Source organism: Geminisphaera colitermitum TAV2, assembly GCF_000171235.2.
GTDB classification, from domain to species: Bacteria; Verrucomicrobiota; Verrucomicrobiia; order Opitutales; family Opitutaceae; genus Geminisphaera; species Geminisphaera colitermitum.
Genome location: NZ_ABEA03000160.1, coordinates 1 through 56,758 on the forward strand (window position 1 = coordinate 1; position 56,758 = coordinate 56,758).

Consider the following 56,758-nt stretch of genomic DNA (forward strand, 5'->3'; position numbering starts at 1 on the left):
GGGAGAGGATGGGATCATGTGAGGAGCGGGTCAGTGGATGGGGTTGCCGGATTTGAATCGAATTCTGCGGCTGCGGGTGCGCGTTGGAGGAGTGTTTGCAGGGCGTCAAAAACGGCGTCGTGAGAGAGATCCGCGAGGTTGTCGGTAGGCGAGGTGATGGCGTGAGTGTTGGGTGCGCCGGGAGGCCAGGGAGCAAAGCGTTTGGGCGAGGTGGGGCCAAAGAGGGCAAGGACGCGGTTGCCGAGCGCGGCGGAGAGGTGCATGGGGCCGCTGTCGTTACCGATAAAAATCGAGGGTTGCCGCACAATGGTGATCATTTGGTGAAGGGTGCATTTGCCTTGCAGGTCAAGGAAGCGGCCCGGCGGCGCATCGGGGGGGGGGGGAGGGGTTTGAGGCCACACCAGACAACTCGGCTGTCGGGGTAGTTGACCCAAATGAGGCGGGTGAGGGCCTCGTAGCCGTTCCACATTTTATTGGCCGCGCTGCTGTCAGTAAACATGACAAAAAGTGGGCCGGAGTCTCGTTTGGAGTCGTTGTTAAAGAAGGGCTTCCAATCGTCGGCGAGTTGGCCTGTCTGCGAAATGGGTTTCAGGGAAAGCGGGATGTCGATGGTGCTATCAAGGCCAGCCGTGCGAAGGAATTGTTGATGGACGGTCATCGCATGGTGGGGCGGAGGGTCAGCGGGTGTCGGAACAAATTGGTTATAGGAGAGGCCGCAGAGTCCTTTGCTGTTTTTGCGTCCCCACTTTTGCGGCGAACGTGCAGCCAGTGTCATTAACGCGGGACGGATCAGCCCGTGCATGTCCCAAACCATGTCAAAGCGTTCGCGGCGGATTAGACAGATGGTTTCGAGCAAGCCGCGCCAACCGGCTTTGCGTCGATAGGCAATCACGTGGTGAACGAACGGGGCGGCTTCGACGAGCGGTGCAAAGGTGTCGCGCACAACCCAAGTGATGCGGCATCCGGGCCATTGGCGGGCAACAGATTGGATGATTTGGAGCGATTGCACAATATCACCGAGCGCAGTCAGGCGGACAACAAGCAGGTTGCGGGGGGGGGGGGGAGGGGCGATAAGCAGTGATTGCGCCGGGTCGTGGGTCATCGGATCAAGCTTTGGTTGATTGCATGAGAGAACACATGCGGACTGATGAGCTGGTCGCGGTCAAGACTGACAACAGCGTCATGCGGGCAGCATACGCACCGAGGCGTTTGTGAGTTCATGACTTTGCTCTGTCCAAACGTCCGGCCATTCCTATCGTCCCGCCGCATGGTCAATGTGATCTGCATGAAATGGGGGACAAAGTATGGTCCCGAGTTTGTAAACAAGCTGCGTTCCATGGTGAAACGCCACTTGGCACGCCCGCATCGTTTCATCTGTTTCACGGACGACGGCAGCGGTCTGACGAGCGACATCGAAATAAAATCGCTCCCGCCGATGGACTTGCCGCCCGACAAGGAACGCGGCTGGCGCAAGCTCTCCACCTTCAACGCCCCGTTGGCGGATCTGATCGGTCCGACCCTGTTCTTGGACATCGACGTGGTCATCGTGGGCTCGCTGGATTGTTTTTTCGATCATCCTGGCGAATTTTGCATTATCCACGACTGGCAAAAGCCTTGGCGCATCACTGGCAACTCCTCGGTGTATCGTTTCGAAGCCGGGGCGCACCCGGACATTCTTGCCAACTTCGTTGCCAATATTGACCGGATAAAACAAGAGGTGCGCAACGAACAGGCCTACCTCACGCGGGAGATCCATGCGCAAGGCAAGCTGACCTACTGGCCCAAGGAATGGTGCGTGAGTTTTAAGTACGGTTGCATGCCTAAATTCCCGTTCAACCTCTGGCGCACTCCGCGCCTGCCCGCCGGAGCCCGCGTGGTCGTGTTTCATGGATTACCGAATCCCGACGATGCCATCATCGGCAAGGGCAAGGGTTTGCGGCGTTATATAAAACCAACCCCGTGGATTGAAGATTACTGGCACTAAAAATTCGCTTGCCGATACTATCGCGATGAAAGTTCTCCAATTGATTTATTCCCGGAATTTCGCCGGTTCTGAACGATCTGTATTAACATTGAGCAAAGCGTTGGCCGCCGCCGGATGCGAAGTAGTGGTTGCAGTTAAAGATGGCGGCGTCCTGAAGGAGCGCTATCAACGCGAAGGATTGCGGGTCATTGAATTACCGCTCAATGCGTTTTTTATCAAACGTCGGCTGGCCAGATGGGTAAAAGAGCACCGCATTGATGTCGTCCATGCCCATCTGACCGAGGCCACGCGTCTGGCATGTGACCTGCATCGGCGTCTGGGGATTCCTGTGGTGACCCACTTGCGCATTCTACGGGATGCCCCCGCCTATCACGACGCCGCGAAGGCTGGTCTGCTTATCGCAAACTCCGCCCATACAGCACGTTATTATATTGAGGAGGCTGGAATCTCTCCAGACCGCATCCGAACCATCCCCAACGCGACGCTGGCCCTTAATGATCCTCTGGCCTCCACGCCATCTGATGACTTGGCGAGGGATGTCCGGCGGGAACTCGCATTGCCGGATGATGCGCGGTTGATTATCCTGCCCGGGCGCATAGCACCGGGAAAAGGCCACGAAACGCTTTTGTATGCGATGCCGGTCGTCTTGAAACAACATCCCGGAGCACATATTTTGGTGGCAGGCAATATCGACCAAAAGCCGCGCTTTGTCAGGAAACTGCTAAAGCTACGAGATGAACTTGGACTAAAATCACGAGTGCATTTTCTGGGATTTCGCCCCGACGTATTGCGACTCACCCGCGCCTCCGAGATTCAACTGGTTCCCTCCGAGCGAGAGCCGTTCGGTCTCGTTGTGATCGAAGCCATGGCGATGGGGGTTCCGATTATAGGGGCCGACTCAGGCGCGATTCCAGACATCCTCGAAGGCGGGACATTGGGAACCTTGACGCCATATGGAGACGCCCCCGCCTTAGCGGAGGCCATTATTACAACCTTGTCCGATCCTGCATTCGCTCAGCTTAAAGCAGAGAATGCACAAGCTAGAGTACGCGAACTCTATTCACCAGAAATGCTAGCGGCACAGGTTATGGATGTGTATAGTTCGGTAATGCCTGCACCCTTTACGACGTGAGAAGATCATACTGTCATGTAGTCCTCAATGGCGCGGTCGTAAATCGTTTCAAGCTTGGCGCACTGGTTGCGAACATCGAAATGTGTCCGTATGTGTTGGCGTGCGGCCTCGCTCATGGCAATACGGCGGGACTCATTGCGTAATAATGTAACAATGGCATCCGCCATTGCGGGCACATCGCCGGGCGGAACAAGCAAACCGGTTTTCCCGTTGTCGATGGCCTCTCGCACACCGGCCGTATCGAATGCCACTGGTGGCACGCCGGCGGCCTGTGTTTCCAACAAAACGGTTGGCAACCCCTCACTGTCGCCGGAGGAGGCGGGGAGACTGGGCATGCAATGCAATGTAGTGCGCCTCAACGTGGCAATGACCTCGGCGTGAGGTTGCTTCCCCCGAATTGTAATATTATTGGGGTATTGCCGCGCCGCTTCATCAACAAGAAGTTGATCGGGGCCGGAACCAATGAGTTCCAAATTTACCTCTGGAACTGCCTTTATTATAGCAGGCATCGCCGCCAGCAACAAGGCGATGCCCTTCTTTTCAACAAATCGCCCGATAAACAACAGAGTCGGACGCCTGATTGCCTCGGATGGAGCATCAAACTTGCGACAATCCACCCCGGTGGTGAGAAACGTGACCTTCTCAGGTGGACACCCATCAGCGATCAGCTTTTCACAAAGATGATTGCCCACCCCCAGTATTGCCGCGGCGTCACGATAAACCCGCCTTCGAGCGTGTAAATAAGCTGGCGAAGGTCGCGTTGTGATATCCGACCCTTGGAATGTCACCACCAACGGCACTCCAGCGCAGCAAGCCAGATGCAAGGCAGGTAATCCCGAGAATCCGAATTGCGCATGCACAAGGTGAGGGTCAAAGCGTTCCAGTTGCCGCCGCCAGCGCGGCGCAACCCATCCGGCGCGCAAAGCCTGTCGCCTCCCCCAGCCCAAGAGCCCGCGGGTGGATAGAAATTCAACTTGGAAATTCTTGAGCAGATCGTCGCCACTCGAAAGATGATTAAAGCCAAAAAATGCCGGTTTGTAGCGAGACAGGTTGGCAGCCTGCTCGACGACAAAGGTTTCAGAATACGCAATAAGATCTTTTTTGAAGATGACTACTCGCCGTTCATTACCTGGCCGGGACGCGGGTTTCATGTGGAATCAGATATATATATGAGAGGGAATGTGGTTCTATCAATCTTCCCGCCAATGCTGCGAAATCCAAGGGGCCGGGCGAACGTAGCGCTTCAGCTCTCGCGTCCACTTTACTCCGGGAATCTTGCGAAGCTCCCACACATGGGAGATATGTCCCCAAGGCGAACGATGCACATCATCGGGGCTCCACCGGCCGACAATGATATCCGATGGATTCGGGCCACCGGGAAACGTAATGATTCTGGCCTTTTTCGGAAGCTTGGGCGCAATGAACATCCGCAAGGGCCAGACCGGCAGACAGTGTACACGAAAATGACGCGTCCACTCCGAGGGCCAGAACTTGATGCCCCCCCGAATGCCGTGTGTCACATAGTGCTGTTCAAATTGATATTTTTTTGAGATTCCGCCCGGGTCCGCTCGCAGGTTTTCAAGCATGTAGGGATGCGAGCCGATCTTGAACCGGAAGACTGATGTCTGACCAAGGCGTTGCTGCGGCTTCACCCAGTTGCGGGCCGTGATGACATCTTCAGGACTCCCATAGGTAAAATAATCGTCGATATTGCCGACGATGATCGAGTCGAGATCGACAAAAAGCACGGTCCCCGTGACCCCAAACAGCTCACTCCCCCACAAGGCGGTTTTACGCCACTTGCCCTTGGTGCCGGGCGGTATCTCGCACCCGAGTTCTGGCAGCGGGTGGCACGTGACCTCGGGGCGGATGCCATCCGCATTGTCGGTGAAGCAATACAGCTTGAACGGACCGGTTATGTTTCTGGCCACCATGCTGTAGAGGATATTCACATACTGTGGCCCGTAAAATGTTCCCCACTTGATGCAGAGGATCTGTTTGATGGCGGCGGGCGACGTTGGATTCACCTTGGCAGGAATTCATGTTTTGCGAACGGGCGTCAACGCCTTGTTCCCGGTTCGCCCTGCTTCTTGATGTCGGTTCCGCATTCTCATGGGGCGATGAGCGTCACTTTCGGGAAGTAGGTGCGGTAACGATTCTCATCGCGGGTGAGGAGACGCAGCCCGGAAACTTGGGCATGTGCGCCGATGTAAAAATCGGGAAGCGGCGAACGTTTTTGCCCCTTGTGTTCCTTGCGATAAGCGAGAAACGCCTGCCCGGCGATAAATCCCGCCTCGTATGGCAGTGGCAGGTGCTCAAGCGGCCAAGGACGAAGCGCTTTTTGCAACTCGCCAGCCGTGCGGTAGGCGATGGAGATCTCCGCGTAAATGAGTGGATTTATCGCTAACTCATCCGTCACCGACACCGCCAGAAGCTGTTCGGCTGACCACTCGCCCCAAACCGGATCATCCGTAAAAATATCGATCAGAATGTTGGAATCAACGAGCACCATGGGCGTTTAATTTTTCGGGGGGGGGGGGGAGGGGAAGATCCGTTCAGTCCTCCGCGCGGGTTTGACGCATGATGTCTGCCGTTTTCAACCCAGCCGTGGCACCGCCTCGCGTACGGCGAAGCGCATTGCGCAGGCGTTGCATGCGTTCGCCTTCGGCAGGTCGAATCAGCACCCCGTCTTTTGCCGCCTCAAAAACCACCTCTCCGTTGGGCCTGATGCCATATCGCTCCCGCAATTTCAGGGGGATGGTCACCTGTCCTTTCACCGTCAGTTTCATGGTAAGGATTTTCGGTTAAAAGTATTACTTGTCAAACCCCACTGACAAATGCCGCAGTCCTCTCCCCGCCGCGCTCAATAACGCAACTCAACCCTTGACGGCGCCGGCGGAGAGGCCGCGGACGAAGAGCTTCATGCAGAATAGGAAAATCACGATCAGCGGAATCGACGCGATGAAGTAGGCCGACATGATCTGGCCCCACTGCTTCACGTACTCGCCGTCGAGGTAAATCAAGCCCACGCCAAGCGTGAACAGTTCCTTGTCACGCAGCACGATGAGAGGCAGCAAAAAGTCGTTCCACGCGTGCAGGAATGCCAGAATCCCCAGCGTGCCGATGATCGGTCCCGACATCGGAATCACCACATTCACGATCTGCTGGAAATGGCTCGCTCCATCGATCTCCGCCGCCTCGAACAAGTCCTTGGGCAAGTCCTCGATGAAATTGCGCAACACGAAAATATTGAACACCTGCGCGCCCGCGATGCCTACGATCATGAGCGCCCAAAGCGTATTCAAGAGCCCCATGTTTTTGAGCAGGTTGAAGAGAGGCACGATGTTGGCCACGCCGGGCAGGAGCATCAGGATCATGAACGCCAGCCAGAGCACGGGACTGAACGGCATCTTGTATCGGGCAAAGAAATACGCGGCGCCGATCGCCAGCGTGATCGCGATCACCGTCACCGACACCGACACGAACACGCTGTTCGCAATGTAGGGGCCGATGAGCTTGAGGCCGAAGCCCCAGTTGCGAATTTTGTAAACCGACGCGTCGAACCGCATCGACGTTGCCACCACGGCCGGGTCGGAGGGCTTGGCCGAAGTGAACACCTCGGTCCACGCGGCGACACGCGTTTTTTGCTCGGTGTTGCCCTCCACGCCTTGGAACGTCTCGGTGACGGTCCACGGCGCGGCGGGCAGCCAGGGGTTTTGGATAAAAATGGAGTTATCCTTAAAACTCACCTGCATCATCATGTAGAGGGGGAACAGCTCGATGCAGAGGAAGAACAGGATGACGATGTGCTTGGGCCAGTCCCTTTGCTTGTGCGAACCGACGAAATCTTTGGTGGTGGCGCTCATGGTGCGTTATTTTTCAACCCTCACGTATTTGTTGTTAATGTAGGTCAGCGACAGGATGAACACGAAGAGGATCATGCCGATGGCGCAGGCGTAGCCGAACTCGCCCGCGATGAACGCGCGGTTGTACATCCAGAGGCCGGGCACCATGCCGCGACCGCCGGGCCCGCCCGATTCGCCGAGCAGCAGCAACTGCAATCCGTAGCCCTGCAACGTGCCGATGATGAGCAGCACCAGCGAAAGCCGCACTTGCGTCAAAATCAGCGGCAGTTCGATGTAGAGAAATTTTTTGAACGGCCCCACGCCGTCCAATTCCGCCGCTTCGTAAACCTCCTGCCCGATGCTTTGCAGGCCCGCCAGATAGATCAGCACGCCCACGGCCCCGATCCACGGAAAACCCCAAATGAAGAGCGAGGGCAGAATCAACTCCGGCTGCGAGAGCCAGCCAATGGGGACGTTATCGAAAAAAATGCCCCAGCCAAAAACCGCGTCGATCTTCACCAGCAGCGTTTTGATGCCTGTGAAATTGAGCACGTTGTTCAGCACGCCCAGATTGGGATCGAGGAAAAACTTCCAGATGAACAACGTCACCAGACTCGGGACGATCATCGGCACGACCAAAAACACGCGGTAAACGTACTGCCATTTGTCGCTCTTGAGCCGGTGGATCATGACCGCCATGAGGATCGACGGAATCATCTTAAACAGGTTGAACACGATCAGAATCGAAACCGTCTTGAACGACCCCCAAAGCACATCGTCGCCAAAAGCGCGCTTGAAGTTGTCGAACCCGATGAGCTGCTTGGTGTCACCGCCCGACCACTCAAAAAAGCTGTGGTAGATGGCGCTCGCGGCGGGGAAGTAGGAGAAGGTGCAGATGAGCACCAGCGACGGGATGACGAAGAAGTAGAGCTTCCATTCACGAAGGGCTTTTTGCGGGCTGATGGGAAACGCCATGTTGGTTGGATTGGGCTTGAGATTGGGATCGGACTTGGGATCGGGATTGGAACAAAAGTGAGCGCGAAAAGAGAGGGGGAGTTGACTGACAAAACCGCGGGACGGCAGGCGTCACCGCGAAAGAAGTCGTGTTTCTTGGGGCCGGGCGGGAGGCTTGCCAAGTGAAATGTCCGCAAGGTTTGAACTTGTTCGGCTGCGAACGTTTTCAACCCCCGCAACCCGCACCGCACCTGATGCAGACCAAGGGCGTTTTGCCGCGCCCGATGCCGCGTTCGATCAAAGCGCGGCAGTTTCACTTTCCGCGCTCGACTCGCCACGGTGCCAGGCCTCATCTCCACGATCATGAAGAAAAACGGTGCGTGTTTCCGGGGCGCGGCGATATCCCTGACGGCGGTCCTGTCCGTGATGGTGGCGATGATGGGATCGGGCTGCGCATCGGGACCGGGCACGGAGCCCCAAGCCATCGCGCCGGCGGCATCCGCCACCCCGGCGCAAAACCTCTGGTCGCGCACGGAGCTTTATTTCTCCATCGGAGACTGGACGGAGACTGCTCTGACGGCCGATGCAGAATTGCGATGGACGCGTTTTTTGGATACGGAAGTCACGCCGCGTTTTCCCGACGGGTTGACCGTCGCCGACATCTATGGGCAATGGCGCAAATCCCCCGGATCACCGGTGCTGCGAGAGCGAAGCAAACTCGTTATCATCGTGCATCCATCCACCGGGGAGGCATCGCGTAAAATCGACGAGATCCGCACGGCGTGGAAACAACCCACGGGCGAGGACTCGGTGATGCGCATCACACAACCCGTGGAGGTGTCGTTTTGAGCGGGAGCCACCAACCTCCCCCCCCCCCCCCCGCCGCCCCCGCCGCCGCTGCGCCCCGCGACGCGGGCGCGAACGATGCCGGCGGATTCGCAGTGCGCGCGGTGGCGACCTTGCGCACCCCTTTCGCCGAGAAATTTGGCGTCCCCCGCCAGAGCGGCCTGATCGAAGAAGCCGAAGCCCGCGTCGAGTTCGCGCCCGAGTTTGCCCGCGCCGACTTTGTGCGCGGCCTGGAGGCCTTTTCCCACGTGTGGCTGGTAACGTGGTTTCATCAATCGCCAGCGTGGAAAGGCGCGGCCACGGTGCGTCCCCCCCGATTGGGCGGCAATGACCGCGTGGGCGTTTTCGCCTCGCGTTCCCCCAACCGGCCCAACCCCATCGGACTGAGCTTGGTGCGCCTACTCTCGATTGAGACCGAGCCCACGCTCATATTGCGCGTCGCCGGGATCGACGCCGTGGACGGCACGCCCGTCCTCGATGTGAAGCCTTACCTGCCTTGGTGCGAAGCGCTGCCTGACGCGCGCGCCGACTGGGCCGGCGGCGCTCCGCAAGTGCGCGACGCGAACGCCGTCTTGATCGCCCCCGAACTCGCCGCCCGATTCCTGCGCGGCCCCGCAACCACCGACCTCGATTCCCCTGTCGGGCGCGACGGTAACAACACCGAGGCGGGGGCGCGCACGCTGGCGTTAATCCGGCATTTGCTGCAACTCGATTTGCAACCCGCCTATCAGCGCGAGGAAGGCCGCGAGTATGGCATGACCATCGCAGGCTGGAACATCCGCTGGCGGGCCTTGAGCGGCGGACGCGTCGAGGTAATCGACGCGACGCGCGCCGGGTAATCGCCGGCCTGTCAGCCGAGCAGCGCCTTGGCCCACGCGTCGGGCTTGAAGCCCACCAGACCGATCGCGCCCCCGTGGGCATCGGAGCCGAGCACGAAGGGGCGTTTGACCAGATTGCCGTTGCCGCGAAGCAACTCGAATGCGGCGGCCTCGCTCAAACCAGGGAGTGTGGCGGCGAGATTTTGCGCGCGATAATCCATGCCGGAAGTATTGAAAAGCCGGCGGATTTCACCGCCCTGCGCCGCGAGCATCGCACGCAGTTCACCCAAGGAAGGCGGTGTCTCGCGGATGGGCCGTTCATCAAAGGCGATGCCGTGCTCCCGAAGCCACTTGGTGGCATCGCGGCAGGTGCTGCATTTGGCGTAAGTGTAAACGGTGAGCGGTGTTTTGTTCATGGCCATGATGTAACATAAAACCGAAACCGGAATGCGAAGGCAAAGCGAACTGCGCAGCCGGGAAGTCGCGAGCCGTCCTGCGTAGTATGGATTTGCCAGCGATGCCCCCGCCGGTCATTGCAAGCACCCTCGCCCGGCTCCTCGCGGCGGTTTTGCTTACATCAGCAACTAACAACACCACACCAATGCAACTCACTGACACCTTAAAACTGTCCCTCCTCGCCCTCGGCCTCGCCACCGGGCTCCAAGCCTCGGACGCCCCCGCCGCGACTGCCGAGACCGCCGAAAAACCGGACGCCCCCGCCTCTGCGCCCACCTACACCGAAGCCGAAACCCTCGAAGCCCTCGGCTGGTTCATCGGCGACCGCATGATCGGCCAGCAATTCCAACTCACCAAGCTCACCGCCGACCAGCAGGCCGCGATCCTCAAAGGCATCAAAACCTCCTTCGACGGCCAACCCGGCCCCGACTTTGAAAAAGTCGGCCCCGCCATCGACCAACTCCTCCGCACCCGTCAGGCCGCCGCCCAAGCCGTGGCCTCGGAAAAAGGCAAAGCCGAAGCCGAAAAATTCTTCGCCGATCTGAAGCAAAACCCCAAAGTCACCTTCCTCCCCAGCGGCCTCGCCTACGAAATCATCGCCGAAAGCAACGGCGACAAACCCAAGGCCGCCGACACCGTGAAAGTTCACTACACCGGCAAGCTCGTTGACGGCACCGTGTTCGACAGTTCCGTGGAACGCGGCGAACCCGCCGAATTCCCCCTCAACGGCGTCATTCCCGGCTGGACCGAAGGCCTGCAACTCGTGGGCAAAGGCGGTAAAATCAAACTCTACGTCCCCTCCGAACTCGGCTACGGCGCACAAGGCGCGGGCGGCAAGATCCCCGGCTTCGCCACCCTCGTGTTCGACGTCGAACTCCTCGAAATCACCCCCGCCGCCGCCCCTGCGTCGGACAAAAAGTAACCTCCCCCCCCCCCCCCCCAGGCCCGCCATCACCTCGACTTAAATCGATTTAACTCGATTTAGGTCGATTAAAGCCGCCCAGCACCGCCTGCAATGAACACACCCGGCGTCAACCTCTACCTCGTAGGTTTCATGGGCACCGGCAAAACCACCGTCAGCCGCATCGTCGCGCAACGCCTCGGCTACCACTGGGTGGACAGCGACCAGTTCATCGAACGCGCCCAACGCCGCACCATCCCGGACATCTTCGCCACGGAAGGCGAAGCAGCCTTCCGCGTCATGGAACGCGAATTTGTCGAAAACGGCCACGCCCCCACGCGCGAAGTCGTGGCCTGCGGAGGCGGCCTGATCGTCCCCCCCGGCATGCTCGACCTGCTCAAAAGCAAAGGCGTTGTCATCTGCCTGCACGCCTCCCTCGAAACCATCCTCCAGCGCACCCAAGGCCAGGGCACCGCCACCCGCCCCCTGCTCAACGTGGACAACCCCGAACAACGCATCCGCGCCCTCTACGCCGCGCGCGAACCCATTTACCGCCGCGCCGGCACGATGATCCTGACCGACAACCGGCAGATGCCCGACATCGTGCAACACGTCCTGCGCGCCTATCAACGCGACGCGGCGGACTTCCTGCGCGAGCGCGAACGCAACCTCGAAGGCCGCCCGGCGGCACCCCATGGAGTCCATCCGTGAGCTTTTGCGCGCCCGATTGAAGGCGCTCGGGTTCGATGACGTGCGTTTCGCCCGCGCCACCCATCTGGACGACGGCGGACGCCTGCGCGCCTGGATCGACGCCGGCCACCACGCCGACATGCACTGGATGGAGCGCACCCTCGACAAACGCCTCGCCCCCGCCCTCGCCCTGCCTGGCGTCGCCACGATCATCATGCTAGGCGTGAACTACGGCGCCAACCAGAAGGCTCCTCCCTCCCTCCCCCCCCCCCCCCCCCCCCGTCTGGGCCCGCTACTCCCTGTATTCGGATTATCATGACACGCTGCGTCCGGGCCTGGAAGCCGCCGGCCGCATCCTTGAGGAGATGTTCGGCATCCACCCCGGCGACTACCGCGCCTACGTGGACGCGGGGCCGGTGGCCGAACGCGGCTGGGCGGCCCGCTCCGGCCTCGGATTCCAAGGAAAAAACGCGATGCTCATCTCGCGCCACTACGGCAACTGGCTTTTTCTGGCGGGCATTTTGGCGCGGATCGACATCGAGCCCGACCCCCCGCTGCCCGACCCCCCGCTGCCCGGCCCCGCCTCGCTGCGCAACCAATCCGGACTCCTGTGCGGCAAGTGTACCCGCTGCCTCGACGCCTGCCCCACGCAGGCCTTTGCCGCGCCCGGCGTGGTCAACGCCCGGCGCTGCATCTCTTACCAGACGATTGAGAATCGGGGCATCATCCCGCGCGAATTGCGCGCCGGCATCGGCAATCGCATCTATGGATGCGACCTTTGCGCCGAAGTCTGCCCGTGGAATCGCTTCGCGTGTGAGAGCCGCAGCCTGCTGCTGACTCCCCGCCCTGAAATCCGCGACCTGACCCTGCGCGACGTGCTGGAACTCACCCCCGAACGTTTTGCCGCGGTGTTTCGCAAAACGCCCATCAAGCGGGTAAAGCTCGCCGGCCTGTTGCGCAACGCCTGTATTGTTGCAGGGAATACACAAGCGCGCGACTGTCTGGACGTCCTGCTGCGCCACGCCGCCGGGCCGGTTCCGCTGGTGCGCGCCCATGCCGTCTGGGCCGTGGCGAGACTGGGGGAGTTCGCCCGCCTGACACCAAACCGCGCCGCCGAGACCGATCCACTCGTCCTCGCCGAATACGCGGCGGAGGACGGCGGTGCTCTTTAGGGCGCATTTGTCCGCTTCGACATTGCGCCGACTTAAGTCGAGACACTACGGACTACCGGTGTACGGCGGGCAGTGCGCGGTGCTGGCGGGCGCTCTGCACGGCGAGGTCGAGGATGTGGATGGGCCGGCGCGCCCATTCGCCGGTGATGACCAGCGGCTCGCCCTGGGTGAGGTGGGCGGCGATGTTTTGGTAAAACTTTTCCCCCTGCGAAGGCGGGCACTTGCCCTTGGTCATCTGGGTCTCGCCGCCGGGAAGGTTGACGGTGGTCTCGTAGTCGGGCCAGTCGATGAGGTGGACGCCGCGCGTGCCCACGATCTTGACCCTCCCGCGCTCCGGGGCGGCGTCGAGTTGTGTAAGGGTGAGGTTGATACGCTGTCCGCTGGAGAAGCGGGCGACGAGTTGCGCCTCATCTTCGTTCATCTCGGCGGCGGGGTAGGGGGAATTAGGCTCCGCGGCCCAGAAGCCTTCCCACGCGTAGCCGCTGACTTCGGTGAGGTCGCCCTTGACGATTTGCAGGGCGTATTCGAGCAGGTGCACGCCCCAGTCGTAGAGGATGCCGCCGGAAATGACGCGGCTGGAACGCCACCAGTTGCGGGGCTGGCCGCGCGCGCCCATGCGCAGGTCCACACGCACGATGTCACCAAGCACGCCGGAGTTGACGACCTCGACGGCCTTCATGATCCAGCCGTCCCAGTGGCGGTTGTGATAGGTGCTGACGATGACGCCTTGTTGCTTCGCGGCGTCGATCATGGCGTCGCACTCGGCGGTGGTGATCGCCATGGGTTTTTCCAGGACGCAATGGCGTCCGGCGCTGACGATTTGCAGGCCAAGGTCGGCATGGGTGTTGTGCGGGGTGATGACGGTGACGAGGTCCACGTCGGACCGGGCGAGCAGGTCGGCGACGGAGTTGTAGGTTTGGATGTCGGCGAAGTCCTGGCGGGCGACTTCGAGGCGCGCCGGATCAACCTCGGCCACGGCCACGGGCGTCATGCCGGCGGCCTGCATTTCCTTGAGGTGCTGGCGCCCCATGTTGAATGCGCCGCCGTAACCGACGACGCCGACTTTGATCGCGGCGGGTGAAGAGTATGCTTTTTTCATGAAGAAAGGGATGTAGTGGTTAATTGATTACAGGGCTCCGCAGGCCCAGAGGAGGCCGCGGGTGGTGAGGGCGAGCGCGGCGGGGAATTGCACGAACTCTTCCGGGGCGTGGCCGAGCGCGCAGTAGAAGACGCGTCCGCGTCCCCAGCGTTTGACCCAGGCGACGGGCATGGTGGTCATGCGGCCTTCGTGCACGTAGTCGGCGTCGGCGAGGACTTGGATGCCGGGATCGACGAGCATGTAATATTGTTCGGATTTGTAAGGGAAGGTCGCGGGGAGGCCGTCGGTGATGGGACTGGTGATGTCGCGCACGCGGACGGTGTAGTCTCCGACGTGCGGGTGGCCGACGAAGAGGCCGCCGACCATCCATTCGTAATCGAGGTTGCCGCGGAAGGCGTCGCCCATGCCGCCGTGAATGCCGGCTAGACCCACGCCGCCCTGGATGGCGTCGAGGAGGCCGCGGGTTTGGTCCTTGGTGAGCTGGCCCATGGTCCAGCAGGGAGAGATGAGGTCGTAGGTGCGCAGGCGGGCGGTGTCGGTAAGGATGTCGAGCGAGGTTTCGGTGTCGCACGCGATGTCGTGGCGCTGGAGTTCGCCGGCAAGAAGCTGGACAATTTTCTCAGGTTGGTGGCCCGGCCAGCCGCCGGAGAGGAAGAGTGCTTTTTTCATGGCAACAAGAATGAGGGCGGTCACATTAGCAGACTTCTTTTTGTGGATCAATGGAACCGGGCTCCAAAAAACTGGATTTTCTAACCAAACACTGGGCGCCGTATCAGCGTCGGTTTCCATCGGCGTTTCCGGTGGCGACGGCGGGGCACGCGTGGCGGAAGCGGGACTGGGTTCGCACGGCGTTCGAGACGTGCAATTTTTCGCTGATCCTGCGGGGGCGGGGGGAGTTTCATCGTTTCGGGCGGGTGTGGCCGGTGCAGGCGCCGTGCGTGATCACGCAGTGGCCGGGCGAGCGGCTGGATTATGGTCCGTTCGTGCCGCAGGAGACGTGGGACGAGCTTTATATCGTGTATGACCGTTCGTTGTATCCAAAACTTCAGCACGCGCGGTTGCTCGATCCGGAGCGTCCGGTGTGGCCGATCATGGACCCGGGCGTGGTGGAGGGGTTGGTGGCGGAGTTGACGCAACTGGCGCGGCATCCGGAGCCGGAGGCGGTGGTGGATCGGGTGGACCGGGTGTGCGAGCGGCTGGTGTTGGAGACGTGGTTGGCGCCGAGTTCCAGTGATCCGGCGGATGAGGTGATCCGGGGGATTGCAGCGGGGTTGCGGTTGCGGCTGGCGGCGGCGGTGGATTTCGACGCGGTGGCGAGCGAGCATGGGTTTTCGTCAACGACGTTTCGGCGGCGTTGGGTGGCGACGATGGGGATGCCGCCGGCGCGTTATTTGCAGGGGTTGCGGATGCGCGAGGCGTGCCGGTTGCTGGTCGAGACGACGTTGCAGGTCCACGAGATCGCGGTGGCGGTGGGGTTCGAGGACGAGTTTTATTTTTCGCGTCGTTTCCACCTGGAGCATGGGCAGGCTCCGCGGGATTACCGGACTACGTACCGGTTGCGTCGGTGAGCGGGGGGGGGGGGGAGGGGGGGGCTTTTCTACCGGCCTTTTTTCTCGGTCAGCGGGAGCATGACGCCTCGGCGGAAGAGCATGACCTGGCCGGTGCTCGATGAAACGACGATCGCAACGCATTCGGTGGCCACGGAGATGGCGGCGGCGGCGGCGTGGCGGCTGCCGAGTCCGCTGGGCAGGACGTGGTCGCCGTCGGTCGCCTGAATGAGGCTGCCGGCGGTCATGACGACGCCGTCACCGCGCACGATGAACGCGCCGTCGATGGTGGCGAATTCCTTGATGGTTTCATCCATGAAGGGGTTGAGGATGTTGCGGTCCTCCTCTTTGTATCCGAAAAATGGATTCAGGACGAGGGGCTTGGCGAGTTTCTCGACTTGCGCGGTGGCGCCGAGCACGAAGAAGCAGCCCACGGGCTTGCCTTCGCGGCCCTCGACGCCGATCTCGGTGGCGATGCCGAGGACGCGTTCAAGCACCTCGGGTTTGACGTCGTCGGGGAGCAGTTCGGACTGGCCGTGGAGGAGTGTCTGAAATTCGCGTTCCACGTCCACGATCACGACGGTGTCGAACTGGTTGCTGCCAGCCATGCCGCCGACGCAGCACACGCGGTCGTTGAAGGAGATGATGCCGCGGGTGAGCGCGACAAACATGGCGCTGCGCAGTTGGGCGAGGCGTTGTTGGGAGAAGGAGCGGACTTGGATGACTTCGTTGCGGTCGTCGTCATCGTCGTCGTCGAGTTCCACGAGGTTGCGGGTGACGAGGATGGTCTTGTTGTTCGGGAACCAAGAGCCGGGCTGGATGCCGCCGACAAAGGTGTCGCCAAAGATCATGATCGAATCGCAGTTCGCGCCACGCGCCACGCGTCCGGCTTCACGGATCATGAGGCGGTTGATGCGGTTTCGCTGGGCTTGCAGCGAGCGTGCCTGCAGGCCGCCAATGCTGGTGATGAGGCGTTGAAAAAGCTCCGCGGGGTCGGCGGCCTGAACGAGCGAGGTGACGAGGTCGGGGTCTTTGACGAGGCGGGCAATGGTGGCGAGGACTTGCAGGTAGTCGCGCGCGCGGTCGTCGGCGAGGAGCAGGATGACGAGGTGGATGTTTTCATCCTTCAACCCGCCGTCGTGCGGGATGCCGTCGCGGCTGCGTCCGATGGCGATGAGGTAACGGCGGCTCATTTTGAGGCGCACGTGGGGGAGCGACACACCGTGGCCGAGGTAGGTGGTCATGGTGCTCTCGCGTTGGAGCAGGCTGCGCAGGACGGTGTCGCGTTTCAGGTCGGGGAAGCCTTTTGTGGCGACGCCGAGGAGTTCTTCGAGGGCGTCTTTGAATCCGCGACTTTGCAGGTCAATGATCCGGTTGCGTGCGATGTGTTTTTCCAGCCGCATGGGATGATTCGGCTTGGGTCGGAGGGCGCGCCGGCGGCGGCGTTAGCGTTCCCACTCAAGGGCGCCTTTTTTCACCTCGTAAAACAGGCCGAGCACAAGCACGCCCAGAAAGAACATGACGGGGCCGAGGATGGAGATGTTCTCGGCCAGAAATTCGCGGTAAATGAAGGCCCAGGGGAGGAGGAAAACAACTTCGATGTCGAACAGGATGAAGAGCATCACGGTGACGTAGAACTTCACCGAAAAACGCGAGTGGCGCATGCCTTCCGATTTCACGCCGCACTCGTAGGGCTGGTCGGTGATGGCATTGTTTTTTTTGCGCCGTTCGCCGAGCAGATGGCTGAGCCCGACGATCACCCCGGCGAGGCCGGTGGCAAGGATGACTTGAACTACAAAAGGCAGATACGCTTCGGAGAGCATGACGTTAGGAAGCGCAAAACGTGTCCGCCCGCGCTGGGTGCTGCAAGGCGGATTTATCAACGTTTTTAGTCGGAGCGAATCGAGCGCGAACGGCGGACGGGAACTTTCGCATTCGGTGCGCGAAGAACGAACGACGGCAGCGCTCCGGCTTGACGAAGGAGGGCGATGGCGCGCTTTTCCGCCGCGCGCATGCGGCGTTTTTTCATCGGTTGCAGATCGTCGTAGCCGGCGAGGTGAAGCCAGCCGTGCACGATGTAGAGCGCCAGTTCTTCGGCAAAATCGTGGCCGTGCTCCCGGGCGTAGCGCGCAGCGGTATCGACCGACACGCAAATCTCCCCGGCGGAACCCATGCCCGGCGTTGCCTCAAACGTGATGACATCCGTTGTCGTGGGATCATCCAAAAAGTCGGCGTGCAAACGAGCCAGCGCGGCATCTGAGAGAAAGGCCAGCGAAAGCTCGCCGTCTGGAATCCCTCCCCCCCCCCCCCCCCCGCCTGCGACAAAGCGCCCCGCGTGTGCATCCAATATGTGGATCAGACGTTGTACCGCCGATGATGGAAATGACAGGCGGGCGACTTCGTTGTGAATGGACACGGTTCTTGACATAAACGGGAAGCAAAGGAGGCCGGCAGAGGGAAGGGGAAACAAGTTTTTTATGTTTTTTGTTTTGTAACTCGCCGTATATCATTCGGTAAAGCAGGGTCGGGTGTTTGCCCGACTTCACAGGTTGATCTGTAAATGGCACTCTCACCCATTTATTTCGCAAAGACATGCCATTCGTCACCATCGTCACCAACAACAGGTTCACATTCGCTGGCCGGCCTCAAGATTGCCCGCTTTGGACCCTGTGGTGCGCAACGCCCTCCCTTTCGCCGCCTCTTTGATAACCAACCACCTTCTGTTTTCGCCCATGACTGAGTCTCTTCCCATGCTCGACACTGTGACGACCTTGATGCACCGCTGCATGGTCCTCAACTGCGCCGACGATTTGCCCATGGAGGAACGTCGTGACAAGTTCCTCGCCGAACTCGTCGTTCTGGGCGCGGACGTGGCGACAATCTCCCCTTCCAGCTGGCAAGTCACTGACCAGGAAAATGGCGAAATCTGTTTAATCGATGAAAACCAAGGAATCTATTATGTCGAATACACCCACATACCTGACGCAATTTCAGCAGAAGGCCCAATTGCGCCTGCAAGAGATGGACGTCGAATGGCGTCGCACGCTCTTCGAGCGCTTCCGCGAGATTTGTCGGGAGGAAATGTTGGACGTGATGAAGTCACTGCTCTCCACGATGAACAGTCCGGAGGCTTTGGCGCAGAAACTGGAGGAAATGAGCGCGGCCAGCCATATTGCGCAGGATGGACTTCACGATATGCTGGAGCAGACTCGCAAGGAAGTGCAGTTGCTGGCGGAACAAGTGAAGGCGCCGCCTCCGGTCTCGGTGGACACGAAGGAACTGGAGGAATTGACCAAGGAGTCGCGGACGCGGCAGGAACAACTGTTCACGCAGACGATGCGCCAGCAGGAGAACTCGGCGGCGCAGATCAAGGAAGAGGTGCGCCAGGGCAGCGACTCGTCGAGGCGGACAGTCATCTGGATGATGATTCTGGCCGTGGTGCTGACGATTCTGATCTGCGCGGCGACAGTGTTCAGCATGAAGTTCTTCGGGAGTGCGGCTCTGCTCACGCAGACGGACATCGAGGGCGTCAAGATGCGGGAGACGGAGATGGCGATGCTGGAGGCGAAGGTTCAGGCGCTGGTAGCCCAGAAGTCGGAACTGGAGAAGGAATTTCAACAACTGACAGCCCGTCGCGAGGCCTTGCAGGTGGAGCTTCGACAGAGCGCCGAGATGCAGAGCGCGGCGACAGCGAATCTGACGGTCTTGCAGCAGCAACTGACGAAGTTGCGCGCGCTGGAGGAGCAGTTCCGGTTCAAGATGGTGAAGGGCGAGACGGGGGGCGTGTTTGTGGAGATACCGGCGGACGCGAAGCCCTTCGAACATCAGGGGCAGACGTTCATCCAGATGAAGTAACCGCAGTGGCAGCCACAACGGCTACGGCGCCGGCTCTGCAGTCTCTGATCGACACGCTTAACGAGACCTGCCGCGACATGAGTTTGCTCATCCGTGAGTTGCGTCAATCGCGGCCCGCCATGCCCGCAGCCCGCGGACGCTCCGGCGGTGCTGGCGGCGGTTCCAAGCCTGCCACAGCCACGTCTTCAAAGACCTCTTCTGCCGCCGCCGGTAAAAAGCCGGTGGCAAAAGCCAAAGCCCGGAAGGTTCAACCCAAGGTTCTGGCGAAGCCGGTGGCGAAAGCCGGAAAAGGAAAGCGTCCGTCTGCGACCGCGTCCAAGCACACGGGTGCGTTGCAGAAAAAACGCCCTTCCCCGGTCCGAGGCAGACAGGGCAAAGCCACCACCAAGGCGACCGCCCGGAAAAAGTAATAGATGTCACGCGGCGTCCTTGACGGAGAGCGGCAGAAAACCGCTGCTCCGTCGCAAGCCTGACTTCTGTGTGAGTTACCCTTCCCCCCCCCCCCCCCCGGTTCGCAAAAAGCGGCTGGAAGCCGCGTTCACTTTCTCCACCGTGGGCGGCATGGCTTTTGATTTCGATCCTGTTGAAAAACTGAAACAATTTGTCCGCCACGCCAGCATCTCCACCGACTCCACGTCGAAGGCGGGAATGCAGGGGGCGCAGGAATTTTTGTCCGACTTGCTCGGGGCGCTTGGATTTGCCGTTGAGGTTATCCGGACCGCAAAGCACCCGATCATCCTGGCCGAGCGCAACGCTCCTGAAAACTCGCCGCATGTCATCATCTACGGTCACTACGATGTGCAGCCCGCCGACCCGCTCAACCTCTGGACCACACCGCCGTTCGACCCTGTCGTGCGCGATGGTCGCATTTGGGGGCGCGGCACCGCCGACAACAAAGGCCCGCTCCTCACGCACATTGCCGGCGTGGCCCGGTTGCTGTCGCGCCGCCCGGACCTGCCGTTGCGCATCACCTTCATGATCGAAGGCGAGGAGGAGATGGGCAGTCCGAGTTTCCCCAAATTTTTAAACGACTACCGCGACCGCCTCAAAAAAGCCGATCTCGTTCTCCTCTCCGACACCGGCAGTCCCAGTGCGGAGCAGATTGTCATCACTTGCGGATTGCGCGGACTCGTTCTCTGCGACGTCGAAGTCACCGGCCCCAAGGGCGACCTGCATTCCGGTCTGCACGGCGGCGTATTGCGTAATCCGATACAAGCCATCGCCGAACTCTGCGCCTCGCTGCACACGCCGGATGGGCGCGTTAACATCCCGGGATTTTATGACGATGTGCTCGACGTGGAACCGTGGGAGCGCGAGGAACTGAAAAAACTCGGCGGCGACGAAGAGGCGTACCGGCAGTTTCTCGGCATCCCGGCGTTTCATCCGACGGCGGGCTACACGCCGTTTGAATGCACGCGCTACCTGCCCACGCTGGAGTTCAACGGCATTGGCGGCGGCTATCAGGGCGAGGGCACCAAGACGGTCATTCCGAGCAAGGCGTTCGTGAAAATCAGTTGCCGCCTCGTTGCCAACCAGCAGCCGGAAAAAATCCGCGAACTCCTTTACAAGACGATCCGCGAACGAATGCCGGCGGACGTCACGTTCAAGATCATCGACCAGCACGGCGGCATTCCTTACGTGGTGGTTCCGCCCGACCGCTCCAACACGCCCCCCGACCAGTCGCCGGTGCTGGCGCGCGCCTTCCGTTCGGCGGATACCGCCATCGCGGAGGCTTTCGGCAAGCCGCCGCTTTACCTGCGCGAAGGCGGCAGCGTGCCGATCATTGCCGACATCAAGCGCGAACTCGGTCTCGACTCCGTGATGATGGGCTTGTTCCTCCCGCAGGACAACCTGCATGCGCCCAACGAGAGTTTTGATCTCAATGTAATGGAACGCGGGATACACGCTTCCGAACGCATCCTCGAAGGCATCGCCGACAAAGGCCGATGAATGGGGGGGGACGGCGGTAAAATGCGAACTACCGCCGTTCCGCTTCACTCAACTCTGCTCAGAAGCCATCACATCGGGAGTGACATTCACGGTTGAGGCCGGGCGTCCTTGGTCGGTCCGCAGGTGAGCGTGATTTCGGCAGGCGTGTCGCGGGTGATGGGCATCGAAAACGGTGGCAACCAACTGTCACTGTTCCCAAAACGAATGGATTGTCCGCCCGGGACTTCGAGGTTGATGCGAGGCAATTTGAAGTGTCCGCCGTCATCCGTGGAAACGTCTTTTTTGCCGTAGATATAGGAAAACGGAAATTGCCAGGAAAACTTGATTTTGGCGCGTGGCATTGGCCTCCCGTCCTGATCGAGCAGGCGCCCGGAATATTCTTTTCCGGACGACAGAGTTACGTCGATGGCTTGGATTGGGTTTTCCCCGGTAAGAATGGGGAGCACATTTGTAATGTGGTAGCGCCAGTCCTTGCGGGAATCTACGAGCAAAACCCATTCTGTATCAAACGGGACAGGGGTGATAGTGTAATTTCCATTGGCGTCCGTCTCCGCCTCCATTTTCAGGGAGGGACGATCGGTGAGGGCAGGCTTTTGCTTTGGATGGAGTGCTACCTTGGCATTTGGCATGGGCGTCCCATCTGAATCAAAAATCCGGCCCTTGATCATGCCTGCCGGAATCAAGTCCAGGGTAACCTGCAAGGGGACGGTCGAATCGGTTACTATTATGATCCGGGGTTGGAAGGTGTATCCTCGGAGCCGGTACGGACTGAGTCGGATTTCTGCGGGGGCCTTGACATAAAAACGGACGATTTCGTCTATGATCGGGAGTTGCGAAAAGTGCCATGAGTCTTGAGGGGGTGTGGTCTCAAATTTCGCCAAGATTTCGATCCCGCCTCTTGGAGAAGGCATGTCGGGTGACCGGTTGAAACGGACTTCGATTTGTTGTTTGAGATGTGCATCCCGATCTCTGAATGGAAGAACCTTACCCGATGTGGTAATGACCCTGTCCGGACTGATTGTCGTAAGATCACGGTCTGCGATTTTTGCGTTGGACCGTGGTGTGCTCGACGGGAATAATCTGGCCGTATCGAGAGGCGGCGCATCGAATGGCTCATCGAAAGTGGGGATTTCTCTGGTGTATTCAGAATTTGGTGATGGAGGTTTGATGAGGTCGATTTTCCCCCTTGGGAATATTTTATCCGTATCGCGTTGCACCGCATCCCAAATGACGATGCCGATGCGTTCGGTGGCGGGCAACGAAGCGTTGATGAGGTCAATGCGTTCCTGATGGGTGAGAATACACGCCGCGATGGCCGGGGAGGCGAGCATGGCGGTGAGATAGCACGCCACACCGAGGACAGTTGCGCCGCCGAGGGAGGCGATGGTTTTTCTGTAAGTGGTTGTGGAGGGGATCGGCGTGAGGCCGAGGATGCGGCGGATGCGGGTGAGGAGCTGACCGGATTCGCTGTCATTGCCCGCTGCGGAGAGTGCGAGGGCCGCGTGAGGGGAAGATGTGATGGGCGCGGGGGCGCGAAGGGTTTCGAGTTTGGCGAGGGCTTGGGCGCAGGCGAGAGGGTCGCGGGTGAGGATGACGGCGATGTCGTCGCAGGCGTGTTCGCGTTCGGTGCGGATGGCGCGGTTGAGGGCGTGGATCGCCGGGTGATAAAAGAAGAGCGCTTCGGCGATGGCTTGCAGGAGGTTAACCCAAAAGTCGGCGCGGTGGATGTGGGCGAGTTCGTGCGCGAGGAGGGCGTCGATTTGCGCGGGCGTGAGGCCGGAGAGCGCACTGGCGGGAAGGAGAATCACGGGGTGCAGCCAGCCGATAACGGTGGGCACGGCGACGTGTAATGTTTCGCCAATACGGATGTCTCGGCGCAGGCGGAGTTGTTGCGCGAGCGCGGTGAGACGGCGGAGAAGTTCGTTGGCGGGCGGCGCGAGCGGAACGGAGGCGAGGCGGAGGGTTTGCCTCCAGCCGTGGGCGAGTCGCAGCAGGTGCCAGATGAAACCGGACATCCATGTTGCGACGAGCCATGGGAGGACGGAGCGGGGGAAAAGTGACTTTTGATCGAACGCGGATTGCGGAGCGGTGAATGCGGACAGGCTGGTTTGTGGATCGGGGTGTTGGTCAAGGAGCGGGAGCGAGATGAGCGGGCCGGGCGTTGGAGTAGTTGAGGCGGGGAGAGGGGAGGGGGGAAGGGGGCGGGCCATTTCGAGTCGTTGATGGAGGTCAATGGTAAAGAAGGTGATCCATGGGGCGAGCGTCGCAAAGGCGAGGGCGGCGCAGGCGGCGAGGTAGCGGATGCGGGCTGAGCGGTGGCGAAGCAGGGTGCTGGCGACTTGCCACGCAATCCACGCGAGCGCGCCCTGCCAGAGAGAATGCAGGAGCGTCCAGCCGAGACGCTCGACGAGCGGGAGCAGAGATGAGGGAATCATTTTGAAATCTGTTTTTTGGCGGTTTCGGCGAGCAGTTTCCGGATGGCGCGTAACTCGTCAGCGGATACCGGTCGGGCGGAGAGGGCGCGTTGCACGAGTTCGGCAGCCGAGCCGGCGAAGGCGCGGTCAATGAGAGTGCCAACGAGGTTTTGTTTGGTGGTGCTTTCATCGACGGCGGCCTCGTAGATGTGCGTCACCGCGCTGTCGTCGCGTCGGACGAGGTTTTTTTCGAACATGATCTGCAAAAATTTCAGAACGGTGGTGTAACCGCTTTTTTCGCCAAGGTGCCGCCGCACTTTGCGGACGGTGCAGGGTCCTTCTCGCCAGAGGACGCGCAGGATGGCAAATTCGGATTCAGTGGGCGGCGGCGGGGGAGGCGGTGCGGAGGGCATGACGAATGTGGTTACGAATAAATTCGTAAGTGTCAACGAAATGATTCGTAGGTCGGCTGGCTGATTGATCGACTGCGAGAGGGGTGGGGGGGGGAGTCCCTTGTGTTGTGGCAATCGGAAGATTGGCGTTTCCGAAAAAAGCGGCTGGAAGCGGTCGGTGGTTTCCCCACCGTGGACGGCATGAGTCTTGATTTTGCCGGGCAGCCGTCCGCCTTGCCTGTGTCCACCGCTCCCGCCGCGCTGCCTGCTCCGCTTGCACCTTTGCCGCGTGGTGCGGCGACCGATGCCGTGCTCGACCGGTTTCTTGCCGTCATGCGCGAGCGCGGACTGGAACTCTACCCGGAGCAGGAGGAGGCGATCCTCGAACTTTTCGACGGCAAAAACGTTATCCTCAACACGCCCACCGGCTCCGGCAAATCGCTCGTCGCGGCGGCGCTGCATTTCAAGAGCCTCTGCGCAGGCGAACGCTCCGTTTACACCTGCCCGATCAAGGCGCTCGTGAACGAAAAATTCCTCTCGCTTTGCCGCGACTTCGGACCGGAAAACGTCGGCATGATGACCGGCGACGCCAGCGTGAATCCCGGCGCGCCCATCCTTTGTTGTACGGCGGAAATTTTGGCCAACATCGCCCTCGCACGCGGCGAACTCGCGCCGGTCCGCGCCGTCATCATGGACGAGTTTCACTACTACTCCGACGTGCAGCGCGGCTACGCCTGGCAAGTTCCGCTCCTCACGATGCCGCAAGCGCGTTTCCTCCTCATGTCGGGCACACTCGGCGCAACGGATTTTTTTGAAAAAGACCTGCTCCGCCTCACCGGCGTCGAATGCGTCACCGTGCGCAGCGACACGCGGCCCGTGCCATTGGAATTTGAATACTCCGAAACGCCGCTCACCGAACGCGTCGCCGACCTCGTGCTCAACAAACGCGCGCCCGTTTACCTCGTCTATTTCACGCAACGCGCCGCCTCCGAAGCCGCGCAGAGCTGGATGAGTCTCAACCTCCTCACCAAGGACGAAAAAGCCCTCCTCGCCGACGAACTCGTTGGCGTGAAATTCAACAGTCCCTACGGCAAGGACCTCAAACGCTGGCTTCGCCACGGCATCGGCGTTCACCACGCAGGCCTGTTGCCACGCTACCGCATCCTCGTCGAACAACTCGCGCAGCGCGGACGTCTCAAACTCATCTGCGGAACGGATACGCTTGGCGTCGGCGTCAATGTGCCCATCCGCACCGTGCTGTTCACGCAACTCTGGAAATACGACGGCCAAAAGGCGGCGATTCTCAGCGTGCGCGATTTCAAACAGGTCGCAGGCCGCGCCGGACGCCGCGGGTATGATGATGTTGGATACGTCGTCGTGCAGGCGCCCGAGCACATCATCGAAAACAAACGCCTCGCCGAAAAAGCCGCGAAAGATCCTAAAAAGAAAAAAGCGCAAAAACGCTCCGCCCCCGAGGGAGAAGTCGGCTGGGATGCGCGCACCTTTGAGCGCTTGATGACGTCGCCCTCCGAGGCGTTGCAATCGCGCTTCGACGTGTCGCATGGCATGTTGCTGCTCGTTCTCAGTCGCGACGCCGACGGTTGCCGCGCGATGCAAAAACTCATCGCAGACTGCCACGAGACACCGCACAAAAAACGCCTCCTGCGCCGTCGCGCCTGGCAGCTTTTCCGCGCGCTGCTCGAACGCAAAATCGTCGAATGGCTTCCCGTCGCGGAGCGTCCGCCGTGTGGCCGGAAATTGCGCGTCAACGTCGATCTGCAAGAGGACTTTTCGCTGCACCAGGCGCTCTCGCTTTACCTCATCGACACGGTGCAAAAACTCGACCGCGCCTCGCCCGATTATCCGTTCGACGTGCTCACGCTCTGCGAATCCATCGTCGAAGACCCCGACCAGATCCTGCGCCGTCAGCTCGACAAACTAAAAACCGAAGAGCTCATCGAACTCAAAGAGGCGGGCGTCGAATACGACGAGCGCATGGAACGCCTCGCCGAGTTGGAACACCCGAAGCCGTTGCGCGAATTTGTTTACGAAACCTTCAACGCCTTCGCCGCCAGGCATCCCTGGGTGGGCACGGAAAACGTCCGCCCCAAGTCGATCGCCCGCGAGATGTTTGAGCGCTACATGTCGTTTGCCGATTACATCAAGGAATACGGTCTCGAACGCAGCGAGGGACTGCTCCTGCGTCACCTCTCGCAAATCTGGAAAGTCCTTTCGCAGACCGTGCCCGACGCCGCCAAAACCGAGGAGGTCGTGGAGATGGAAGAATATTTCCGCGAACTCATCCGCGGCATCGACTCCAGTCTGATGGAGGAGTGGGAGCGCATGAAAAACCCGGCATTTGTTTCCTCCGAAGAGGGGGGGAGGGAGGGGGCCGACGTGAAGCCCGTTCGTCCCGCGAGCTACGACATCACGCGCGACGCGGCTGGATTTCGCCGCGCGGTGCGCACCGCGATCCTTGGCTTTTTGCAGGATGTGGCCGCGCGCGACTACGAAGCCGCCGCCATCCGTATCGGGGCGGGCGATACGCAAACCCCCGACAGGGCAGGGGAGGGGGGGGGGGATGGCGGCGCTGGCGCGGGAGGAGCGGGGAGCGGTGGTTTTGTGCCGCGTTCGCCCGAAGCCCGCCGGATCGAAGATGCGTTTGCGCCCTTCTTCGAGGAATATGGACGTTTCCGTCTCGACCCCGAGGGCCGCTCCGCCGCGCACACGCATTGGGGCGACTACGACGAGGCCAACGCCCGCGCCCGCGAAGGCAGCGTCGGGGCCGGCGAATGGCCTGTCGCCCAAGTGCTGGTCGATCCCGAGGGGCACAACGACTACGAAGCACGTTTCACCGTTTCGCTGCCCGCCTCGCGCGCTGCCTCCGCAGTCGTGTTGCGCTTCGAGGGCGCGGGGGAAATCGGGGTGTAGTGGCGCGGGCGTCCCTTCAGACTTTTGACTTTCAAACCTCCGACATTATTACACGTCCGCATTGACGCCCATCGGAGGCCGTTACAGCGTCGCCACCCATGTCAGCCCAGTTATTTCCCGACATCGTTTCCACCATTGGCAACACGCCCCTGATCAAACTCGGACGGATTGCCGCGAAGCTGCCTGGAAAAATTTACATCAAAAACGAGTTCATGAACCCGTGTTCGAGCGTCAAAGATCGCATCGGACGCGCCATGATCGAGGCCGCGGAACGCGATGGACTCATCGGACCCGAAAGCGTCATCGTCGAGCCGACCTCCGGTAACACCGGCATCGCCCTCGCCTTTGTGTGCGCCCAGCGCGGATACAAACTCATCCTCACCATGCCCGAGACGATGTCCCTCGAACGCCGCGTGCTCCTGCGCATGTTGGGCGCCGAACTCGTTCTCACGCCCGCGTCGGAAGGCATGCCGGGGGCGATTGCCAAGGCGCACGACATCCTCTCCCAGCATGGCGCGCGCGGTTACATGCCCCAGCAATTCGAAAACCCCGCCAACCCCGAAATCCACCGACGCACCACGGCGGAAGAGATTTGGGAGGCCACCGGCGGCAAGATCGATGCCTTTGTTTCCGGCGTCGGCACCGGCGGCACCATCACCGGCGTCGCCGAAGTCATCAAATCACGCGCCCCCCTCCGCGCCATCGCTGTCGAACCGGCCGCCAGCGCGGTATTGTCCGGCGGCAAGCCCGGACGTCACATGATCCAAGGGATCGGAGCCGGGTTTATTCCCAAGAATTGCAATACCTCCATCATCGACGAGATTATCAAGGTAAGCGACGACGACGCCCTCAACACCGCCCGCCAGTTGGCCGTGGAGGAGGGCATCCTCGGCGGCATCTCAACGGGCGCCAACGTCTGGGCCGCCTTGCAAGTGGCCGCCCGCCCGGAGTTCGAGGGCAAGACCATTGTCACCATTGCGTGCAGTTGCGGCGAGCGTTACATCTCCACCAGCCTCGCCGAGCGCGCCTGGCAGGAAGTCCGGGTGTAGCCCTAAAACACCGGCGGACATGGCCCGGCGCGCAGGGAAAAAGAACGCAAAACGCACCGTTTTCCGCCTCTCCTCCACCTTCCTTCAACTTTCCCTGCTGAAAACAGCTTGCCAGACCACTCAGGGCCGTGAAGCTGGCCCCTGCTTTAAATTCCTTGCAGCTTCCAAAAGAATCCAGCCACACAACCCGCGGGTACTACCCCGCTCGCATTTCGCATGGACGAGACACCAACTGAGAAACCCGCCGAGGGCGGCCTCAACAAGATTGATTTGACGCAACTCCAAGGCTTCAGCTTTGGCACGCAATGGACCGACGCGGGCAACCGTGGCTCCGGCTCCACTGGCGGCGGCAATCGAGACCATCAACGCCGGGACGACCGTCCGCGCCGTGAAGGCGGGGCCACCGCTGACCCACGTCGTGATCGACGCTCCTTCCGCAAATCCAGCGGTGACGCGGCTCCGGGAGCCGGCCAGCCCGCTGATTCCCGCGGCCCCGACTCGGGAGCCCAAGGCGGCGAACGCCCTCCGCGTCAACGCCGCGAAATCCGCGGCGGCGGGCAGGGCGGCGGCAACCGCGAAGGCGGCCACGCCGGCGAACGCGGACACGGCACATATGGCGGACACGGGCCGCGCCGGGATTTTCGCGGCGGCAGTCCGCGTCGCGAGGGCGGAGGCGCTCCCATTGATCGGGGGCCTTACATCAACCCGAACCTCAGCCTCACCCTCTACACCGAAGACGCCGGTTTCAGTGCGCTGGCCAAAGCCGTTCGCGCCTCCTGTCGCACCTACGAATTGTTTGATATTGCGCGTGTTATCGTAGAAAAGAACGACCGCTTCATTGCTCTCGTCCAGCGCAAGGCCCCCGAGCCCTCCCGCGCTCCTTCCGCCGCCGCAGGCGAAAGCACCGCCCCGACGGCCCCCGCCAAGCCCGCGCCCTTCTACATCTCGGTGCCCGACGGCATCCCCTTTGACACCGAAGAGGCGGCCATCCAGCACGTCATCACCAATCACCTCGGATTGTTCTTCCAGACGATCGAGGCCGAAATCGAGCCGCCGAAGGGCAATTTCCAAGTCATCAACCGTTGTACGGTGACGGGTAAGCTCCTCGGCCCGCCCAATTACCACCGCTACACCCAGATCGTCCAGCAACACCACGCCGCGAACATCCGTATGCCGTTCGAGGCCTATCGGGCAAAAATCGAAACCGTGCGCGACCCTGAGCTCATCAACCAATGGCTTGAGGAGATGAAAAAAGTCACGCGCTACGTATGGACGCCTCCTGTTTCCAAAGGCAAGCAAGCCGCCGCGGCCAAAGCGGCTGCCGCCAAAGCGACCTCAGCCCAAACCACTGCCGAGCCCGCCTCTGCTCCACCTGCTGCCGAGGACACGGACACGCCCGCTCCGGTCGAGGCCGAAGCCGGGACCGCACCCGTGGCTGAATCGACTCCCGCCAGTCCTGAACCAGCAGCGGCACCTGCATCTGTCGAGACTCCTGTCGCCGAGACTGAGCCTGGCACCCCGGCGGAAGCCGAGGCCGCCGCCGCGCCCGCCACGGCAGAGGACGCCCCCGCCAAGCCGGTGATCTCCTTCGACTCACTCGAAGAAGCGCGCAATTACCTGCTCACCCACGCCCGCGACAGAATCATCCGGGCCACTCATCAAATCCGCTATCCAGGCCGCCTGCTCGACAAATTGCCGCAAGGAGAACTGCGTCGCTCCATCGAAGGCTATCTGGAAAAACAACGTCGTTTCCCGCTGGATACCGCCAATGCCTTGCGTGGCCGCCTTCGTCGCGAAGGCTTCACCATCTTCAAAAAAGGCTCCAAAGGCATCAGCTACGTTTGCGCCGTGAAGCGCAAATTCCGTGTTCCCGGACAGGCGTTTGCCGACTCGATCGATGCGCTCATCCGCTACATTGAGGCGCATCCGATGGTCCGCCAGATCGACCTGCCCTCAAAATTCCTCGGCATCAAGTTCCCTGCACCTGCCGCCAAGGTGCCCGAGAGCGCCGAGGTCGAAGCCGCCGCTGCCGGAGCACCGCTGCCTGTGGCCGAACCGCCGCCCGCTCTCTCTCCCGAAGACCAGGCGCGGCTGAGCCGCATGCAAATGGATTTGCGCTGGCTGGTGGGCGAAGGCTACGTCACCGAGTTCCGCGACGGACGTCTCTTCGCGCCCGCCCCCATGGTGGAAGCGCGCAAAAAGGAGATCGAAGGCGCCGAGCACGACCCCGAGAATTTCCCGGAAATCCCCTCCTCGAATACAACGCCCGCGACTCCGCCCTCTGCGGCAGAGGAAACCGCCGGGGTTGGCGAAGAGGCGACTCCGGCAACGGCACCTGATGCTCCTGATGCCACCGCAGAGGAGCAACCGGCAACGGAAGAAACGGCCCCCGTTGCGGAGGCTGAAGAGGCTGAGACAGAGTCCTCCTCCTCCGTCGCGTCCGAACCCGAACCCGAACCCGAACCCACGCCGCCGCAGACTCAAAACTGAAGGCGGTAAACCGAAGAAAGTAAGGGCTCACACAGAGACGCAGAGGCGCAGAGAAAGAACTGTTTTGTTGTTTTTTTCTCTGCGTCTCTGGGGTTAATTCGCCTGCGGTTTTCGATGGCCCTTGCGAAATTTGATGTTGCCCTTGCATCCGAACGGCGAATACGTGGAGCTTCGTATTCGTAGAAAACTACAAAAACACTCAACCATCAACCACACGTCCAATTACCACCATGGCTAAAAAATCAGCATCCGCCGCTCGTCCGCTCCCCCTCACCCTTGACCTCTCGGCCACCCAGATCGCCAAGATCGAACAAGCCCGCAAGCAACTCGGCCTCGACTCCATCAGTGACGTCGTTCGCCACGCCATCGAATCCTACGATCCCTCCCGTTTCACGGATTCCGCCGAGGAGCACCGCCAGATCTCCGTGCGCATCCCCGCCCAGGCCAAGACGGCCCTCGCCAAGGCTGCCAAGAAGAACAAAGTCAGCGTCGCCAACCTCGTCCGCGCCGCCATCGACAACCTTCCCGCCAAGAAGGGCAAAAAATAAACCTTCGCGCCACATCGAGCGCACCACACCTGCCGCGCCCCACCAGGCGCGGTTTTGTGTGTTCACACTTCGGAGCGCCACGTCGCTTGCATTTTGGGTCGATTCGCACTCCCTCCCGATAGACTGCGGGTAAATTCGTGCGACCGGCCGGTCAAACCGAAACACCCTTCGGAAAATCATCAGGAAAACCAACAACCACACCAAACCCTTCGTTTCTCGAAAAATCTCCATGAGTTCTGCACCTGCGCCTCTCTCTGTCTGGGCCAAGAATATCTCGCCTTCGCCGACGCTCGCCGTCGATGCCAAGGCCAAGGCACTCCTCGCCGCTGGCGAGGACGTTTGCGGATTCGCCGCCGGCGAACCCGATTTTGACACACCCGAGCACATCAAAGAGGCCTGCATCGCCGCCCTCAAGGCCGGCAAGACCAAGTATGCCCCCACCCCCGGCATCGAGCCGCTTCGCCAGGCCATCGCCGACGACTACGCCGCCCGCCTCGGCCTCAAAGTCGCCTCCTCGCAAGTGATTGTTTCCCCCGGCGGCAAATTTTCCTGTTATCTCTCCATCCTCGCCGTCTGCTCCCCCGGCGACGAAGTCATCATCCCCGCGCCCTACTGGGTCAGCTATCCCGAGATGGCCAAACTCGCCGGCGCCAAGCCCGTTTTCGTGCTCGCCGACGACCGCACCGGCTTCCGCCTCACGCCCGCGCAACTCGAAGCCGCCATCACGCCGAAGAGCAAACTCCTCATCCTCAATTCACCCTCCAACCCGACCGGTGCCGTTTACACTCGCGCCGAACTGGAGGCCATCGTGGCCGTTGCGCTCAAGCACAACCTCTACATCATGTCGGACGAAATCTACGAGCACCTCCTCTACGATGGAGCGCAGCACGTTTCGCCCGCCACCTTCTCCGCCGAAGCCGCCGCGCGCACCATCATCGTATCCGGCTTCGCCAAGACCTACTCCATGACCGGCTGGCGCCTTGGCACCACTGTTGCCCCCGCGCCCATCGCCAAGGCCGTGGCCGAACTCCAGAGCCAGACCAGTTCCAACGCCACGACCTTCGCCCAATACGGCGCGCTTGCCGCGCTCAAGGAAAAGGAAAAAACGCAGGCCTCGCTTACGCAGATGCTCGCCGCCTTTGACCGCCGCCGCAAATTCCTGCACGCCGAACTCAACAAAATCCCCGGTGTGAAGTGCCTGCTCGCGCAAGGTGCGTTTTACCTGTTCCCGAACATTTCCAGCTTCGGACTCAGCTCGGCGGACTTCTGTTCCAAACTCCTCGAACAACAAAAAGTCGCCGCCGTCTTTGGCAGCGCCTTTGGAGCCGAGGGGTATTTGCGCCTCAGCTACGCCACGAGCGACGAGATCATCAAGAAGGGCGTCGAACGCCTCGCTGCCTTCTGCAAAACGCTCTAAACCTAGACCGCCTGCGGCGGTAAAATTTCAAATTTTCAACACGACAAATCCCAAAAGGCGGAAGCGCAACGGACGTCCCCCCCCCCCCTCCTGCAGCGCATGGTCCCTTTTGGGATTTGTTTTTTTTGCCCCCTTTGGGATTTGTCCCATTGGGATTTTCCCGGCGCTCAGCGCCGGGACCGCACCTCAGTCGGCGTGCGACCTGTACACGCCTTGAACGCCCGGCAAAACGCCGACGTATTCAAATATCCACTCAAGCGCGCCACTGCATCCACCTTGTAGTCCGTCGTTGTGAGCAACGACTGCGCGTGCTCGATCCGCACCCGCTCGATCTCCTCGCCGATGGAGCGCCCCATCACCTTGCGAAAGCGGACAAACGCATTTGTGCGCGACGCATGGATGTCATGGATGATCAACTCCGCCGTGATCTTCTCCATGAAGTGCTCGCGGATGTATTCCATGATCGCGGTCACGATTGGATCATCGCAACTCGTCCGCTCCGTCGAACGCCGCTTCTCGATTCCAAGCGGCGGAATGACGATTTCACGGGGCGCATTCTTGTCGCCAGCCATCAGGCGGTCGAGCAGACGAGCCGCCTCGTAACCGAGCTTGGAGAGATTCACGTCCACGCTGGAAAGCGGCACCCGGGCCATTTCACAGATGCCTCGGTCGTTGTCGGTCGAGAGCACCGCGATGTCGTCGGGAACGCGGTATCCAAGTTCCATGACGCCCTGTTCAAACACATCCGCCGCATAGCCGTCTGGGCTAAACACACCCACCGGCAGCGGCATCCCGGCCAGCGCCCGTTTCAGGCGTGCGGGCAGGATGGAGAGATTGGCCGCCGAGTATTCCCCCCAGCCATCGTAGTGAAGTGTTTTGATGTAATCTTGTTTTATGTCCAACGCTTCCAATTGCGCTTTGTACGCAGCGTTTCGCTTGCGGAGATTATATTTGTAGCTCTTCAAATCAAGGCCGAGGAAGCTCTTGCATCCGAGTGAGTGAAGGTAGTCGGCTGCCATCTGCCCGACCTTCTTGTGATCGACGATCACCCTTGCATCAGGGATTAATCCCTTTGCGCCGAGGATATCGACAATCTTGGCCCCAGGAAAAAACTTTCGCGCATCGAATGCGGTGTATTCCGTAGGCAGAATAATTAAGCCATCGAATACTCTGGGCGCTTTGGGAGGACCGGCCAGCAGAGTAGGGGGAGCGGCCAGAAGCCAGCCTGCTTCTCGTGCGTAGGCGCGCAGTCCGTGCCACAAGCTGGGCGCGGACCAGGTAAGGTAAATCATGACGCGTTTGGGGGAGGGCGAGGTGGAGCGTGGCCGTGGCATGATTAAACACTAGGCACATAATTTTATACACTGTGCAAATCTCGAAATGGTCTGTTTGGCGCGCTGGTGCTCAGTCCGACTCCGTGCTGAAACCGCGGCCTCCAGCAAGCATGGCTTAGCGACTAGACTGAACACTCTGCACATACTTTGGTTCACTGTGCAAAGCCCTTTATCTTGTGGAGTCGCCACTCGCCGGACTGTCTGGTGCTCATGACACCCATTCGCCCCGCTTTCGCTTTCCTTTCCGTGCCACTGGCCCCTGCTGCCACTCCGGCGACGTATCGGAACCAATTCGCGGTTCGTCCTGTGGTTTCCGGCGCACGCTTTGGACCTTTCGTGGCATGCTCGAAAACCTTCGCTGCCCGCTCGGCGACATTTAGCGCCTGCCCGCAAACAACCTCAACCCGCTCGAAAACACTTCGAGCCTGCTCCGAAACATTTCGCGCAGGCGAGGGAGTCCTCAACGCCTGCCTGCCAACGCCCTGAGCACGCTCCGTCGCATTGGCATTCTCACTGATTATTAACCCTTAATTATTAATTTTTAAATACTTAACATTCCCATGGGTGGTCAAAACTACATTCCCGCCAAGGACGAAGATTTTGATATTTGGCAACGTAACTTCATTATCAAGCTGTCGCCCATAGCAACACGACTTGGTATTCCAGAAGCCAGGAGCAACACGTTGGAAAGTTTGCAGGGCCAGTGGACGGATGCCTGGCTCACGGCCAGCGCTCCCGCCACACGCACTTCCGTTGCCGTCGAGGCCAAAAGCTGGGCTCGCAGCAATTACGAGGCCGAAATCCGTGCAGTCGTTCGTCAATACATCACCTACAACGATCAGGCGAGCGACGCCGACCGAATCAGTCTCGGCCTGCCCATTCACAAAGAGAGCCGCACGCCTGCTCCCGTGCCCACGACCTATCCCGATTACACCATCGACACATCGGTCATTCGCCAGCTCACCATTTACTTTCACGATCAAAACAAGACGAACAAGGCCAAGCCGGCCGGTACGCACGGGGCCGAGATTTTGTGGGCGATTCGCGACACTCCTCCCACCTCGATTGAAGACCTCACCCGTTCCGGTTTCGACACCCACAGCCCCTTCACCCTCACCTTTGACGAAAACCAGCGCGGCAAGATCGTTTATTTCTGCCTGCGCTGGGAAAACACCCGCGGCCTCAAAGGCCCGTGGAGCGAAATCGGCTCCGCCATCATTCCGTAAAAACGACAATCGCTTCCCACGCCAGAGACCACAGTCTGAACACTCTGCACATACTTCGGTCCTCTGGGCAAACCACAATCCCTTGTATCTTCTCTGTATTTTCCTCGGAATTTAACTTATGAAACCCTGCCTCGGCCTCCTTTCATTCGCTTGTAGTGCAATCGGCACTATGCTTGCAATGGCATGCCTGTCGCCCGTTTGTGTGGCGGCGGATGTTCGCATCGAACAACGCATCTTGGTTGATTCTGTCTGGTCAGGCCAGCCCGTGGGCTTCTCGCTTTTAACCGATACAGCCCGCCGTCTCCAATACGTCGGATATTATGATGATCAGCAAAACATGGTGGTCGCTTCCCGCCCTCTTGATGCCAAGACGTGGACGAAAAAAATTCTGCCCTCAAAAATCGGTTGGGATTCACATAACTACGTCACCCTCGCCATCGACAAGGAGGGGCATCTTCACGTCGCAGGCAACATGCATAATTCGCCGCTCATTTACTTCCGTTCCGCCATGCCAGGCGACATATCCGGCCTCGCCGCCATACCCTGCATGACTGGCAAACGTGAGGACCGTATGACTTACCCTCAATTCATCAACGGGCCCGACGGCGCATTGTATTTTACTTACCGCGACGGCCAAAGCGGACGCGGTTCCAATCTCTACAACCGCTATGATGAAAAGCGGCGTGAATGGAGCCGATTGATCGACACCCCGCTCTTTGATGGTCTGGGAAGAATGAGCGCCTATCCGGAAGGTCCCCTCCAAGGGCCGGATGGATACTGGCACATGGCGTGGCTGTGGCGCGACACACCCGACGCCGCAACCTGCCATGACCTTGGCTACGCAAAATCACGGGACCTTGTGCACTGGCAAACCATCGCGGGTAATCCCATTGCGCTTCCCATTTCTGCACAAACGCCCGGCGTCATCTTGGATCCCATCCCACCGGGAGGAGGCATCATCAATGGAAGTGGCAAACTCGGTTTCGACAAACAAGGGCGCGTGGTTGTCGCGTATCACAAATTCGATACCGAAGGAGCGACGCAGGTTTACCTTGCCCGCGCTGGCAACGGAACGTGGGATATCCGTCCCATCACGAAGTGGAGTTATCGATGGAAACCGAAAGGCTATGGTGCGATCAGATTCGACATTCGCCACTCCGGGGTGCAGCAAGACCTGTCCATCGGTCTCTACATGTTCCTCTACAACGCCCGTCACGGAGGAGGAAATTGGCGACTTGATCCCGACACACTTGCCCTTGGCGAACGTATTCCCGATGAGCAGGTGCCGAATCGTGTGCCTCCCGAACTCGGACACGGTGTGCGTGCTCCGCTAAAGCTGCTCACCGCCCGCGATTCGGGCAATCCCCCGTCCGGCATGCGTTATCTGCTGCGCTGGGAAGCTCTGCCTGAAAACGGTGATCGCCCTCGCGAAGGACCGCTCCCGCCGAGCCAGTTGGAGATTGTCACGCTCAAGATCATCACGCCCGTCCGGGCCGAATGATATTCTGTTTTTCACAATAAAAATCACAATTCGTTATGAAACCCATGCCCCGCTCCCCCCGTTTTCCGTCACCCTGCTTTCGTCCAAACAGCATTGATGGCCATCGTGCATTCACCCTCGTCGAACTGCTCACCGTCATTGCGATCATCGGCATTCTTTCGGCCATTCTGATTCCCACTGTCGGAAAAGTGAGGGAAAAAGCACGACAGACCACGTGCGGGCAACGCCTGCGCGTCATTGGCCAGGCCTTTGTCCTTTATCTCAATGATCATAAGGACCGGCTTCCTCCCCAAGGCGGCGCTGGCCAGCGCTGGCCGATTCACATCATGGAATACATGGGGCCATGGAAAATCAACTACGACTCCGACGGCAAAATAACGGGGGCGGTCGGCGGCAACCCAGTGACCGATGTGGTTTATCAAAGCCCGCTGTTTCGTGATCCCGCAAACGAAGGGCAGCCGGGAGGCCAAGGCACGTTCGGATACAATATGGTGCTCAATGAAGCGAACCAGCCAAACGGGCTTCCCATTACCCGGCTCACACAGCCGGGCAATTTTCCCGTTCTTGCCACCACTCAGGGAGACTCTGGCGGTGGATTCAACCTCCCTGCCCGCGGTCCGTCTCCAAGAGCACGAGACTTGTATGGATTTACCGGTACCGTCGACAACAGCGGCGCGTCTCCCAACTATGGACGCAAGGCCGTCTTCCTTTTCGCCGACTGGCATGTCGCGGCCATCGATGTTTGCGATGTCAATTCCTGGCCGTGGAACGATCCCGATGCCTTCATCGTTCGCTGACATCCCCCTCCTCCTTTCATCCTGCCACAAACAACAACCCGACTGACAACATCATGCATATTGGAAAACATCATACGACCAAGGCCATCGCTCTCTGCATCGGCCTTTTGACCCTACTCTCACCGCTTGCGACCAATGCCGCTTGGGGTGCCGGGACAATCTTGTTCGAAGACACGTTTGCCGGGACGAGTGGCACCAGCCTCGCCGCACATACTCCGACGACGTCCCTTATTCCCGACGCAGCCTGGATTACCCGCAGTTGGCGCGGTGAGCCAATCCTCGCGAATGCCTCCCCGGAACATGCCTCGGCCGTCAGGTTTCAAGGCAACGGAGCCGGGTTCGTTTCGATTGCATCCAACGGCGGTTACACGAAGCCGGAGAACATCACCCTCAGTGCCAGCCTGAGCGTTGGGACATTAAATTTCGTCGGACTTGGATTCTGGAGCACGCCCACGACAGGGAGTACCGATTCCATCAACGACTTCGTGGGCATTTACATCAATGGCAGCGGCGAGGTTCATGCCATGGAAAAATCAGCGGGTGTGGACGTGACAATTGGAGGCAAAATCTCCGGTTTTTCGACGAGTTCGTTTTATGAGGTCCTCCTGTCCGTCAATACAAGCACAGGTGCGCTCGACAGGCTGACAGTGAACGGCGTGGACTACACCGCCGCATTTCAGACCAGCAGCGTCACCGGCAGTGCTTTTTCCGGTACGGCCACCGCCTACGCCGGCTTTCTCGGCAGAGAAACAAGCAATCCCTCCGCTTATGGCTACGTGGACGATTTCACGATCTCCACAACGAGCAGCATCCCCGAGCCGCAGACTGCCATTTACCTGATTTTTGTTTTTCTCATGATCACGGGAATGCGCCTGTTTCGCCGCAAGTAGATGGTGCGCCTTGCGGGGAATCAATCAGTCCGCCAGCTTCACCTCTTCGAGCCACCACGCGCCGTCCTTGCGCACCAGCAGGCCCCTCAACACCTGGTTTTTCTTCGCCGTCTTGAGCGTCGCCTCATCGACCCGAAGCAGCATCGTCATGGCCTTCATCACGCCGGGCACCTCCTCGTGTTTCACGAGCAGGCCGCCCTTCTCCGGCAGCACCGAGACCACCACGCCCCAGAGCACCGGCGCGGACTGGTCAGCCTTGCAAGCCGGACAATTCGCGTCCGCGCGAACGGCGGTTGACGCCCAGGCCATCCCTTGCGGTTCGCTCCTGCGTTATTACGAGTTTTTCGACTATCCCGGCGTGGATGTGCTTGGATTGCGCAACACCCATTTCCATGTGGTGAAACAACTCGCTTCCGTCGCCCGCCAGTTTGGAAAAAACTGGCTGATGTCGGAGCTTTATGGATGCAGCGGCTGGCAGACGAATTTTGAGGATCACAAACGTATCGGTGACTGGCAGGCTCTCTTCGGCATCAACCTGCGGTGCCACCATCTTTCTTGGTATTCGATGGGGGGCGAGGCCAAGCGTGATTACCCGGCTAGCATCTCATTCCAGTCATCATGGTATCGTGAATACGAAAGGGTGGAAACCTACTTCAGCCGCCTCCACGTTCTTTTGCAGGCAGGCCAACCGCTTTGCGACGTGCTTGTCGTCCATCCTGTCGAAAGTCTCTGGGCGCAAATTCACGTTGGATGGGCCACATGGCTGCGCACGGTGGATTCGCATGTGCAGCATTTGGAGGACATCTACCGTAACGTTTTTACCTGCCTGAGCTGCGCCCAAATTGATTTTGATTACGGAGACGAGGAACATCTGGCCCGCCGCGCTTCCATCGTTCCTGATTCCGGGACGCTGGCAATCGGGCCGATGCGTTATCGAGTGGTCGTTATTGCAGGCATGGAAACCATGCGTGCAACAACGGTGGACCTGTTGCGTCGTTTTCATGATGCGGGTGGCAGGGTGATTTTCGCGGGACCTCCTCCAATGCATGTGAACGCACTGCCTTCTCCGGCAGTTGAAAAACTCAGTAATGAGTGCATTCAAGTGCCATTGGATGAAAAGGAGATCGCTCTCTCCGTTCAGGCGGCAAGTCCGGCAAGCCGGATGGTTCGTCTGGATGAGCGCGGGCGCGGACTGTTGTGTCAGGCTAGGCGCGAATCACAATGGGCCACTCAGGCGCATCATGCCGTGGAAGCCATTTTCAACCGATCTTGAGGGGCTTGTTGATGAAAACGGATTCGTTGTCGTCGAGTGGGTTTTAACACGCCGTAATACTTTTGGCCCATTGCATCTGGTCCCTGTGCAGCAAGACTCGATTGATCCACAACGTTTTCGTTCTAGTGGTTCGGAATGGAGCGACGAATATCAGTTGATCCCCGTTGGTCTCGCGCATCCTCCGAGGCTGCGACTTTAGTCTTTTCCGTTTGTTCTGAACATTCGGCATATAATTCGGTTCGCTGCGCACATCCTAAATCCTTGCGGCACCGCCATGCGAACAAGGTTCAATTTCGGACTGCGGATCGTCCAAACCGCGACACCTCGATTTATCATGAGCACCTTTTTGGCATCGTCCTTATTGCCCGGAAACGTCACGGAGGCTTCACCCCGCCATCGTCATCTTCTCAACGAGGATTGGCAGTTTCGGCTTGGAGATTCCGATGCGCCTGACGCTTGGCGCACGCTCGATCTTCCGCATGACTGGGGTGTCGAGTCGGGGTTCGACATCTCTCTTCCCGGCGAAACGGGAAAACTCCGTTGGTGGGGCGAGGCATGGTATCGCAAGACACTCCGACTCGAACCCGGCGACGCGCAACGCCTCGTCTCGCTCGAAATCGAAGGCGCGATGTCCAACGCCACCGTTTGGGTCAACGGACACCGCGCCGGCGGCTGGGCTTACGGTTACACCTCCTTTCGTGTCGATCTTACTCCGTATCTGAAATTCAACGACGAAGACGGCGGCAACCTCATCGCCATCCATCTCGACAATCCACCCGATTCCTCGCGTTGGTATCCCGGCGGCGGATTGTATCGCAATGTCTGGCTGCATAAGACGGGACGTGTCCATGTTGTCGCAGATTCGCCGGTTGTCACCACGCGCGAACTTGCCGCCGACCACTCGCGGGCCACGCTCGATGTCGCTTGCGAATTGTCGAATGCCACCTCGGAGTCCACCGTCGTTCGCGTGATCACGCATCTGCGGGAATGGAGGGGTGATAATGCGGGCATGCCGCTTTCGGAACCTGTGGCGAGTATTCCCTCCGCGTTTATCGAGGTTCCTGCCGGTTCGTCGATGCCTCATGTCGCTTCGATTGAACTGGCGTATCCGAAACTATGGGACGTGCATTCCGTGGCGCGGGCGTCCCGCCCGCTTCTGCAGGGGATGGATTTGCAGCCTGGAATTCAGAAGACGGGCATGGATGACGGCGATACGGTGAGGGCGAGACGCCTGCGCCACACTAACAACGGCATGGATGCCGTCGCTCCGGCGGCTCTTTATGTCGCGGAGGTGATCATCGAGGACGCGAGGACCGGCGCATTGCTTGACCGGATCGAAACCCGCTTTGGCATCCGTACCGCCCGCTTTGATCCGAAGACCGGATTTCATCTCAACCAGTCCGCCGAGCCCACGCGCATCCAAGGGGTTTGCCTGCATCACGATCTCGGGCCGCTTGGCGCCGCCGCGCATCCCGACGCCATTGCCCGTCAACTCACGCTTCTGCGCGAACTCGGCTGCAACGCCATCCGTTGCGCGCACAACCCGCCTGCGCCCGCGCTCCTCGACCTTTGCGACCGCATGGGATTTCTCGTCATGGACGAGCTTTGCGATACTTGGCGCATTGCGAAAAAACCGAACGGTTATCAGACGCTTTTCGACGACTGGGTGGAACGCGATTTGCGGGCGATGGTGCGACGCGACCGGCATCATCCGAGCATCGTTCTCTGGAGTATCGGCAACGAAATCCCCGAGCAGACCTCGTCCGACGGTCCCGCGCTCTCCGCCCGCCTGGCCGGGATCGTGCGCGAGGAGGACCCCGAACGCCGTCCGGTGACCGGCGGCATGAACATACCGGAGTCGGGCTTCAACGGCTGGCAACGTGCGTATGATGTTTTTGGATACAACTACAAGCCGCATCTCTACGCGGAGTTTCGCAAGGCCAATCCCGGCATCCCGCTCATCGGCGCGGAGACGGCCTCCACCATCAGCACGCGGGGCGAGTATGTGTTCCCGGTTTCGGATGATCCTTCGGACGGGATGCTGCCGCCTCCTGTTTGCCAGATCAGCTCCTATGACCTTTCCGCGCCGCAGTGGGCGACGACGCCCGACGCGGAGTTTGCCGCGCAGGATGCCAGCGCCCCCGCCGTGGCGGGCGAGTTTGTGTGGACGGGGTTTGATTACCTCGGCGAACCCACGCCGTTTAACGACGATCCGACCAATCTTCTCAATGGTTCCGATCCGACGATGCGTGCGGCTATTGTCGAGGCGCTTAAAAAGCTTCGCGCCTTGGACGCTCCGCTCCCTGCACGCAGTTCTTACTTCGGCATTTTTGACCTCTGCGGTTTTCCGAAGGACCGTTATTACCTCTATCAAGCCCGCTGGCGTCCAGACCTGCCGATGGCGCACATCCTGCCGCATTGGGACTGGCCCGAGCGTATTGGTCAAAACACTCCCGTTCACGTTTACACCAGTGGTGATGAAGCCGAGTTGTTCCTCAACAACCGTTCCCTTGGCGTGCGCCGCCGCGTCGCGCCTGGCGTCCCGACCGCGCATCGCCTGCGTTGGGATCACGTGATCTACGAACCGGGCGAACTTCGCGTCGTCGTCCGCAAAAACAATCGCTCTTGGGCCGAGGCCATCCGTCGCACCACCGGCCCGGCAACCCGGATCGAGTTGCGGGCGGACTATTTTCCCGCTGCCGCATCCAGCGCCGACGCCACACTGGCTTTCGTCACTGCGCGCATCACCGACGCCAGCGGGCAACTTTCGCCGCGTGCGAAGCATCTGTTGCACTTTGATCTTCCGCCCGACTCGCCCCTCCGCCTTCTTGCCTCGGACAATGGCGACCCAACACGACTGGCTCCATTTGCCTCTCCTGATTGCCCCGCCTTCAATGGACTTGCCCTGGCGATTCTCCGGCTGCCTCATCCACGGACAACGCCGCCTCCGTTCAACCGCCACGTCACGCTGACGGTCAGGTCTTCGGATAACCAACTCACTCCGGCCGCACTGCGTGTGTGAGAACGGAGGGACGAGGGGGGGGGGGGGGAGGGGACAGGGAAAAAATGTCGCTCAAGAGTAGATCGGGCGGACTGCGAACAAGTATCAATAAACGACTCCTCCTTGCCGGCCTGATCGCCGCCGCACGGACTTGGCGGCCAACAGATTGCCACGATGTTGAGTAAATGGGGTGTGATGAATGCTTATGGCCCCAAATAAATGCCTTTTGACCGGCAACTTTTCTTTGCAAGTGAGGGCAAAATGACTCTCTTTCGCCCAATTATGGCCAACGACCCGACCGCGACCCTGACACTGGAAGGCAAAGAACTCAAACTGCCGATTATCACCGGCACGGAGAATGAGAAGGCCATTGATATCGCAAAATTGCGCTCCGACACCGGTTTTATCACCTTCGATGATGGTTTCGGAAACACCGGCTCCTGTCACAGCAAGGTAACCTACATCGACGGGGAGGTCGGCATTCTTCGCTACCGCGGATATCCGATCGAGCAACTCGCCGAGCATTCCGGTTTTGTCGAGACCTCCTACCTCGTCATCAACGGCGAACTCCCCACGCCCAAGGAGCGTTCCCACTACTCCCGCCTTCTCACCACGCACGCCCCGCTCCGCGAGGGCATGATCCGCTTCATCCAGAGCTTCCCGCGCGACGCGCACCCCATGGCCGTCCTCTCCGCCAGCCTCAATGCGCTGGGCGCCTACTATCCGCACATGGCAAGCAACAATCATCAAAACGACCTCGAGCATTTTGATGAATCCTCCGCCATCGCCATCTCGAAGGTTCGCACCATCGCGGCCCACACCTTCCGCGTCGGCAACGGACAGCCGTTCAACTACCCGCGTCCAAATTTTGGATACTGCGAGAATTTCCTTCACCTGATGTTCTCGGAGCCGTGGAAAGAATACATTCCGACCGCTGAGGTCGCCCAGGCTCTCAATCTCTTCCTCCTGCTCCATGCCGACCACGAGCAAAACTGCTCCACCTCGACCGTCCGCATGGTTGCCTCGGCGGGTGCCAATCTCTTCGCCTCCGTCTCCGCCGGTGTGAACGCCCTCTGGGGCCCTCTGCATGGCGGCGCCAACATGGCGGTGATCGAGATGCTCAAGGAAATCCATGCCGCCGGCGACGACGGCACCCGCTTCATTGAGGCCGCCAAGAACGGGCAGGGCCATCGACTGATGGGGTTTGGCCACCGTGTGTATCGCAACTACGATCCGCGCGCGAAAATCATCAAGACCAGCTTCTACAAGGCGCTCGGCTCGCTCGGCATCAAGGACGACCCGCTTCTCAACATCGCCATGAAGCTTGAGGAGGTCGCCCTGCACGACGAGTATTTCGTGTCGCGCAAACTGTATCCGAACGTGGATTTCTATTCGGGCCTCATCATGCGGGCGCTCGGCATCCCGGAAAACATGTTCACCGTGATGTTCGCCATCGGTCGGATGCCAGGCTGGATCGCCCAGTGGCGCGAAGTCGCGGCCAACCCGAAGCTCAAGATTTACCGTCCGCGCCAGATCTACAACGGCCATACCAAACGCGACTACGTGCCGCTCGACCAGCGCGGGAGATGATCGGGGAAGTAGCGAGTAGCGGGTAGTGAGTAGCGAGTAGAATACCTGCACCATCCAGCCTCCCCCCCCCCCCCCCCCCCACACACACACAGCTAACCTACTCGCTACTCACTACCCGCTACTCGCTACTTCTTTTGGGTTCCCAAGGCCGCCGCCTCCTGCACGATGGCGAACATGAGTTTCAGCGTTCTGCTTGCTCCGCTTCGTCCTGTTGCCCGCTTCGCTGCGAGTCTGGTTGATCGCGTGGTTTGCATTCTTGGTGCGGTGTCGTTTTCGCAAGGCCCCGAATTCATCCAGCAGTACACGCAACGACTCGGCGGCCATCTGGACGAAGCCCGTCGTCAGTTGGAGCAGTTTTCCAAAATGGCGCGGGAATTGGGAATGTCGCTCGACGGATTGATCGAGCATTCGGCCCGCGGGGCGGATCCGGTCAGCGCCAAATTTGGCGAAGTCGTGGTTTCCACGCGCGAGCGGGTGGAGTCGCTTGCCGCCGCCGAACAGGCATTGCGCGATGCGTCGTTGTGGGATCGTCCGTTTGTATTCTTGCGACACCTTGACTGGCAGATCGCAGAGGGCACATGGCAGGCCTACAAACCGGCGGTGCCGACGACGCTCGAAGGGCTGACTTATGGCGGAGTGGGGCTCGTGATCGCGCTTGGCTTGTATTGGGGAATCAGCGGCCTGACGTGTTCGGGGGTGGCGCGCTGGCGTCGCAAGCGCGAGATGGCACGCGCGGAAGCCGAGGCCGCTTCGCTCGACGCGCCGCCGCCTTCGCGTGACGAAACCGATGGGACTGGCGGACCGGCAGTGTGAGAGGTCCTCCTGCCTTGCCACCGGCGCCAAGAGTTCATGACAACCTCTAAGCATTTAAAGTTGAGATGTAGCCGTTGTCTTAACGGTAGGGAGGCCTCTCCGAGGCCTCCGAAACCACGCTTCGAGCACCTACGAGTTTCGCATTCTCACACTACGCACGGCGGAGGCCTCGGAGAGGCCTCCCTACCAAGTATCAAATGGCTACAGTTTAAATGCAACTGCTCTAGCCTGTCGCGGATGGCGGCTGCGGTGTCAGCCACTCGCGGAAGGCCTGGATTTTGTCGGACGTGCCGAGCACAAGCAATTCGTCGCCGGGCATGAGCATCTCGTCGCCTCCCGGATTGAGAAGCCGGCGAATTTCACGATGGATGCCCACCACCTGGACTTGGTGCGTTTGGATCAAGCCCAGTTCGCGCAGCGTGCGACCGGCCGCGGGACTGGCCGCGGGCAGAGGAATTTTTTCCGTGCCCAGATCCTCGAATCCCGACGCATGGGATGTGCCTGTCACCTGCGTCAGAAAATGGCGGCCCGCCTCAATTTGCGCCTGCGTCCCCATGAGCAACACTTTGTCCAGCGGATAGAGCGCGGTGGAGGGCGGAGGCATCGGGATGAGGGTGCCTTGGCGTTCGATGCTCACGACGGAGCAACCGTGGTCGTGCCGGAGATTGAGTTCCACCAGTGTCCGGCCCCGGCAGTCGGCAAGGTCGGGCAGCACGCATTCGCCGACCTGCATCTCCCATTCGCTGTGAGTGCGCAGCCAGGGCACAGCCGTGCCGGATGAACCGTCGCCGCCTTTCGCGTCGTCCACAAACGTCTGCAACTCCACCTCGGCCACACCATGCCACGCCATCAGACGGCGGCGCAGCAGAAACAACGCGAGCAGCGCCACCACCCCGATCACGACCAGCAGCCAGCGCGCCAGCGACCCCGTGCCAGGCAGCAGCGCTCCCAGCCAGACATAGAGCGCCGCGCTCACGCCGGTTTTGAGTCCGGCGGTCACCACGGGCATGAGCTTCGCCGCATGCGGCTGGCCTTGCAGGGAGATTCGTGCGCAGAGCACGGCCAGAGCCGATGCGTTGCGCCACAAGGAGACGAGGGGACCGACGAGGATCAGGCTCAGGCACGTCCAGAAGATAATGTCCGGCGCATGCACGTAGTCCCACCCCGGCCCCATCCAATGCCGGGCCAGTTCGAGCAGCGGTTCGGAGAACATCAGCACGCCGGTGACAAAAAACACGCCCACGCCAATGCGAATCAGGCGCGGACGGCTTTGCTGCCATAACGCGCTCCGCTGACTCCGTGCATCGAACCGCTCCAGCCACCCCTGATAATAGCGCACCAGAGACGCGAGCCATCGCGGTTGCCAGGCCAGCAGGCGGTCGGAAATCGCGTGCGAGCGCCGGGTGAGCAGCGGAGCGACCAGCGTGGTGAGCAACGAGACCCCGACCACCGTTGGATAAAACTTTGCCGGCATCACCTTCGCGCTCACCCCGAGTTGCGCGATGATGAAGGAAAACTCGCCGATCGGCGTCAGCGCCAGACCCGTCCGCAGCGCATCCTTGGGAGCCGTGCCGATCAGGATTAGTCCCAAGGTCGGCGCCAGCGTGCGCGCGGCCAGCACGGCGACGGTCAGCCCAAGGATGGCGACCCACGCGCCGCCCAGCAGGGCAGGGTTGATCTGCATTCCGATGGCCACGAAAAACACCGAGCTGAACACATCGCGCATGCCCTCAAAGGTGCGCTCCACCTGGTTCTTTTGCGGCGTTTCCGAGATGATCATGCCCAGCAAAAACGCTCCCAGCGCCAGCGAGTAACCTGCGCGTTGCGCGATGGTGGCGAGGGCAAAGAGGAGTCCCGCCGTGCCGAGCGTTTGCAGTTCGCCGCCGATCTTGATGCTCATTCGCCGCAACATCCACGGCACGAGGAGCAACCCAGCCACGCCCGCCAGCACGACGAACGCGCCGAAGTGCCCCAGCGTCGTGCCGATCTCCGGCGCCGGCGGCGCGGCCACCATGGTTGCGGCGGCCCCTTCGGTGCCGGTGGCGGAACCAGCGGCCTCTCCGGTGGACGCGACGCCAAACTGCACCAGCGAATTGAGGGTGGTGAGCATGATGACCGCCACCACGTCCTCCAGCACGCCGAAGCCGAGTGCGAGTTGTCCCGGCTGCTCGTGGGAAACTCCCTCCTCTTGCAGCACCTTGCTCATGATCATTGACGAACACACCATGAACGCTCCGCCGAGAAACATCGTTTGCGTGCCGTCGAGTCCGGCAGCCGAGCCCGCCGAGCGTGCGATGAAATACAAAATCCCCGCCGACGAAAACACCGCCACGATCATGCCCGCGCCCAGCCGCCGCATCTTGCGCAGGCTGAGTTTCAGCCCGATGGAAAACATCAGAAACACGAGGCCCACTTGGGCGACCGTTTCGATCTGTTGTTCATTGGTGACGAGGGAAAACGATCCCATGAATGGCCCTACCAAAATACCGGCCAGCAGGTAGCCGACGATGACCGACAATCGTATGCGCTGGCAGATCCGCCCGACTACGAGCGCAACCAGAAGAATGACTGCCATGTCCTGAATGAAACTGGCCCCGGCGTCTTGCATAATGAGCTTGAGAATGCACGCATGACCCAGATGTCGGCGATTCGATTCATGCGGTTGCCCCAAAATGTCGGTGCTGATTTTATCCCATTGATTGTGTGTTGAATGCAAAAACCCTTATGCTTTTGGAGGGGCATTGAGGCATCGGGCGATTACCCGACTATGCGATCGCGGGATAATTAGATAGTATTATGAAAAGCAGCTCACAGAGGCATCATGGTTCATGAGGTGTCGAGGAGTTGTTAATTATTTTTTATAATCATGCCGTCCTTATCAAACATTGATCTTCCTGCTCCTCAAATCGACCCTGACGAACGCCAAGCGGAGTCTTGGTTTGACGACTCGGACTGGCGTTCGCAGGTGGCCGAGTTGCAGAAAAAGGAGTCGCGTGAGCATTTACCTGCAATGCCGGTGAGACCGGAAGTGGTGTCGTTGGTGCTGGAACTGGCAAAAAACAAGGGGTGCTCGTGCTTTACGGACATCCGGGAAGCGGTGCACAAGCGTCTGGGCATGCGACTTTCGGGGACCACGGTGGTCAATATCCTGGTGAGGCACGGAGCCCGCCGTGGACGTGAAATCGAGCGCATGAGAATGGTGGAACGGCGACTGCTGGCGGGGGAGCCGGTTGGGGCAAATCTGAAGGCGCGGGCGTTGCGATTCAACCCGGCGCTGCTGGAGCGTGGAAACGAGGGGACGGAACCGGGGGAGGTGCTCACGCAAACGATGTTCCCGGTGGAGCCGGTGGCGGGACGGGAAAAATGGCATGTGCATGCCGTCGTGGACACGTTTGGCACGCTGGCGTTTGGATGGATATCCGAGGAGGCAAGCACGGACTCGGCGGTGGAGTGTTTGCATGGGCAGGTGCTCCCTTGGTATGCCCGGCAGGGTGTGCGCATCCGCTACATCGAGACCAGCAGGCAGCGGATTTATTACAGCGGAGAGATGGAGCATGTGTATGGCGCGTATTTGCGGCTGCACAGCATCGGGCAGCGTGTGATTCCGAAGACAAAGCCGTCGATGAACGGATTTATGGCCCGGTTCAAACAGGTGTTTACCAGCGACTGGCTGCTGCCCTTGAGAATGAATGGCGGGGTGGTGTCGGCAGGGAAAAAGAAGCCGCAGGGCCAGAACAGGCGGGATGAACTGAACGAGCATCTGACGCAATGGCTGCACCGCTACAACAATGAGATGCCGCTGCACGGTTACCGCAATGACGGCAAGACTCCGATGGAGTTCTGGCGCGGCGGATTGTAGCCATTTGATACCTGGTAGGGAGGCCTTTGTGCCCTCGGCAGAGGGCACAAAGGCCTCCCTACCGTTAAGACGACGGCTACATCTCAACTGTAAATGCTCTAACCAAAATGCTCAACTCACGTAGCGCTGCACGAGAGGGATGCGCCGTCCGGTGCCGAAGGCCAGCGGCGTGATCTTGAGGCCGGGGGCGGCTTGCTTGCGTTTGTATTCGTTAAGATCGACTTTGCGGACGACGTCGTTGACCACCGCCGGATCGAAGCCTTGCTCCGCGAGTTCGGCGCGCGACAGGCCGCGCTCCACGTATCCGTGCAGGATGGCGTCGAGGATGTCGTAGGGCGGCAGGCTGTCTTGATCGACCTGGCCGGGGCGAAGCTCGGCACTGGGCGGCTTTTCGATGGTGCTGCGCGGGATGATCTCGCGGTCGCGGTTGATCCAGCGACTGAGGGCATAGACCTGCGTCTTGAACACGTCACTAATCACGGCAAGCCCGCCGCACATGTCGCCGTAGAGGGTGCAGTAGCCGACGGCGAGTTCGCTCTTGTTGCCGGTCGTGAGCAGGAGGGCGCCGAGTTTGTTCGAGAGTGCCATCATGATGACGCCGCGGATGCGGGCCTGAATGTTCTCCTCGGCGACGTCGCGCGGGAATCCGGAGAACTGGGCCGCGAGCGCGGTTTCGGTGGCGGCCACGGGGGCGGCAATGTCGATGCTGTCGTAATGGAGATTGAGGTTGCGGGCGAGGGCTGCGGCGTCGTCACGCGAGTGTTGCGAGGAAATGGCCGAGGGAAGCGCGATGCCGGTGACGTTGTCCGGTCCGAAGGCTTCGGCGGCAATCGCGGCGACGAGGGCGGAGTCGATGCCGCCGGAGAGGGCGATGAGTGCGCGTTTGAAGCCGCTCTTGGTCGCGTAGTCGCGCAGGCCGAGGACGAGGGCGTCGAAGAGTTCGGCCTCGGCTTCGGGCGCGGCTTCGGCGGCAGCGGGGGGGGGGGGGGGGGGGAGGGATTCGTCGTGTAATGGACAATCCACTACACGCAGTTCCTCGCGGAAGGAGGCGAGGCGGGCGAGGAGGCGTCCACCGGCGTCCACGGTGAGGCTGCGTCCGTCGAAGATGAGTTCGTCGTTGCCGCCGATGGCGTTGCAATAGACCACGGGGGCGCGCAGGGCGCGGGCGGTATCGGCGACGAGTTGCAGGCGGAGGGTTTCCTTTTCCTGCTGCCAGGGGCTGGCGGAGAGGTTGACCATGAGATCAACGCCGGAGGCGGCCAGGAGAGCAACGGGGTTGATGTGATGGAGGGGACGGGGCGTGCGAAGCGCGGGGTGGGTCCAGATGTCTTCGCAGAGAGTGATGCCGATGCGCAGGCCGGCGTGTTCGACGATGAGCGGGGAGGGGGCGGGCTCAAAGTAGCGGTCTTCGTCAAAGACGTCGTAGGTGGGGAGCAGGCACTTGTGCGCGATGCGGAGGACGTGTCCGCGGTGGCAAAAGGCGGCGGCGTTGAAGAAGGGGCGTCCGGCAGGCGCAGGGTTGGGGGTGACGGTGCCGATGAGCGCGGGCGTGTCGCCGATGGCGGAGGCGATGAGATCGAGCGAGGCCTGGGTGTCGGGCACGAAGCGGCTCTTGAAGAGAAGATCGCGCGGGGGATAGCCACAGGTGACGAGTTCGGGGAACACGACGAGTTGCGCACCGCGGGCAACGAGTTCCGCGTAGGCGTCGAGAATCTTGCGGCGGTTGCCGGCGAGATCACCAACGGTTGTATTGATCTGGGCAATACCGATGCGCATGGGGGAAAAATTAAGAATTAAGAATTGGGAGGAAGTGGAGGAGGCAGCGGGGGGGGGGGGGGACGGATGCGTGAGGGTGGCGGCAATTTTTAATTTTTAAGGGAACTTCTAAAAATTACACAGAGGACACAGAGGAGGCACAGAGTTTGGGGAGGCCTGTCCGGTGGAAGGACATTTTCCTCGCGAATGAATGTCTCTGTAATTCATTTATTATAAATAAAATAATATTTTTTACGGAAAAAGGAGCAAAGTCGTTTTGTCCTCCCTAAACTCTGTGCCTTCTCTGTGATCTCTGTGTGATTTCTGATTTTTAGAACCACCCTTAATTAATTTCCGGCAGTTTGGAGGCGAGCACCTTGGCGGACTGGGTGGCGCGGTAGGCGTCGAGCGCATCGCTGATTTTGGCGTCGGTCCCGGCGAGAATGGCAGCGGCGAAAAGGGCGGCATTGATGGCTCCGGCCTTGCCGATGGCAAAGGTGGCGACGGGGACGCCGCCGGGCATTTGTACGATGGAGAGCAGGGAATCGTGTCCGCCGAGGGAGTCCGTCTTGATGGGGACGCCGAGGACGGGCAGGGGGGTGAGCCCTGCGGTGACGCCAGCGAGGTGGGCGGCTCCGCCAGCGCCGGCAATGATGGCACGCAGGCCGCGTGTCCGCGCGCTTCGGGCGTAATCAAGGATCTTGTCGGGCGTGCGGTGGGCGCTGATGACGTCCTGTTCGTAGGGGATGCCGAGGGCTTTCAGGGTGAGGGCAGAGTGTTGCATGGTGTCCCAGTCGGACGTGCTGCCCATGATGATTCCAACGAGTGGTTTGGTTGATGACATAGTGCGGGGATGCGTTTGGCGGAGTGCCGGGCGCTCGGCAAATCCGAATTGCGCCTAATCTCCCTCTTCCGCTCGGAATCGGAATATCGAAACAGGTTTGATTGGCGGGAGGGAACGGGCATCGTGTGGCGTTGACCAATCACAATTTTACCCGGTCTTTTTCGTTTAACTTCCTCATGCTTATGAAAACACGTTTGTTTTTTTCCGTCGTATCCGCAACCGCCGCCGCTGCCGCCGTCGCTTTGCTGGCAGGGTGCAGCACCGTTGATGTGGGGGGCAGTCGTGGGGGGGGGGGCGAGATGCAGGCTGTTTACCAATACGGGGAGTTCAGCATGCTGCTCAACAGCACCGCGCCCGCCGCGGCCCGCGCCGCCGAGGCGGCGATCAAGGATCTGGATCTCTACGAGGTGAGCAAGACGCTCAACACCTATGACGCCACACTGGCCGCGCGCACGCGCAAGGACGAGAAGGTGTCGATCAAGATCGCCGAGGTGAACAGCAGGCAGACCATGCTGCGCATCCGCGTAGGGACGACGGGCGACCTGGCGGTGTCGCGGCAGATTTACGACTCAATCGAGCGAAACCTCGCCGCTCAGACACGGTGACACGCTGAACAGTGTGACGCCGTGATCCGATGATGGCCGACATCTGGGCAGCTTCTTACCCGTTCCTCATCTGGACGCTCACCGGCGTGTGCATTCTGATCGGGCTGGCGGGGGTGGTTCTGCCGGTCCTGCCAGGGACGACAATGATCCTGATCGGGATGGCCGTTCACCAGTGGCTGCTGCCAGAGATGGGGCCGGGGTGGGGGAGCATTGGAGTGATCGCGGTGGTGTGGCTGGTCTCGGTGGTGGGCGAGTTTCTGAGCGCGTTGATCGGCACGCGTTTGTTTGGCGGTTCCAACTGGGGCGCGGCGGGGGCGACGGGCGGGGCGCTGGTGGGCGTGTTTTTTTCCCTGCCGATCATGCTGCTTGGCACGGTGCTGGGTGCGATGGTGGCGGAGCATTGCGTGGCGAAGAAGGATACCCGCACCACATTGCTGGCGGGCGTGGGGGCGGCGACGGGGTTTGTCATCGCCACGATCATCAAGGGTGTTTGCGCCGCCGGAATGATCGCGGTCTTCGTGTTCGGACTATGTTAGGCCGTGACGGAATCTATTCACACCTAGTGAGGAAATTCTCAACAATGGACATCCCACGAATATTCAACGTCACTGAAAGTGCTCACCGTATCCACAACCCGATCACACCCAAAAAGCTCGCTACTCTCGGCGCTGCGCTGCGTCTGGAATCGGGGACCCGAGTGCTTGACCTCGGCAGCGGTTCGGGGGAGATGCTATGCACTTGGGCACGCGATCACGGCGTCATCGGCACCGGCATCGACATGAGCCAGTTGTTCACCGGGCAAGCGAAACGCCGCGCTGAAGAACTCGGCGTCACCGATCAAGTCCAGTTCATCCATGGCGATGCTGCCGGCTATGTCTCTGACGAGAAGGTCAGTGTGGCAGCCTGTGTCGGTGCCACTTGGATCGCCGGGGGAGTCGTCGGCACAATCGAGCTTCTGGCGCGGAGCCTGCGCACCGGAGGGATCATCCTCATCGGCGAGCCCTATTGGCGGCAGTTACCGCCGACGGAAGATGTGGCCAAGGGGTGTCTTGCCAACTCAATCTCCGACTTTCTCATGCTTCCAGGACTTCTCGCGTCTTTCGGCCACCTTGGCTACGATGTCGTTGAAATGGTTCTGGCTGACCAAGACGGCTGGGACAGGTACGAGGCGGCCAAATGGCTCACCATGCGCCGATGGCTTGAAGCCAATCCCGACGACGAGTTCGCGAAAGATGTGCGAGCCAAACTAACCTCGGAACCCGAGCGCTACGCTGCTTACACGCGTGAATACCTGGGCTGGGGCGTGTTCGCGCTGATGAGGCGGTGATGAGGGGATTACCAAGCGAAGATGAAAAAGAGGTCTGACGTGAGGCCAGACCCTGCAAAGGCATCACATCATGTGATAATTTTTTTATGGGAACTTCTAAAAATTCCTGAGAACCGGACAAAACAGGCCACGGAGGGCACGGAGGTCTACTTTTCCCGCAGCGGGAAAAGTGCCCTCTGTATCCGCGCCCCGCGTCTTCGCGTGAAATTTTTTGAAAGGGGAAGGATTTTGACCCTCTGCATGGCCTTTTTTTGAAGATTTTTGAAGAAAATTTCTAATAACTAGCAATCCCGATTTCTTAATTTACGTAATTTTTAGACCCGCCTCATGCTGTATCCATAAATTACTTACGTCCATTAGGGAAAGCCAGCGAAAAGCACATGACATCCATCACAACAAACTCCTCATTTCTTCCCGTTTTTGAGCCATCTTCAAATTACGTAACTCAAAACAATGGTGAGGCTTGATCAGGTCTTTTACCGACTCCCTTGGTTCTTTTTTTTCTGCTACAGTCTGCCCTCGTTTTACAAAAACAGCCATTTCCGCTTTCGCTCAGATGCATCTCTCTTCCCTTCTGACACCCTTCGCCACCACGGCAAACAGGTCGCAGGGAATTTGCACCTATTTAGTTAATGATTAAATGGATAGCAATAGGACTTTCACGCAAGGCTGCGTCGGCACCACCCGACCCATTGGGAGGCCCTCCGAGTCCTTTGCCAAGCCCTCCGCATTCTTTGGCACCGCAACCACCCTGTCAGGTGAATCAGGCGCAACCACTACACTCGCAACACGATGACCAGTGAAACAATGAACAATAAACAACTGATGTTAAGCAGGCGGAGCAAGGAGCAACGGCGGCAGTCGCGCTCCTTTTCAAACCATGACGAGGACGCCTCTATCGACATCCCGCTAATGACGGTGGGCGACATTGACAACCGCGTCGATAGGAACAGCGGCTACGGCTCTGTGAGCTACGAGTATCAGATCGGCAAGTATGGGGTGACGAACGGGCAATATGCGGCGTTTTTGAACGCTGTGGATAGCACCAGTGCGAATACGCATCAGCTCTGCAACAGCAACATGAGTAGCGAGCAGAATGGAGGCATCACGCGGAATATAAACTCATCTTATTATGAGTCTTCCGTTCCTTCAGCCCTCAATTAACCGGATACCCGTTATCATGAAAAAGAACACATCGCATTTCCGTCTTCGTTTTCATTTCCGGTGCCTGCGCACCGTTTGGGTCATTGCCGTCCTCGGCGCGGTTTTCCTCGCGACCCTGCCCGCCAGCCTCCGAGCCACGGCTTATTGGATGAATAACAAGATCAACGACGTTGCCCCCGTCATCGGAGCCAACGCTTTTTACGAGGCCGGCATCTATGGCCAGAACGCCACCGCGGCCAATATCGAGGGTGGCAACCCCGACCTCACCTTCGAATCGCTCCGCCACGTGGACTCCGGCAACCTCTTTGTCCCGACCGGCGCCACCTCCACGGCCAACGATCATGCCACCTGGGTGTCCCAGTTCATCGCGGGACGTCCGCTAACCGGCGACGCTGCGAACAACAGGACCGTGCGCACCGGCATCGCCAGCGAGGCCACACTCTACGCCGCCTCCATCTCCAAAGCGCCAGTGGGGACGGACGGAACTTTTTCTACCACCCCCGCAATCATTCGCAGCGCCTACACCCGGTATTTTGTCACCACCCCCGTGGATGTCATCAACAGCAGTTGGGGCGGGAGCATGAACCACAACGGCAACTACGAAAGCAGCCAGATCACCCGCATTGTAGACAATCTGGCGGCCCGCAACCCGCACACCACGATGGTGGTGGCCGCAGGCAACGACGGCGGGCCCGCCAGCGGCAAGACGAGCACCGTCAGCAGCCCGGCCAATGGTTTTAATGTGATCTCCGTTGGCGCGATGACGATCACCGCTGGTGGCGAATATGGTAGTATTACCTCGTTCAGCAGCCGCGGCCCGGTCAATGTTTTCAACCCGAATACTAGGGCGATTGTCGGCCAGCGCGCCGCCGTGCACATCGTGGCTCCGGGGGATGATATCGTAGTAAAAATTGAAGGCTCCAGTGTTTTTTACGGTGACGGCACCAGCTTTGCCGCGCCGATTGTGGCTGGCGGCGTGGCACTCATGGCCAGCGCCAGCCGTGACTTGGCGGACAAAGACACATGGAGCGCGCAAAAAGCCGAGGACGCCCGCGACTCGCGCGTCATCCGGGCCGTGCTCATGAACTCCGCCCAAAAAATCACTGGCTGGAACAACAACACGACGACCACCACCATCGCCACCTCTGCGGGCACTTTCTCCCCTGCCGGCACATGGAGCAACGTGCGGGTAACCACGCAGGCTCTCGATTACAATCTGGGGGCTGGTGCGCTCGACCTCGCGGAGACGTATCGCCAATACACCGGCGCCGACGGCGGCAACAACTGGACGCTCGACACGGTCTCCAAGGCGACGGATGCCGGTGCCGCGCCCTTCTCGCAAACCTATGCCTTCGACACCTCCGTTTCCGCGCAGGACACCATCACGCTTACCCTCTCCTGGTTCGCCATCTATTCCGATACTTACAACACCACGTTCGATGATTACTTCACAAACATAGGCAATGAGCTGGAAGCGCTGGCCAACCTCGACCTTCAGTTGTGGAGCCTGACTCGGGAAGGGGGAGAGTTCGACCAGCTCCTGGCCGTCTCCATGACCGGGGTGGACACCGTGGAACACCTCACCTACACCCTTGCCGACGGCATTGCGGACCAGTGGCTGGCGGTGGTCGTTGTCCACGAGGGCATGGTGTTCGACACGCGGACCGGTGCCGCTGCCGACTCCCTGACGACGTATGCGATGGCGTCCAGCCATGCGTTTGGGGCCTACGCTTATTCCGCGGTCCCGGAGCCTGCCACTGTGGCCCTGTTGCTGGGCGGTGGGGTGCTGGTCTTCGTCAGCGTCCGTCGCCGACGGTAATGGGCATCAGAGCCCTTTCAAGAAAGGGAACTTCTAAAAATTCCCAAGAACCGGACAAAACAGGCCACGGAGGACACGGAGGTCTACTTTTCCCGCAGCGGAGAAAAGTGCCCTCTGTGTCCGAGCTCCGCAAAGCCATCCCGAAAAATCGTGCGCAAAAGCGTATGGTTTCCCGATGGCACGACTGGTTTCCCGCCACGGCGCAACGGACGCCACGCTGAGAGGCACCCGCAGGTTGATGGCGTTGCACCCGTTGCGCCGTGGCGGGAAATCCTGTCTTTATTCGTGTCTAGAGCATTTTCAGTTGAGTTGTATCCGTTGTCTTGGCGGTAGGGAGGCCTCTCCGAGGCCTCCGTTGTGTGTGGTGAGAGGATGCGAAATTCATAGGTGGTTGGAGCGTGGTTTCGGAGGCCTCGGAGAGGCCTCCCTACCAGGTATCAAATGGCTACAGTTTAAAAGAAAATGCTCTA

Annotated in this window: 52 protein-coding genes; 31 read left to right on the forward strand and 21 right to left on the reverse strand. The window is 60.0% G+C overall.

Annotated elements, in window-relative coordinates; all coding sequences use genetic code 11:
- Positions 1-14 precede the first annotated feature (14 nt).
- Both OBACDRAFT_RS17670 and OBACDRAFT_RS17675 read right to left on the reverse strand, forming a co-directional pair.
- Entirely contained in the window at positions 15-317 is a 303-nt protein-coding gene (locus OBACDRAFT_RS17670) for a glycosyltransferase family 9 protein (RefSeq protein ID WP_043587970.1), read from the reverse strand.
- Complete coding sequence (locus tag OBACDRAFT_RS17675) at positions 314-1,102, reverse strand: glycosyltransferase family 9 protein (RefSeq protein WP_043587972.1); 789 nt, start codon at positions 1,100-1,102, stop codon at positions 314-316. The genes OBACDRAFT_RS17670 and OBACDRAFT_RS17675 overlap by 4 nt, the downstream gene beginning before the upstream one ends.
- 183 nt (positions 1,103-1,285) lie before the next feature.
- Here OBACDRAFT_RS17675 and OBACDRAFT_RS17680 point away from each other — a divergent pair, with 183 nt between their 5' ends.
- Entirely contained in the window at positions 1,286-1,984 is a 699-nt protein-coding gene (locus OBACDRAFT_RS17680; protein ID WP_198529934.1) for a glycosyl transferase, read from the forward strand.
- A gap of 25 nt (positions 1,985-2,009) precedes the next feature.
- Positions 2,010-3,116: a glycosyltransferase family 4 protein gene (locus tag OBACDRAFT_RS25715; protein WP_052362202.1), complete on the forward strand. Its 1,107-nt coding sequence runs from the start codon at positions 2,010-2,012 to the stop codon at positions 3,114-3,116.
- Between the two features lie 5 nt (positions 3,117-3,121).
- Here the strand turns inward: OBACDRAFT_RS25715 and OBACDRAFT_RS17690 are convergent, their stop codons facing one another.
- The 6 genes from OBACDRAFT_RS17690 to OBACDRAFT_RS17715 form a co-directional block, all read right to left on the reverse strand.
- Entirely contained in the window at positions 3,122-4,267 is a 1,146-nt protein-coding gene (locus OBACDRAFT_RS17690) for a glycosyltransferase (protein ID WP_043587976.1), read from the reverse strand.
- A 39-nt stretch (positions 4,268-4,306) separates the two neighbouring features.
- Complete coding sequence (locus OBACDRAFT_RS17695; RefSeq protein WP_198529935.1) at positions 4,307-5,143, reverse strand: glycosyl transferase; 837 nt, start codon at positions 5,141-5,143, stop codon at positions 4,307-4,309.
- An 83-nt stretch (positions 5,144-5,226) separates the two neighbouring features.
- Positions 5,227-5,628 carry a type II toxin-antitoxin system VapC family toxin gene (locus tag OBACDRAFT_RS17700; RefSeq protein ID WP_043587978.1) on the reverse strand — a complete coding sequence of 134 codons (402 nt, stop codon included), beginning with the start codon at positions 5,626-5,628 and terminating at the stop codon, positions 5,227-5,229.
- A 43-nt stretch (positions 5,629-5,671) separates the two neighbouring features.
- Positions 5,672-5,905: an AbrB/MazE/SpoVT family DNA-binding domain-containing protein gene (locus tag OBACDRAFT_RS17705; RefSeq protein WP_043587954.1), complete on the reverse strand. Its 234-nt coding sequence runs from the start codon at positions 5,903-5,905 to the stop codon at positions 5,672-5,674.
- An 87-nt stretch (positions 5,906-5,992) separates the two neighbouring features.
- Entirely contained in the window at positions 5,993-6,982 is a 990-nt protein-coding gene (locus tag OBACDRAFT_RS17710; protein ID WP_043587980.1) for a carbohydrate ABC transporter permease, read from the reverse strand.
- Between the two features lie 6 nt (positions 6,983-6,988).
- Positions 6,989-7,936: a carbohydrate ABC transporter permease gene (locus tag OBACDRAFT_RS17715; protein WP_043587982.1), complete on the reverse strand. Its 948-nt coding sequence runs from the start codon at positions 7,934-7,936 to the stop codon at positions 6,989-6,991.
- Positions 7,937-8,278: 342 nt separating this feature from the next.
- On the opposite strand from OBACDRAFT_RS17715, the gene OBACDRAFT_RS17720 reads away from it, so the two are divergent.
- Together OBACDRAFT_RS17720 and tsaA are read left to right on the forward strand one after the other, a co-directional pair.
- Entirely contained in the window at positions 8,279-8,764 is a 486-nt protein-coding gene (locus OBACDRAFT_RS17720) for a DUF3574 domain-containing protein (RefSeq protein WP_081722173.1), read from the forward strand.
- Positions 8,761-9,600, forward strand: a complete 840-nt coding sequence (gene tsaA / locus OBACDRAFT_RS17725; protein ID WP_081722170.1) for a tRNA (N6-threonylcarbamoyladenosine(37)-N6)-methyltransferase TrmO — start codon at positions 8,761-8,763, stop codon at positions 9,598-9,600. Before OBACDRAFT_RS17720 ends, tsaA begins: the two co-directional genes overlap by 4 nt.
- Before the next feature lie 11 nt (positions 9,601-9,611).
- Here the strand turns inward: tsaA and OBACDRAFT_RS17730 are convergent, their stop codons facing one another.
- Positions 9,612-9,995 carry an arsenate reductase family protein gene (locus OBACDRAFT_RS17730; RefSeq protein WP_043588025.1) on the reverse strand — a complete coding sequence of 128 codons (384 nt, stop codon included), beginning with the start codon at positions 9,993-9,995 and terminating at the stop codon, positions 9,612-9,614.
- Positions 9,996-10,180: 185 nt separating this feature from the next.
- Between OBACDRAFT_RS17730 and OBACDRAFT_RS17735 the strand changes: the two genes are divergently transcribed.
- The 4 genes from OBACDRAFT_RS17735 to queG all read left to right on the forward strand — a co-directional run bounded on the left by OBACDRAFT_RS17735 (position 10,181) and on the right by queG (position 12,798).
- Positions 10,181-10,957: an FKBP-type peptidyl-prolyl cis-trans isomerase gene (locus tag OBACDRAFT_RS17735; RefSeq protein WP_043587985.1), complete on the forward strand. Its 777-nt coding sequence runs from the start codon at positions 10,181-10,183 to the stop codon at positions 10,955-10,957.
- 93 nt (positions 10,958-11,050) lie between these two features.
- Entirely contained in the window at positions 11,051-11,647 is a 597-nt protein-coding gene (locus OBACDRAFT_RS17740) for a shikimate kinase (protein WP_043587986.1), read from the forward strand.
- Entirely contained in the window at positions 11,631-11,945 is a 315-nt protein-coding gene (locus tag OBACDRAFT_RS30075; RefSeq protein WP_052362203.1) for a hypothetical protein, read from the forward strand. Before OBACDRAFT_RS17740 ends, OBACDRAFT_RS30075 begins: the two co-directional genes overlap by 17 nt.
- A gap of 16 nt (positions 11,946-11,961) precedes the next feature.
- Positions 11,962-12,798, forward strand: a complete 837-nt coding sequence (gene queG, locus OBACDRAFT_RS17745; RefSeq protein WP_232767356.1) for a tRNA epoxyqueuosine(34) reductase QueG — start codon at positions 11,962-11,964, stop codon at positions 12,796-12,798.
- Positions 12,799-12,850: 52 nt separating this feature from the next.
- On the opposite strand, the gene OBACDRAFT_RS17750 is transcribed toward queG, so the two are convergent.
- Positions 12,851-13,897, reverse strand: a complete 1,047-nt coding sequence (locus tag OBACDRAFT_RS17750) for a Gfo/Idh/MocA family protein (RefSeq protein WP_043587988.1) — start codon at positions 13,895-13,897, stop codon at positions 12,851-12,853.
- A gap of 27 nt (positions 13,898-13,924) precedes the next feature.
- On the reverse strand, positions 13,925-14,566 hold the full coding sequence (locus tag OBACDRAFT_RS17755; protein WP_043588026.1) for a ThuA domain-containing protein: 642 nt from the start codon (positions 14,564-14,566) through the stop codon (positions 13,925-13,927).
- 50 nt (positions 14,567-14,616) lie between these two features.
- On the opposite strand from OBACDRAFT_RS17755, the gene OBACDRAFT_RS17760 reads away from it, so the two are divergent.
- The gene (locus OBACDRAFT_RS17760; RefSeq protein WP_043587990.1) at positions 14,617-15,465 is read left to right on the forward strand and encodes a helix-turn-helix domain-containing protein; all 849 of its coding nucleotides are present in this window, start codon (positions 14,617-14,619) and stop codon (positions 15,463-15,465) included.
- Between the two features lie 29 nt (positions 15,466-15,494).
- On the opposite strand, the gene OBACDRAFT_RS17765 is transcribed toward OBACDRAFT_RS17760, so the two are convergent.
- The 3 genes from OBACDRAFT_RS17765 to ybeY form a co-directional block, all read right to left on the reverse strand.
- Positions 15,495-16,847, reverse strand: coding sequence for a diadenylate cyclase (locus tag OBACDRAFT_RS17765; protein WP_043587992.1), 1,353 nt, complete (start codon positions 16,845-16,847; stop codon positions 15,495-15,497).
- A 42-nt stretch (positions 16,848-16,889) separates the two neighbouring features.
- Positions 16,890-17,267 carry an NADH-quinone oxidoreductase subunit A gene (locus OBACDRAFT_RS17770; protein WP_043587994.1) on the reverse strand — a complete coding sequence of 126 codons (378 nt, stop codon included), beginning with the start codon at positions 17,265-17,267 and terminating at the stop codon, positions 16,890-16,892.
- Between the two features lie 65 nt (positions 17,268-17,332).
- Complete coding sequence (gene ybeY / locus OBACDRAFT_RS17775) at positions 17,333-17,860, reverse strand: rRNA maturation RNase YbeY (RefSeq protein ID WP_232767341.1); 528 nt, start codon at positions 17,858-17,860, stop codon at positions 17,333-17,335.
- A gap of 521 nt (positions 17,861-18,381) precedes the next feature.
- Between ybeY and OBACDRAFT_RS17785 the strand changes: the two genes are divergently transcribed.
- The 3 genes from OBACDRAFT_RS17785 (at position 18,382) to OBACDRAFT_RS17795 (ending at position 21,249) form a co-directional block, all read left to right on the forward strand.
- Positions 18,382-19,299: a hypothetical protein gene (locus tag OBACDRAFT_RS17785; RefSeq protein ID WP_052362206.1), complete on the forward strand. Its 918-nt coding sequence runs from the start codon at positions 18,382-18,384 to the stop codon at positions 19,297-19,299.
- 77 nt (positions 19,300-19,376) lie between these two features.
- Positions 19,377-19,709 carry a hypothetical protein gene (locus tag OBACDRAFT_RS17790; protein WP_043587997.1) on the forward strand — a complete coding sequence of 111 codons (333 nt, stop codon included), beginning with the start codon at positions 19,377-19,379 and terminating at the stop codon, positions 19,707-19,709.
- Between the two features lie 70 nt (positions 19,710-19,779).
- Positions 19,780-21,249, forward strand: a complete 1,470-nt coding sequence (locus OBACDRAFT_RS17795; protein ID WP_232767343.1) for a M20/M25/M40 family metallo-hydrolase — start codon at positions 19,780-19,782, stop codon at positions 21,247-21,249.
- Between the two features lie 86 nt (positions 21,250-21,335).
- On the opposite strand, the gene OBACDRAFT_RS17800 is transcribed toward OBACDRAFT_RS17795, so the two are convergent.
- Positions 21,336-23,684 (reverse strand): M56 family metallopeptidase, encoded by a 2,349-nt coding sequence (locus OBACDRAFT_RS17800; RefSeq protein ID WP_043587999.1) that lies wholly within the window; start codon positions 23,682-23,684, stop codon positions 21,336-21,338.
- Complete coding sequence (locus OBACDRAFT_RS17805; protein ID WP_043588001.1) at positions 23,681-24,076, reverse strand: BlaI/MecI/CopY family transcriptional regulator; 396 nt, start codon at positions 24,074-24,076, stop codon at positions 23,681-23,683. Before OBACDRAFT_RS17805 ends, OBACDRAFT_RS17800 begins: the two co-directional genes overlap by 4 nt.
- Positions 24,077-24,256: 180 nt before the next feature.
- Between OBACDRAFT_RS17805 and OBACDRAFT_RS17810 the strand changes: the two genes are divergently transcribed.
- From OBACDRAFT_RS17810 to OBACDRAFT_RS17830, 5 genes are all read left to right on the forward strand, one after another.
- Positions 24,257-26,986 (forward strand): DEAD/DEAH box helicase, encoded by a 2,730-nt coding sequence (locus tag OBACDRAFT_RS17810; protein ID WP_081722174.1) that lies wholly within the window; start codon positions 24,257-24,259, stop codon positions 26,984-26,986.
- A gap of 98 nt (positions 26,987-27,084) precedes the next feature.
- A complete protein-coding gene (gene cysK, locus OBACDRAFT_RS17815; protein ID WP_043588002.1) occupies positions 27,085-28,035 on the forward strand; it encodes a cysteine synthase A in 951 nt (316 codons plus the stop codon).
- A 216-nt stretch (positions 28,036-28,251) separates the two neighbouring features.
- Entirely contained in the window at positions 28,252-30,525 is a 2,274-nt protein-coding gene (locus OBACDRAFT_RS17820; protein ID WP_052362207.1) for a hypothetical protein, read from the forward strand.
- Positions 30,526-30,755: 230 nt separating this feature from the next.
- A complete protein-coding gene (locus OBACDRAFT_RS17825; RefSeq protein ID WP_043588004.1) occupies positions 30,756-31,073 on the forward strand; it encodes a hypothetical protein in 318 nt (105 codons plus the stop codon).
- Positions 31,074-31,302: 229 nt separating this feature from the next.
- Entirely contained in the window at positions 31,303-32,490 is a 1,188-nt protein-coding gene (locus tag OBACDRAFT_RS17830; protein WP_043588006.1) for a pyridoxal phosphate-dependent aminotransferase, read from the forward strand.
- 167 nt (positions 32,491-32,657) lie between these two features.
- Here the strand turns inward: OBACDRAFT_RS17830 and OBACDRAFT_RS17835 are convergent, their stop codons facing one another.
- Positions 32,658-33,782, reverse strand: a complete 1,125-nt coding sequence (locus tag OBACDRAFT_RS17835) for a substrate-binding domain-containing protein (RefSeq protein ID WP_052362213.1) — start codon at positions 33,780-33,782, stop codon at positions 32,658-32,660.
- A gap of 602 nt (positions 33,783-34,384) precedes the next feature.
- Here OBACDRAFT_RS17835 and OBACDRAFT_RS17840 point away from each other — a divergent pair.
- The 4 genes from OBACDRAFT_RS17840 (at position 34,385) to OBACDRAFT_RS17855 (ending at position 38,238) form a co-directional block, all read left to right on the forward strand.
- Complete coding sequence (locus OBACDRAFT_RS17840) at positions 34,385-35,050, forward strand: hypothetical protein (protein ID WP_043588009.1); 666 nt, start codon at positions 34,385-34,387, stop codon at positions 35,048-35,050.
- Positions 35,051-35,219: 169 nt separating this feature from the next.
- On the forward strand, positions 35,220-36,551 hold the full coding sequence (locus OBACDRAFT_RS17845) for a BNR repeat-containing protein (protein ID WP_232767346.1): 1,332 nt from the start codon (positions 35,220-35,222) through the stop codon (positions 36,549-36,551).
- Positions 36,552-36,586: 35 nt separating this feature from the next.
- Positions 36,587-37,348 carry a type II secretion system protein gene (locus tag OBACDRAFT_RS17850; RefSeq protein ID WP_232767348.1) on the forward strand — a complete coding sequence of 254 codons (762 nt, stop codon included), beginning with the start codon at positions 36,587-36,589 and terminating at the stop codon, positions 37,346-37,348.
- Between the two features lie 53 nt (positions 37,349-37,401).
- Positions 37,402-38,238, forward strand: coding sequence for a hypothetical protein (locus OBACDRAFT_RS17855; protein WP_043588011.1), 837 nt, complete (start codon positions 37,402-37,404; stop codon positions 38,236-38,238).
- A 24-nt stretch (positions 38,239-38,262) separates the two neighbouring features.
- Here OBACDRAFT_RS17855 and OBACDRAFT_RS17860 read toward each other — a convergent pair whose 3' ends face one another.
- Complete coding sequence (locus tag OBACDRAFT_RS17860) at positions 38,263-38,547, reverse strand: copper-binding protein (protein ID WP_052362208.1); 285 nt, start codon at positions 38,545-38,547, stop codon at positions 38,263-38,265.
- Positions 38,548-38,635: 88 nt separating this feature from the next.
- Here OBACDRAFT_RS17860 and OBACDRAFT_RS17865 point away from each other — a divergent pair, with 88 nt between their 5' ends.
- From OBACDRAFT_RS17865 to OBACDRAFT_RS17880, 4 genes are all read left to right on the forward strand, one after another.
- A complete protein-coding gene (locus tag OBACDRAFT_RS17865; RefSeq protein WP_157837162.1) occupies positions 38,636-39,511 on the forward strand; it encodes a type 1 glutamine amidotransferase family protein in 876 nt (291 codons plus the stop codon).
- A gap of 334 nt (positions 39,512-39,845) precedes the next feature.
- The gene (locus OBACDRAFT_RS27625) at positions 39,846-42,533 is read left to right on the forward strand and encodes a glycoside hydrolase family 2 TIM barrel-domain containing protein (RefSeq protein ID WP_232767350.1); all 2,688 of its coding nucleotides are present in this window, start codon (positions 39,846-39,848) and stop codon (positions 42,531-42,533) included.
- Positions 42,534-42,794: 261 nt separating this feature from the next.
- Positions 42,795-44,102: a citrate synthase gene (locus OBACDRAFT_RS17875; protein ID WP_043588014.1), complete on the forward strand. Its 1,308-nt coding sequence runs from the start codon at positions 42,795-42,797 to the stop codon at positions 44,100-44,102.
- Positions 44,103-44,276: 174 nt separating this feature from the next.
- Positions 44,277-44,915, forward strand: coding sequence for a DUF2937 family protein (locus tag OBACDRAFT_RS17880; protein WP_232767352.1), 639 nt, complete (start codon positions 44,277-44,279; stop codon positions 44,913-44,915).
- Positions 44,916-45,138: 223 nt separating this feature from the next.
- Here OBACDRAFT_RS17880 and OBACDRAFT_RS17885 read toward each other — a convergent pair whose 3' ends face one another.
- Positions 45,139-47,523, reverse strand: a complete 2,385-nt coding sequence (locus OBACDRAFT_RS17885; RefSeq protein ID WP_043588015.1) for a cation:proton antiporter — start codon at positions 47,521-47,523, stop codon at positions 45,139-45,141.
- Positions 47,524-47,781: 258 nt separating this feature from the next.
- Between OBACDRAFT_RS17885 and OBACDRAFT_RS17890 the strand changes: the two genes are divergently transcribed.
- Entirely contained in the window at positions 47,782-48,774 is a 993-nt protein-coding gene (locus OBACDRAFT_RS17890) for a hypothetical protein (protein ID WP_052362210.1), read from the forward strand.
- Between the two features lie 111 nt (positions 48,775-48,885).
- Here OBACDRAFT_RS17890 and OBACDRAFT_RS17895 read toward each other — a convergent pair whose 3' ends face one another.
- Positions 48,886-50,550 carry an NAD+ synthase gene (locus tag OBACDRAFT_RS17895; protein ID WP_043588016.1) on the reverse strand — a complete coding sequence of 555 codons (1,665 nt, stop codon included), beginning with the start codon at positions 50,548-50,550 and terminating at the stop codon, positions 48,886-48,888.
- A 322-nt stretch (positions 50,551-50,872) separates the two neighbouring features.
- On the reverse strand, positions 50,873-51,373 hold the full coding sequence (gene purE, locus OBACDRAFT_RS17900) for a 5-(carboxyamino)imidazole ribonucleotide mutase (protein ID WP_043588018.1): 501 nt from the start codon (positions 51,371-51,373) through the stop codon (positions 50,873-50,875).
- A gap of 182 nt (positions 51,374-51,555) precedes the next feature.
- Between purE and OBACDRAFT_RS17905 the strand changes: the two genes are divergently transcribed.
- From OBACDRAFT_RS17905 to OBACDRAFT_RS17925, 5 genes are all read left to right on the forward strand, one after another.
- Complete coding sequence (locus OBACDRAFT_RS17905) at positions 51,556-51,978, forward strand: DUF3568 family protein (protein WP_043588044.1); 423 nt, start codon at positions 51,556-51,558, stop codon at positions 51,976-51,978.
- 29 nt (positions 51,979-52,007) lie between these two features.
- The gene (locus tag OBACDRAFT_RS17910; RefSeq protein WP_232767354.1) at positions 52,008-52,514 is read left to right on the forward strand and encodes a DUF456 domain-containing protein; all 507 of its coding nucleotides are present in this window, start codon (positions 52,008-52,010) and stop codon (positions 52,512-52,514) included.
- A gap of 44 nt (positions 52,515-52,558) precedes the next feature.
- Complete coding sequence (locus OBACDRAFT_RS17915; RefSeq protein ID WP_043588019.1) at positions 52,559-53,305, forward strand: SAM-dependent methyltransferase; 747 nt, start codon at positions 52,559-52,561, stop codon at positions 53,303-53,305.
- A 792-nt stretch (positions 53,306-54,097) separates the two neighbouring features.
- A complete protein-coding gene (locus OBACDRAFT_RS31065) occupies positions 54,098-54,469 on the forward strand; it encodes a hypothetical protein (protein ID WP_043588020.1) in 372 nt (123 codons plus the stop codon).
- Between the two features lie 16 nt (positions 54,470-54,485).
- Positions 54,486-56,288, forward strand: coding sequence for a S8 family peptidase (locus tag OBACDRAFT_RS17925; protein WP_052362211.1), 1,803 nt, complete (start codon positions 54,486-54,488; stop codon positions 56,286-56,288).
- The last annotated feature ends 470 nt before the right edge of the window (positions 56,289-56,758 follow it).

Coding starts and splice junctions, on each gene's coding strand:
- OBACDRAFT_RS17670 (WP_043587970.1), bottom strand. CDS start 317: ATGATCACCATTGTGCGGCAACCCTCGATTTTTATCGGTAACGACAGC.
- OBACDRAFT_RS17675 (WP_043587972.1), bottom strand. CDS start 1,102: ATGACCCACGACCCGGCGCAATCACTGCTTATCGCCCCTCCCCCCCCC.
- OBACDRAFT_RS17680 (WP_198529934.1), top strand. CDS start 1,286: ATGAAATGGGGGACAAAGTATGGTCCCGAGTTTGTAAACAAGCTGCGT.
- OBACDRAFT_RS25715 (WP_052362202.1), top strand. CDS start 2,010: ATGAAAGTTCTCCAATTGATTTATTCCCGGAATTTCGCCGGTTCTGAA.
- OBACDRAFT_RS17690 (WP_043587976.1), bottom strand. CDS start 4,267: ATGAAACCCGCGTCCCGGCCAGGTAATGAACGGCGAGTAGTCATCTTC.
- OBACDRAFT_RS17700 (WP_043587978.1), bottom strand. CDS start 5,628: ATGGTGCTCGTTGATTCCAACATTCTGATCGATATTTTTACGGATGAT.
- OBACDRAFT_RS17705 (WP_043587954.1), bottom strand. CDS start 5,905: ATGAAACTGACGGTGAAAGGACAGGTGACCATCCCCCTGAAATTGCGG.
- OBACDRAFT_RS17710 (WP_043587980.1), bottom strand. CDS start 6,982: ATGAGCGCCACCACCAAAGATTTCGTCGGTTCGCACAAGCAAAGGGAC.
- OBACDRAFT_RS17715 (WP_043587982.1), bottom strand. CDS start 7,936: ATGGCGTTTCCCATCAGCCCGCAAAAAGCCCTTCGTGAATGGAAGCTC.
- OBACDRAFT_RS17720 (WP_081722173.1), top strand. CDS start 8,279: ATGAAGAAAAACGGTGCGTGTTTCCGGGGCGCGGCGATATCCCTGACG.
- OBACDRAFT_RS17730 (WP_043588025.1), bottom strand. CDS start 9,995: ATGAACAAAACACCGCTCACCGTTTACACTTACGCCAAATGCAGCACC.
- OBACDRAFT_RS17735 (WP_043587985.1), top strand. CDS start 10,181: ATGCAACTCACTGACACCTTAAAACTGTCCCTCCTCGCCCTCGGCCTC.
- OBACDRAFT_RS17740 (WP_043587986.1), top strand. CDS start 11,051: ATGAACACACCCGGCGTCAACCTCTACCTCGTAGGTTTCATGGGCACC.
- OBACDRAFT_RS30075 (WP_052362203.1), top strand. CDS start 11,631: ATGGAGTCCATCCGTGAGCTTTTGCGCGCCCGATTGAAGGCGCTCGGG.
- OBACDRAFT_RS17750 (WP_043587988.1), bottom strand. CDS start 13,897: ATGAAAAAAGCATACTCTTCACCCGCCGCGATCAAAGTCGGCGTCGTC.
- OBACDRAFT_RS17755 (WP_043588026.1), bottom strand. CDS start 14,566: ATGAAAAAAGCACTCTTCCTCTCCGGCGGCTGGCCGGGCCACCAACCT.
- OBACDRAFT_RS17760 (WP_043587990.1), top strand. CDS start 14,617: ATGGAACCGGGCTCCAAAAAACTGGATTTTCTAACCAAACACTGGGCG.
- OBACDRAFT_RS17765 (WP_043587992.1), bottom strand. CDS start 16,847: ATGCGGCTGGAAAAACACATCGCACGCAACCGGATCATTGACCTGCAA.
- OBACDRAFT_RS17770 (WP_043587994.1), bottom strand. CDS start 17,267: ATGCTCTCCGAAGCGTATCTGCCTTTTGTAGTTCAAGTCATCCTTGCC.
- OBACDRAFT_RS17785 (WP_052362206.1), top strand. CDS start 18,382: ATGAAAACCAAGGAATCTATTATGTCGAATACACCCACATACCTGACG.
- OBACDRAFT_RS17790 (WP_043587997.1), top strand. CDS start 19,377: ATGAGTTTGCTCATCCGTGAGTTGCGTCAATCGCGGCCCGCCATGCCC.
- OBACDRAFT_RS17800 (WP_043587999.1), bottom strand. CDS start 23,684: ATGATTCCCTCATCTCTGCTCCCGCTCGTCGAGCGTCTCGGCTGGACG.
- OBACDRAFT_RS17805 (WP_043588001.1), bottom strand. CDS start 24,076: ATGCCCTCCGCACCGCCTCCCCCGCCGCCGCCCACTGAATCCGAATTT.
- OBACDRAFT_RS17810 (WP_081722174.1), top strand. CDS start 24,257: ATGAGTCTTGATTTTGCCGGGCAGCCGTCCGCCTTGCCTGTGTCCACC.
- cysK (WP_043588002.1), top strand. CDS start 27,085: ATGTCAGCCCAGTTATTTCCCGACATCGTTTCCACCATTGGCAACACG.
- OBACDRAFT_RS17820 (WP_052362207.1), top strand. CDS start 28,252: ATGGACGAGACACCAACTGAGAAACCCGCCGAGGGCGGCCTCAACAAG.
- OBACDRAFT_RS17825 (WP_043588004.1), top strand. CDS start 30,756: ATGGCTAAAAAATCAGCATCCGCCGCTCGTCCGCTCCCCCTCACCCTT.
- OBACDRAFT_RS17830 (WP_043588006.1), top strand. CDS start 31,303: ATGAGTTCTGCACCTGCGCCTCTCTCTGTCTGGGCCAAGAATATCTCG.
- OBACDRAFT_RS17835 (WP_052362213.1), bottom strand. CDS start 33,782: ATGATTTACCTTACCTGGTCCGCGCCCAGCTTGTGGCACGGACTGCGC.
- OBACDRAFT_RS17840 (WP_043588009.1), top strand. CDS start 34,385: ATGGGTGGTCAAAACTACATTCCCGCCAAGGACGAAGATTTTGATATT.
- OBACDRAFT_RS17845 (WP_232767346.1), top strand. CDS start 35,220: ATGCTTGCAATGGCATGCCTGTCGCCCGTTTGTGTGGCGGCGGATGTT.
- OBACDRAFT_RS17850 (WP_232767348.1), top strand. CDS start 36,587: ATGAAACCCATGCCCCGCTCCCCCCGTTTTCCGTCACCCTGCTTTCGT.
- OBACDRAFT_RS17855 (WP_043588011.1), top strand. CDS start 37,402: ATGCATATTGGAAAACATCATACGACCAAGGCCATCGCTCTCTGCATC.
- OBACDRAFT_RS17860 (WP_052362208.1), bottom strand. CDS start 38,547: ATGGCCTGGGCGTCAACCGCCGTTCGCGCGGACGCGAATTGTCCGGCT.
- OBACDRAFT_RS27625 (WP_232767350.1), top strand. CDS start 39,846: ATGAGCACCTTTTTGGCATCGTCCTTATTGCCCGGAAACGTCACGGAG.
- OBACDRAFT_RS17875 (WP_043588014.1), top strand. CDS start 42,795: ATGGCCAACGACCCGACCGCGACCCTGACACTGGAAGGCAAAGAACTC.
- OBACDRAFT_RS17880 (WP_232767352.1), top strand. CDS start 44,277: ATGAGTTTCAGCGTTCTGCTTGCTCCGCTTCGTCCTGTTGCCCGCTTC.
- OBACDRAFT_RS17885 (WP_043588015.1), bottom strand. CDS start 47,523: ATGCAAGACGCCGGGGCCAGTTTCATTCAGGACATGGCAGTCATTCTT.
- OBACDRAFT_RS17890 (WP_052362210.1), top strand. CDS start 47,782: ATGCCGTCCTTATCAAACATTGATCTTCCTGCTCCTCAAATCGACCCT.
- OBACDRAFT_RS17895 (WP_043588016.1), bottom strand. CDS start 50,550: ATGCGCATCGGTATTGCCCAGATCAATACAACCGTTGGTGATCTCGCC.
- purE (WP_043588018.1), bottom strand. CDS start 51,373: ATGTCATCAACCAAACCACTCGTTGGAATCATCATGGGCAGCACGTCC.
- OBACDRAFT_RS17905 (WP_043588044.1), top strand. CDS start 51,556: ATGAAAACACGTTTGTTTTTTTCCGTCGTATCCGCAACCGCCGCCGCT.
- OBACDRAFT_RS17910 (WP_232767354.1), top strand. CDS start 52,008: ATGATGGCCGACATCTGGGCAGCTTCTTACCCGTTCCTCATCTGGACG.
- OBACDRAFT_RS17915 (WP_043588019.1), top strand. CDS start 52,559: ATGGACATCCCACGAATATTCAACGTCACTGAAAGTGCTCACCGTATC.
- OBACDRAFT_RS31065 (WP_043588020.1), top strand. CDS start 54,098: ATGACCAGTGAAACAATGAACAATAAACAACTGATGTTAAGCAGGCGG.
- OBACDRAFT_RS17925 (WP_052362211.1), top strand. CDS start 54,486: ATGAAAAAGAACACATCGCATTTCCGTCTTCGTTTTCATTTCCGGTGC.